Here is a 57,671-nt window from a genome sequence, read left to right as displayed (position 1 = left end):
AAACGAAAGACCACATCTATCTCTGGCAAAACGTCCATATTGTTTGATTGGCTTTGCAAAATTTCAATTTGACAAAAACATTGGAAATTCATGCATCATGTACCATAGGTACATCTAGTCGGTAGAAAACCGGACATTCGCAGAATCCGCATCGTTCCATAGGAACGTTTGGTGAATGGTACCATTAAATTAACTACCAAATCTGCCTACTTCAAAAATCGCCCCTAATTCGTCTTCCGATAATTCCATATTGCCCAACCGTTTAACACCCCGGCAAAAGCAACTAAATATAAAAACTCCTGTTTTACATCGCTGAAACTGCTTCCCTTGAGTATAATCATCCGATCTGTTTTTACGAAATGCGCGACTGGCGTCATGTTGGAAATCACTTTTCCCCATCCGGGCATTCCATCGGTGGAAGTAAAAAAACCACTCATCAGAATGAAGATCATAATAAAGAAAAATGCCACAAACATCGCCTGTACCTGGTTGCCACTGTATGTGGATATCAACAAACCAAAACCGAGCAAGGCGACAAGATACACAGCCGCGAACGCATAAAGTGTCAGAAAACTTCCCGCCGGTATGATTCCATAGACCAGCCAGCTGATGGTTAATCCCAGTGTAAAAACGATCATTCCGATGATCCAGAACGGAATCAGTTTCCCTAAAATAAACTCCCATTTTTTAATTGGTGTCACGTTAATCTGCTCTATCGTACCCACTTCCTTTTCCTTAACGATGTTCAGTGCCGTCACAAATCCACCGATCATCGTCAGCAGCAGCACCAGTATCGCCGGGACGATATTGTACTTATACTCGGCCCGCGGGTTAAACCAGTTTGTGAAGGTAATATCAATAATACCTTGCTGTGGTACAATGCCGCTCTTTACATTGACATCAATGTTCGCATTAAAATCAGCAATAATAGAATTAAGGTATTGTCCGCCAATCCCCGCTTTTGTTCCATTGATAGCATCTACCGAAATACCAATTTTTTGCACGCCCTCCCGTACCAGATTTCTTTCAAACCCCGCCGGAATTTCCATCACCAGGTCCGCTTCACCATTTTCAATATACGTCAGCGACTTTTTAAAAGAGGTTTCAGCACCCACAATTTTGAAATACCCCGAGGAAGCAATTTTAGAAATCAGCTTTTGAGAATAGGTGCTATGATCCTGATCCACGATCGAAATATTGACACTTTTCACATCAAAATCCATCGCTAATGGAAAAATAATCAGCTGAATGACCGGCAACGCAAACATGATTCGGAGGATGGTCGTATCCCGCCGGATCTGCCGGAATTCTTTCTGCAACAAAAAGCCAAGTACGGTCATTGTAGTCTGATTTTAAAATTTTTCAAAGCAATACCAAGCAGTGCGATGGTCATACCGGTCAGCACCAGCGTTTCCTTCCAGACATATGCGAAACCTAGCCCTTTTAACATAACAGCCTTGGTAATGATGAAGTACCAGCGGGCGGGAATCACATTCGAAATGATCTGGAAAACCTTCGGCATATTTTCCAAAGGGAATAAAAAACCCGTAAATATCAACGTGGGCAACATCATGCCCATCATTGAAATAAGCATGGCAGTCTGTTGGGAATCGGTAACGTTCGAGATCAGCAGGCCAAGCGAAAGACAGGTTAAAATAAACAGCACGCTTTCTAAAAACAGCAACAAAACGCTGCCCTTAATCTCAACGTCAAGCAGATAAACCGCTAAAAGCAGAATCAGTATTACATTGATCATGGAAAGCAGCAAATACGGAACGGCTTTCGCAATCAGGACAAAAACGGGTTTAAAAGGCGATACAAGCAATACTTCCATTGTGCCGAGCTCCTTTTCTTTAACTACCGCCACGGAAGTCAGCGTGGTACAGACAATCATCAGAACCAAAGCCATAACGCCCGGGATAAAGTTCAGCGAACCATTGCCCTCTTCGTTGTAAAGCATCCGGCTTTCCGGTATAATCCGGTAGGCTAAAGTGGGCGAAGGCGCGATTTGCTGCTGGTAATCGCCAATAATGGCTGTGAGATAATTCACCACGGTTTTCGCAATGTTTGGGTCAGAACCGTCGGTTATGATCTGAACCCGTGTTTTGCCTGCATGGAACAAATCATCCCCGAAATGCGCCGGAAATATCAGCGCACATTTAACATCACCTTTCCTGAATGCCTTTTCTATGTCCTTATAATTCAAAACAGATTCCTGCACTTTGAAATACGCCGACGCCTTTATTTTATTCGTAATCTGCTGAGAATTGATATCCCTTGCGTTATCAGAAATAATGATTTCGATATTTTTCACTTCGTTGGTCAGTGCAAAACCAAACAAAACAATTTGTACAACCGGAAGGCCAAACATGATCAGCAATGTTCTCCTGTCGCGAAAAACATGAAAAAACTCTTTTCTTATAAATACCAGTAATTGCTTCATATGGTTGTTGTTTTGATTACACAGAGGTTCACAGAGGGGTTAAGAGCGGACGCCGCGCGGGCACACTGAGATTTTGTTTGTACAATAAAAAAGCTCTGCGCCCCTCTTTATTGCCGCGCGGCGTCCGCTCTGTGGACCTCTGTGTAACCCGAAAATCTCAATCACCCGAACGTTTTGCTCCCCGAGCCAGTTGGTAAAATACTTCGTCCATTGAATCTGCGTTAAATTCCTTTTTTAAATTGGCCGGTGAATCCAGTGCTTCCACTTTCCCGTCGACCATCACCGAAATACGATTGCAATATTCTGCTTCGTCCATATAATGCGTGGTTACAAAAATGGTGAGACCCGTTGCAGCGGCTTCATAGATCATATCCCAAAACTGCCTCCGGGTCACAGGGTCAACACCACCGGTTGGTTCATCAAGAAAGACAATTTGCGGCTTATGAAAAATCGCAACCGAAAACGCAAGTTTCTGTTTCCAGCCCAGCGGCAACTCCCCTACCAGCTTTTTCGCTTCCGATTCCAGACCCAATGTCTGCACGAGCTCCGCACTGCGGCTCTTTATTTCTTTCCTCGGCACACCATATACGCCTCCGTAAAACTCAATATTTTCAAGGACTGTCAGGTTTTCATAAAGCGAAAACTTCTGGCTCATGTAGCCAATGTTTTTCTTGATTTTTTCCTGCTGTTTGTACACATCAAAACCCGCAACGGTTGCCGTGCCGGAACTCGGAAAGGACAAGCCGCAAAGAATCCGCATCGCCGTGGTTTTCCCCGCGCCATTCGCACCGAGAAACCCGAATATCTCCCCTTTTAAAACTTCGAAAGAAATTTTGTTCACGGCATAAAAGTCGCCGAACTGCTTCGTCAGATCCTTGCAAACAATGGCTTTATTATCTTCCATACTTGAATTTATTGATGCGCCGATGCTTCGCTTTTTTCATTCATCAGGCGGATAAAACTGTCCTCGATACCCGGTGTAATTTCTTGTATCACAACATGGGTATGCCCTCTTTCAATCGCCAGATCTCTTAATTCAGAACTTCCGGCTTCCCGGTTTCCCTTCGTGGTGACATGCAAAAATTCACCAAAAGCATAACAGCTGTCCACCGCCTGAGCTGCGCGAAAATCATTTAAAAGTTTATAAATGTTATCTGATTTCGCTGCATAGAGTTTTGCAGGAAAAGCTCTGATGATATTTTCTGGCGTATCGACACCCATAATTCTGCCATTCTGGATCAGTGCTATGCGCTCGCATAAATTGGCCTCATCCATATAGGGCGTCGAAACGAGAATCGTAATCCCTTTTTCTTTCAAAGATTTCAGCATCGCCCAGAATTCCTTCCGCGATACTACGTCCACACCGGTTGTCGGCTCATCCAGAAGCAGAACTTCCGGCTTGTGAATCAGCGCACAGCATAGGGCCAGCTTTTGTTTCATTCCTCCCGACAACTTCCCTGCACGCCGGTCGCTGAACGGTTTGATCTGATCGTAAATATCTTTGATCAGCTCATAATTGTCATCAATCGTCGTTCCAAAAATAGTCGCGAAAAATTCCAGATTTTCTCTGATTGTAAGGTCCTGATACAACGAAAACTTGCCGGGCATATACCCGATCCTGTCTCTGATCGCCTTGTAATCTTTCACTACGTCGAAACCTGCAACGGTAGCAACACCTTCATCAGCCAGCAAAACCGTCGTCAGAATTCGGAATATGGATGTTTTCCCGGCCCCATCCGCTCCGATAAGTCCGAAAAGTTCACCTTTTTTCACTTCGAATGAAACATCCCTGACGGCCTTTACATCCTGGTAGGATTTGGAGATATTTTGGAGTGTGACTGCGTTCATTGTTTCTTGGTTGAAAGTGGAGAGTTTAGAGTTGAAATCAGATAATTTCCCTCTCTTAATAACAACAGCCAATAATCGGATTCATTAGCTTCCTTCAATGCAATGTTCATTTTATTGAGAAAATCAGCTGTCGATTGCCCGTGCTCGGCTGCACTGATCAATGCTCCAACGGCAGTTCCGCTTCTTAAAAACTGTTTGGAAAGAACGTACTCCCGAAGGTCAGCAGACAAAAACTTATACATACCAACCACCCGGATTGCAAATGCGACCGACTTAGGTGCTACAATGCCTTTTCTCATATGATGTTTTACCATAAAGACTAAACCTTCAAAAATCCTCACCTTATTAACAAATTTTCCCCACAGCCCCCGAACCACTTTCAACTCTCAACCCGCTGCCACCGCTAAAAAAGAACAACCTCCCCATACATTCCAATCTTCAAAAACCCGTCGTTCCTGACCCGGACTTTCATCGCATAGACCAGATTCGCCCTTTCATTTTTTGTCTGGATTGTTTTGGGGGTGAATTCGGCTTTTGCTGAAATCCAGTAAATCTGTCCGCTATATGACTTGTACTTTTTTTCTCCCTCATCAATCCGCACGGTCACTTTTTGTCCCGTTTTGATCCGGGCCAGCTTGTCGCCTGTGATGTAAGCCTTTAGGGTGAGTGTATCCACATTGGCAATCTTGTAAAGCGGTTTTCCTATTGCCGTCATTTCGCCTTTCAGAGCATATCTGGTCAGGACCAAACCGGTTAACGGATTAATAATCTGCCCGCGGTTGATCTGCTCCTGGTATTGTTTTGCGGTAACAGACAACGGCGATTGCTCACTCAAAATCCCGCGGTTTTGCGTGGCCGAGTTGTAGTTATACAGTTTAATTTGCTGCCGTGTTACACTGATCTGCTTTTGCATCTGGTCGATAGCGGCATCCAGATCGTCCAGCTGTTTTTGCGTCGCCGCGTCAGCCTTCACCAGGTTTTCCGTCCTTTTTCGCTCTCGGATCTGTTGGGCAAGTTGGGATTCCTGAACGGCAAGCTGCTTAACCGCCACCTCGGTTTGGTCTTTTGAACTACCGGTTTTTTGTTTTAACGCGGCTATGGAAGCCTCTGCCTGCTGTTTTTGCAGCTCCGGAATTTTTACGTCAATTTGCCCGACGTTATCTCCCGCTTTCAGTTCCGCACCCTCCTGAACGCCGAACGCCAAAAGCTGCCCTGTCTGCTGGGCGGACACAATGACTTCGTCGGCTTCAAAATTCCCCGACGCGTCATAATCGTCTTTTGTTTCACAGGCTGCCAGGAAAAAAAGCAGTGCGAGGACTGGTACTGTTTTATGTCGCATAATCAAATGATTTCTAATTTTCATTGCCTGAGGTTTGATTGTGTTTGTATGCTGCCTGTAAGAGCTGAACCGTGTGCAGTATCAGCGTCTGACGTGAAAGATTGACCGAATTGAGCTGTGAGATATACTCGTGTATCGTGATCACACCATTGTCCAACTGCGCTTGTGCCGACTTTTTGACAGATTCCCGAAGTTCAATCAAACGCCTATCCTGATCGATCAAATCCCGGAATTTCTGAATTTCTTCTCCCTGCTGGTTTAACGTCAGATTGGTATTGTACAAAAATACCTCGCGGTCCACATCCACATTCTGGCGGTTGACATGAAGAATTTCTTTGTTATTTTTCAACGTGTACAAGCTACCCAGATTCCAGTTCAGCCGCAATCCGGTAATAAACCAGGGACCGAATTTGTTTTCAATGATGTTGAGCGTCGGCCGTCCGTAAGCTCCCTGAAAAAAGGCACTTAATTTGGGCGTATAGGCAGACTGCAACTTTCTTTCCTCAACATCATACAGTCTTTTTTGAAGATCATACAGTTTTAATTCCGGCCGGTTAATCTCATTCTGAACTGGTTTTTCCATTGGCATAAGCAGTTTCGTGTTTGCATCAAGCTTCTTATCGATCATCAGCGAGAGCATCTGTAAATAGGCCCGTCGGTTTGATCCGAACTCGATACTGCTCATGTCGACATTCACAAGTTCCGCTTTCAGCTGGTCCACATTGCTTCGGAACGACGTGCCGTTATTCAACGCAGCCTGCGTTTTTTCGAGCTGGCTCTGCAACTCCGATTTCCTGATTTCATTTTGTTTCAATTGCTCATCCATCAAAATGACCGCAAAATAAATCTGATTCACACGTTCATTCAACGCTCTCAGATTGACCTCAATGCTTTGCTGCTGAATAGCCTCGTTTGCCCGGATTGACGCTTTTTGATTGCGAATTTCTCCGGCATCATACAATGTTTGGCTAATTTCAGCCTGGACTTTGTACTGGTCTTTGCTGATCGATGGCAGACTCACACCTGGAATAGCAGGGATGGCATCTGCAAAACTGATCGTCTGAGATTGATAGCTGGCCTGTCCGTTTATCGTCAGCTGAGGCAGATACAATTTCGAAGCATTCTCCACTGAAAAATTGCTGCTTTTTTTGATCAGATCGTATTTTTTAATCAACGGATAATTTTCGCGCGCCAGCGAATAACACTCCCCGATCGACAAATTTTGAATGGACTGAGCAAAAAGCGCCGTTTTCAACAGCCAGGTGAAGGAAAGAAACACCCAAAATTTCAGCTTTTTAATCATCTTATTTAGTCTTTTAATTTAATCGTTTGATTAATGAGTGGATCAAAAAAATGCCGTCAGTTCAGCATCATTTTTATCCACATGGGAATCAACTCCTTACGTTGTTTCATCAGCTCATCAAATTCGGCTTCTTTGCCTATCAGTTTCGATAAAACCGGTTTACCAACAAAAGGAAAAACGGTCATTCCAAGCAAATTGATCAGTATATGAAACGGGCTCACGCTTAACTTCCGCTCAATCAATTGTTTCATAAAAACCGATTTGGTCACCCGGTCGCGGGCGTTAACAAGCGCCGCAAATTTCTCCGGCCGGTTTCTGATCTCACTTAAAACAAAAATCGGCAGATCCGGATGTTCCGTCAACAGATCGATATAAGAACCTGCAATGCCTTCTATCTTCTCTTCCAGACTGCTGCTCTCTTCATTTAAAATCGGAATGATGGCACCAAACAGTTTATTGACCCGTTCCAACATCACCAGCTCAAACAACTTTTCCTTGCTCCTGAAATAGTAATTCAGCAGCGCCAGGTTGATCCCTGATTCTTCGGCAATATCTCTCGTGCGGGCCGCGGCATAACCTTTTTCCGTAAACACTTTACGCGCCGCTTCCATAATCTTCTCCTCCGTCGACAAATCCAGATCTTTCTTTCCCTTAGCCATGCTTTTGTTTTATTGCGTGGCAAAGTTTATTAATAATTTTATTAAATCAAAATATTTAATCGAATGATTAATAAAATATATTCAAAGCAGCTCTGAGATATAATTTAGCATTATTTTGCAATGCATTTTAGGAGACTCCCACGGAGTCAGGATTTTCCAGATACATACTTGGGCTATAAACAGGGTGCTTCAAAGAAGCAGGGAGGATCAGCGACACTAATTAATGATATCAAGATTTGCTACATGCCAACTTTATTAACCGGCACTCAATGTTATCAAGAATCGTCGAAGTGAGGTGATTGTTAATTATAGTAAGAGCTCTCATAAAATGAATACTCCATTCTTCCGGAATAGGTAGAAACAAATTGAACGTCAATCGATATCCAAATATGAAGAATCGAATCAATGGCTATAAACAGGAAACTCTGCGGGATCAGAAAATCAAAAACTGCGGTGACGAATCCTGTACGCATTCAGCCCATTTAGGGGCACCCTGTTTATAGCAAATACAGGGTTACCCGCCTTTTCCCGGCTCCTTCGGAGCCTCCTGTTGTTCAAATATTATGAAATCCGCAACGAAGACTCCCTGATAATCAACTCCGAAGGCAACACAATACTCTCATGCGTAAAATCTCCAGAAGCATTAATCTGATTAAGGAACAGACGCGAAGCCTCCATACCAATCTTTCGCCCTGGACGGCTGATGGTGGTCAAAGAAGGATAAGTGTAAGCTGAAATTGGTGAATTATCAAAACCAACGATGCCTATATCGCCCGGAATTTTCAATCCGCGATCCAGAATAACCCGCATCGCCCCTATCGCAACCTGATCGTTTACACCAAAAATTGCATCCGGCGGCGAGTCAAGATCCAGAAGCCGTTTGGTTGGCACAATCGCACTCTCAACCTGAAAATTGGTGTTGATAATCAGTTCCTCCCGGATCGCGATATCATATTTTTTCAGACAGTCGCGATAGCCTTTAAAACGCTGCTCGGACACGGTAAGCCCGTTCGGACCTTTTAAATGGGCGACATTTTTATAACCAATCGTGATCAGATGTTCTACCGCAGCGAAGGCTCCGTGATAATCATCGACCGTCGCCCTACTGGTTTCAAAATCCTCATATTCACGGTCTATAAAAATCAGTGGCGTTTTCCGCTGGATTACATTTTCAAGATGCTCATAGTAACCGGAGTCATAGGTTTCCTGAGAAACCGAGAGGAAAATACCTTCCGTACGGTTAGACAGCAGTTTAGACAGATATTCTTTTTCAAGCAGGTAATTTTCATTCGTCACGCAGATATTAAGCGTGTAGCCCAACGGCTGCAAAACTGTATGCAACCCCTCTATCACCGCCGTTTCATAATAATTACCGATCGTTGGTACCACAACACCCAACGTTGCAGTCTTTTTATTCAATAAACTCAGCGACACTTCATTACGCTGATAACCTACCTCTCTGGCGTATTCCTGAATATTTTTCCTGGTGTCTTCATTGATAGCCGGATGATCATTAAGTGCCCTGGACACGGTGGATGGAGAACAACGGAAGCGGCGGGCAATGTCTTTAATGGTAACCGGACGAGAGGAATTCATGAGTAGGATAATTACAATTAAATATTTAAAATTTTTTCAAACGTTTGCATTCGATATTAACATATTTACACTTTGTATTTAATTTATACAACGCTATCATTGTGCAAATGTAATAGAAAAGCAACAATGAGCGACCTTCTGGTAAAACCGAAACCTAACCAAAAAACCTATCATTCCCTGACCAGCGACCAGGCCGGATGGACTTATTTAAACTTCGAAGCCAGAGTTCTCGACCTGAACGAACAATATACGCTGAACACCGGAGATTACGAATACTGCATTACACTTTTAGGTGGAAATTTTAAGGTAGAAACCGACGAAGGAAGCTGGGAAACCATAAATGGACGGAAAGATGTATTCAGCGGTATTGGTCACGCGATGTACTTATCAAGAAATACTGCGTTTACTTTAACAGCGCAATCGCCTGACACTGACATCGCTATTTGCTGGGTGGCCACCGACGAAGATCATCCCCCGTACATGAAGCGGCCCGAGGAAGCTGCCATTGAATTCAGAGGTGGAGATAACGCGAACCGTCAGATCAATAGTCTGCTTCAACCCGGATTCAATTGCCATAAGATCGTTTGTGTGGAAGTTTACACGCCATCAGGCAATTGGAGTTCTTTCCCGGCCCATAAGCATGACGACAGAAAAGTGGACGCTGACGGTAATCTGATCGAAGCCAATCTTGAAGAAATTTATTTTTACAAGATCGATAAACCACAAGGTTATGCCATTCAGCAGGTTTATACCGACGACCGTTCACTGGACGAGATTGTCCGTGTGCATCATAACGAGGCTGTTTTGGTACCCAAAGGATATCATCCGGTGGCAGCTGCACATGGCTATAATGTTTATTACCTGAATTTCCTGGCCGGCAGTGACCAGTCACTGGCCAACACTTCTGACCCGGACCACGATTGGATCTACGGTTCCTGGAAAGGTCAGGACCCGCGGTTACCCATTGTGACACTGGAAATGAACAACGCTAACTAGATTGCCTGGCAACAAGGTTTCTTCAATTTCAAGATTAATCCGGCTAAATCATTTATTCAATGCCTCAACATGATCTCTTAACCATCGGGCGCTCTTCCATTGACCTGTACTCGGCCAATATTGGCAGCCCGTTTGAGAAAATAAGTGCTTTTAATGCATTTGTAGGTGGCTGCCCGCTGAATATTGCGACGGGAGCACAGCGACTTGGACTTAATACCGCCATTCTCACCGGCATCGGTAACGACCAGGTGGGAAATTTTATCAAACATTTTTTAAACGAAGAAGGAATATCGACAGCATTTATTCCAACCATTGAGGGGACGCGAAGTTCGGCTGTAATTCTCGGCATTGAGCCACCTGACAAGTTCCCGCTCGTTTATTACCGCGAGAATTGTGCCGACATCAATCTTAATATCGACCACGTTAATGCCATTCCATTTGAAGAATTCAAAGCCGTGGCATTTTCAGGAACTGCTTTCAGCAAAGACCCGAGCCGGACTGCGATGTTTTATGCATTGGAAAGAGCAAAAAAGAACAAACTGACCACCCTTCTGGATATCGATTTCAGAGCCGACCAGTGGGATGATCCAAGATCTTTTGGAGTGACATTACGCGCTGCCTTGAACAGTTTTACGATTGTGGTAGGCACGGAAGAAGAAATCCTGGCAACTTATTTAACTGACAAGGAACAGCTTTTAATAAAACACCAGCAAATCTCGGCTCCCGAAATCCGCGGAAATATTGATACGGCCATTCAGGAAATCCTGAATTCGGGTGTTGAAACTTTGGTGGTCAAACGCGGAAAAGACGGCGCTTCGATTTTCCAGCCCGGAAAAGAAGAAGTTAAAGTTCCCGGTTTCCCGGTCGAAGTACTAAACGTCCTGGGCGCCGGAGATGCTTTCTGCGCCGGATTTTCATACGGTATCCTGAATGGATGGAACTTGTTTAAAAGCGTAAGAATGGGAAATGCCTGCGGTGCGATCATCGTAACAAGAGAAGGCTGCGCCAACTTCATGCCCACATATTCAGAAGTAACTGAGTTTGTAGAAAGCCGAGGCGGATTTTAGTTTAAACGCAGAGGTAAGAGATCCGCCGCCGCGGTTTGGCGCGGAGGTGCACAGAGTTTTATTTAAAAATAAAGCACACATAACCTAAGCGGAGCTCTGCGAGGCAACTCCCCGAACTCCGCGTTTAATAGCATAAATATATTAAAAAATAACAGCGCAACTCAGCGGAAAACTCCCTGAGCTCTGCGTTTAACAACCAATAAAATGGAAAAATTACAGAATTATATTAACGGACGGTGGGTTGATAGTCATTTGGACAGTTTTACGAATGTTTTGAACCCGGCTTCTCAGGAAGTTTTGGCCCAGGTTCCAACAGGCAATGCAAGGGACGTTGCTGATGCCGCTGAGGCTGCACACGAAGGGTTTCAGGAATGGAGAAGTACGCCGGTTTCGAAACGCGTGCAGTATCTGTTCAAACTAAAAACTTTGCTGGAAGATAACATCGACGATATCGCTAAAACGATTACGCTGGAGTCGGGAAAGACCTTTCTGGAAGCGAAAGCTGAAATGGTACGCGCCATCGAAAACGTGGAAAATGCCTGCGGAATGCCCGCCCTGATGCAGGGTGAATTTTCGGAGGATATCGCCAAAGGTATTGATGAATACATGATCCGTCAGCCGCTTGGACCTTGTGCCTGTATCGCTCCGTTCAACTTTCCGGGCATGATCACGTTCTGGTTTTTACCTTATGCGCTCGCTTGCGGGAACAGTTATATCATCAAACCTTCGGAAAAAGTACCGCTTACGATGACCAAAATCGTAGCGCTGATGGAAAAACTTGACCTTCCGAAAGGGGTACTGAACCTGGTGCAAGGCGGAAGAGAGGTAGTGGATGCCCTGTTGGAACACCCTGTTATCAAAGGGATCAGCTTTGTCGGTTCTTCCAACGTTGCCAAGTACGTGTATTCAAAAGGCGCCGCACACGGTAAACGTGTTCAGGCACAAGGTGGTGCTAAAAATCCGGTTATTGTACTGCCGGATGCCGATATCGACATGACCACGCAAATTGTTATCGACAGTGTTTACGGTTGCGCGGGCCAGCGTTGTCTCGCCGCTTCTACCATCATTACCGTGGGTGAACATAAGGATATTACGGAAAGTCTGGTTGCATCGGCCAAGAATCGTAAAACCGGTTATGGACTTGAAAGTGACGTGCAAATGGGGCCGGTGATTACGGCAGAAAGTAAAAATCGTGTCAACCATTTGATCGAAAAGGGATTAAGCGAAGGCGGAAGGCTACTCGTCGACGGCCGTAATGCGAACGTTCCCGGTTTTGAAAAAGGAAACTTTATCGAACCGACTATCATCGAAGACATTCCATTGGATGGCGAATTGGCTGCGACCGAAATTTTCGGACCGGTGTTAAGCCTTGTCCATATCAACACAATCGAAGAAGCAATTCGCTTTATCAATTCCGGGAAGTACGGCAACATGGCTTGTATTTTCACCAGCAGCGGTTTAAACGCACGTAAATTCCGCCACGAAGCCGAAGCCGGAAACATCGGTATCAACATCGGTGTAGCCGCTCCCGTTGCCCAATTCCCGTTCTCAGGCTGGAAAGACAGTTTCTACGGAGACCTGCACGGGCAAGGCAATCACGCTGTCGAGTTTTTCACCCAAACCAAAGTGGTGATCGAGCGCTGGTTGAAAGAATGGAACAGGAAATTCTGATGTAAGCAATTAGCTGTTAGCGATTGGCTTTTAGCTTTTACCGGACAATTCAGATTGACATCATAAATATTGAAATAAAAAAATAACCAAGTTCGGATTAGCAAGAAGCTAACGGCTGATAGCTAACCACTAAAACCTAAAAGACATGTCAAAGAAACTAAAAATTGGAGTGATTGGACTGGGACGTATCGGACAGATACACCTCAGCAATCTGCTGCACCACATTCCCGGCGCGGAAGTTGTCATTGCCTCGGATCTTTCTCCCGAATCTCACGCCTTCGCCAAAAATCTGGGTGTGCAAACGGTAACCACGGATGCTTATGACGTGATTAACCATCCGGACGTAGAAGCGGTGATCATCTGCTCTCCTACCCCATTTCACGTACCGTATACGGTAGCCGCTGCGAATCAGAAAAAGCATGTATTTTGTGAAAAACCGCTGGATGTAACGCTGGATGCCATTTATGCCGCTCAAAAAGCGGTGAGCGACAATGGTGTGAAACTGATGCTCGGCTTTAACCGTCGCTTTGACGCCAACTTTTCCAATGTCCGGAACATCGTTTCCGACGATAAAATCGGCGAGCCGCAAATCCTGCGCATTACCAGCCGTGACCCGGGACCACCGCCAATCGAATACCTGAAAACTTCGGGAGGAATTTTCCTTGATATGTCCATTCACGATTTTGATATGGCCCGTTACATTGTCGGCAGCGAAGTGACCGAAGTTTTTGTTAAAGGAGATGCACTCATTAATCCCGAAATCAAAGAATTTGGTGACATTGACACGGCTGTTATCGTTCTGACTTTTGAGAATGGCGCTATCGGCGTGATCGACAACAGCCGCAAGGCCGTGTATGGTTATGACCAGAGACTGGAAATTTTCGGGTCAAAAGGTATGGCAAAAGCAGAGAACAATACGGCTGATAATCTGGTACATTTCGACAGCAATGGTGGCCACATATCGCTCCCGCTGCATTTTTTCCTTGAAAGATATGAAACCGCATACCGGGTTTGTCTGAAATCATTCGTTAATTGTGTGCTCAATGACACCCCTTCTCCTGTGGATGCTCACGACGGGTTAATGGCAACCGCAATTGGTATTGCAGCCATGAAATCTTTGCAGGAAGGAAGACCGGTAAAATTGGAAGAAGTTATGAGTCATACATTGGTGTAAGAAGATTATACCCTAAAACAACCCCATGAAACAAGGTCTGCATTCGCTTGATTACGTCGTATTTTTCATCTATTTCATTGCTGTCTCCTCGTACGGATTTTGGATTTATAAAAAGAAATCAAGCAAGGAAACCAGTTCAACCGACTACTTTTTAGCAGAAGGTTCTTTGACATTCTGGGCCATCGGGGCATCACTTATTGCTTCCAATATTTCGGCAGAGCATTTTATCGGCATGTCGGGATCTGGTTTTGCGATTGGTCTGGCCATTGCTTCCTATGAATGGATGTCGGCCGCCACGCTGATCGTTGTCGCCATTTTCTTTGTGCCGATTTATCTTAAAAACAGGATTTATACGATGCCTCAGTTTTTAAGGCAACGATACAATCCTGTGGTTGCTACGACAATGGCTGTTTTTTGGCTGCTTTTGTACGTTTTTGTTAACCTGACTTCCATTCTATATCTGGGTGCTCTGGCACTCGAAGTAACGGCGGGAATCGACTTTACATGGGCAATCGGTGCGCTTGCAGTTTTTGCAATTATCATCACGGTTGGCGGCATGAAAGTAATTGGCTATACCGATGTAATTCAAGTGGTTGTATTGATCGCGGGCGGTCTGGTTACCACCTATCTGGCTATGGATCTTGTGGCCAAACATTTTGGAAACCCGAACGTTTTCAGCGCATTTGGTACTTTGAGAACGCAGGCAGAGCCGCATTTTCACATGATTTTGAAAAAGGACAATCCTTATTTTAAGGACCTTCCGGGACTTTCTGTGATCATCGGGGCCATGTGGGTGAATAACCTGAATTACTGGGGTTGTAATCAATATATTATTCAACGCACATTGGGCGCTAGTTTGCCTGTTGCCAGAAAAGGGATTTTATTCGCAGCGGGTTTAAAACTGATTATTCCAATTATCGTGGTACTTCCCGGGATTGCGGCTTACGTCCTTTTTCAGAACGGCATGTTTCAAACCGAAATGCTCGATGCGAACGGTGTTGTAAAACCTGACCACGCTTATCCGGTTCTGCTTGATCTGCTTCCTTCGGGATTAAAAGGAATGGCGTTTGCTGCATTAACAGCCGCTATTGTAGCTTCGCTGGCTGGAAAAGCGAATAGTATTTCAACGATTTTCACGCTTGATATTTACAAAGAATACATCAAACCGGATGCATCCGAAAAACACCTGATCCGTGTCGGACGTGTTGCGATCTGGGTGGCGATGGGTATTGCAGCCATCATTGCACCGCAGCTTCGGGTTTTGGAACAGGCTTATCAGTTTATTCAGGAGTATTCAAGTTTCATAACCCCGGGGGTTTTCGCAATTTTCTTTCTTGGTTTTTTCTGGAAGAGAACGACGGGAAATGCGGCACTGGTTGCAGCTTTGTTAACGATTCCGCTATCGACGGCATTCAAGTTCTGGTATTCCGAAATACCGTTCCTGGATCGTATGGGAATTATTTTCCTGATTCTGGTAGCCGTTATTATTCTGGTTACCCTGGCTGATCCAAAAAGCAAAAACAATCCGAAAGGGCTTGAAATCGAAGCCTCGATGTTCAAGGTCAGTACCGGATTTATGATCTGTTCCATTCTTATCTGTGGCATACTCGGCGCTTTATATACTGTGTTCTGGTAACACTAAACCGGCCGGAAAATTATCCGGCCGGTTACCAATCAAATTATTATGCTTTTAACAACCAAAGAACTCTTTCAAAAATGCTACGGCCGCTATGCAATCCCTGCGGTTAATGTGTTTTTTATGGAAGAAATACATGGCTTATTTGCGGCAGCTCAGGAAGCAAAGGCACCTTTTATCGTTCAGACAACGCCATTTGCCAGAGATTACGCCAAAGCGGACATGCTGCTTTCGATGATTCAGTCGGCAGCAAGGTTATACCCGGAGACAGTATTTGCGGTACATGTCGACCACGGCGTTGAAGAGCACATCCGGGATGCGATTGAAAGCGGTGGTTACACGTCAGTGATGATTGATGCTTCTCATGACAATTTTGAAAAAAATGTCATGAGAACCCGCGAAGTGGTTAATCAGGCACATGCCAAAAATATCAGTGTCGAAGCTGAACTGGGTGTTTTGGCCGGTGTTGAAGATGATCTAACCGTCGACGCTGAACATTCGTCGTATACCAATCCTCAGCAGGTCGTCGATTTTGTCAACGCTACCGGTTGCGATAGCTTGGCGATTGCTGTTGGTACCAGTCATGGAGCCTATAAATTTTCGGGCGGACAAGGACTTCAATTTCATATTCTCGAAGAAATACAAAAACGGCTACCCGGTTTTCCACTCGTTCTGCACGGTGGTTCTAATGTCAGTACAGAAGTTGTCAAACGTATCAACGCAGCCGGAGGCGATCTCAAAACGGACGCCAAAGGGGTTCAGGAAGAGGAGATTTTGAGAGCGATTCCATTGGGGATTTGCAAGATAAACATTGCCACCGATACGCGTTTGTTGTGGACGATGGTAAATCGTGAATTTTTCCGCGATCACCCGGACGAATTCGCGCCGACAACGCCCGGAAAGATATTCATGGAAGAATACAAGTGTTTTATGTTACAGAAATTTGAATTGTTCGGGTGTGTTGGGAAGGCAGATGAGTTTTTGAATTAGATTGATTAAAAGATTACATTTAAAAATAACAAAGCATTTAATTATTACGGTGCTCCGCACCTTGTGGATCAAAAACGTTACATCTCCTACAAATATTTGGGTGCTCTGCACCGCTCATTATCTGGTGCAGAGCACCCAAATATTTGTAGAAGGCCTGCGGTATCCGCAATTATCCAAAGGTGCAGCGCACCGCAATATTTGTCAATACAATAAATTCCCTCTCATCCTACACTTCTTAAAATCATCAATATATTCCTTAAAACCATGACCAGAAGATTAACCGTAGCCCAGGCTACCATAACATTTTTAAAAAATCAGTACATCGAAAGAGATGGCGTGGAAGAGCTCTACTTCGGCGGGTGTTTCGGGATATTCGGTCATGGAAACGTGGCCGGACTGGGTCAGGCCTTACAGCAAAATCCTGATTTCCGTTATTATCAATGTCGCAATGAGCAGTCGATGGTGCACACTGCGGTGGCTTATGCCAAGGTGAAAAACCGCCTTGGAGCCTTCGTTTGTACCACGTCGATCGGTCCGGGAGCCACCAACATGATTACTGGTGCGGCATTGGCAACCATCAACCGCCTGCCCGTTTTGCTTTTGCCGGGAGATATCTTCGCCACGAGAGAACCTAATCCGGTTTTGCAGCAACTGGAAAGTGCTTCGACGCAGGATATATCGGTTAACGACTGTTTCAAACCGGTATCCAAATATTGGGACCGAATTAACCGGCCGGAGCAGCTGATTTACTCGCTGCCTGAGGTTATGCGCGTACTTACCTCACAATCGGAAATGGGTGCTGTAACGCTCTCGATGCCTCAGGATGTTCAAACGCACGCCTATGATTTCCCAGAAGAATTGTTCAAAAAGAGAGTTTGGCATGTGGGTCGCCCAAGACCGGATCTTCCTACCTTGCATAAGGCGGCGGAATGGATCCGTTCATCAAAAAATCCGGTGATCGTCGCTGGTGGTGGTGCGATTTACAGCGGTGCTGAAACTATTTTACATGATTTTGCAACAAAAACCGGCATTCCCGTTGGTGAAACATTTGCCGGAAAGGGCGCTGTAAAATTTGATGAACCTTACAGCATCGGTGGATTGGGTGCAACAGGTACCAAGTACGCGATCGAAATCGCCAATGAGGCAGATGTCGTGATCGGTATCGGAACCCGTTACAGTGATTTCACAACGGCTTCAAAATCAATATTTAAAAACCCTGACGTTAAATTTATTAACATCAACGTCAGCGAGTTCGACGCGTTCAAACATGCCGCACTGCCTGTCATTGGTGATGCGAAGGTGATTTTGGAAGAGCTTTCCATCTTGCTGGGTGATTTTGCAGTAGAACAAGACTACCGCCGGAAAATAGCGGATTACAACCAGGCCTGGGACAATGAAGTAACCCAGATATACAAAGACGGGAACAGTACTATCCCTCCAATTGATCAGGCGATTGTGATTGGTACGTTAAACAACTTTATGGGCCGTCGCGATGTAATGATTAACGCATCGGGAAGCGCTCCGGGAGATTTGCACAAACTTTGGCGGGCAACAGATTCCAAAAATTTCCATCTCGAATATGGCTTCTCCTGCATGGGTTACGAGATCGCAGCCGGATTGGGAGCAAAAATGGCCGACCCATCCCGTGACATTTACGTGATCTGCGGAGACGGCGGCTATCTGATGAATAACCATGAGATTGTCACTTCGATTCAGGAAGGTGTAAAATTCACCATTTTACTATTGAACAATAACGGATATGCCAGCATTGGCGGCCTTTCAGAAAGCATTGGCAGCGAGCGTTTTGGAACGATGTATAACTATCGGGATGAAAATTCCGGTCAGCTGTCGGGCGACTTCCTTCCTGTTGACCTGGCCAAAAATGCGGAAAGCCTTGGTGCCATTGTGATTAAAGCAACGGACAGAACTTCGCTGGAACAAGCCCTGGAACAATCCAAAATCAATACGAGAACAACGGTGATTTACATCGAAACCAGCCTTTACCGCACTGTAAAGGGATATCACGCCTGGTGGGAAGTTCCGATTGCGGAAGTTTCGGAATCGGCATCTGTACAAAAAGCCTTTGAAACCTATACCGAAAACAAAAAGTCGCAGCGGATTTTTCTTTAATCATTCAACACCGTAACAACTCCCAAAATCTAACAAAATGAATTTTGAAAATATAAAATTAGGCGTCGCTCCGATCAACTGGACCAACGACGATATGCCCGAGCTTGGCGGGGAAAATACCTTTGAACAGTGTATCAGCGAAATGGCGCTGGCCGGTTTTACCGGTTGCGAGGTTGGCAACAAATTTCCCCGCAATACCGATGTGCTAAAAAAGGCCCTCGAACTGCGCGGACTTCAAATCTGCAACCAGTGGAATAGTTACGAGCTCACGACAAAATCGTTAGAGGAAAATATCAAAAGTTTTACGGAACTGCTGGATTTTCTGGAAACCATGGGTGCCAAAGTGATTGGCGGCGGCGAGGTCGGGAACAGCTGCCAGGGACAAATGACCGTCCCGGTTTTCGAAGGCAAAGGCATGCTGAATACTGATGAAGAATGGAAAACATTCACGCATGGCCTTAATGAACTGGGCAAGATCGCACGTCAGCGGGGTATGAAACTGGCTTTTCACCATCACATGGGGACCTGTATTCAGACAATAGCAGAAACGGATCGATTGATGCGTGAAACCGATCCTGAAAATGTTTACCTGAATTACGACTGCGGCCATTTCTATTTTGCGGGAGAAGATCCGGTAGAGGCTTTGAAAAAATACATCGGCAGAACGGCGCATATTCACTTGAAAGATATTCGCCCGAATGTGTTGCAGCGTGTACACGACGAAAAACTAAGCTTTTTAACCGCGGTCAAACAGGGTGTGTTCACCGTTCCCGGAGATAGCGAAGGTTGTATTGACTTCCCTTCTTTGTTTGAAGTGATCAAAAACAGCGACTACGAGGGGTGGATTGTTTTGGAAGCTGAGCAGGATCCCGCGGTGGCTAATCCGCTGGAATACGCGATGATTGCACGAAAATTCTTCAAAAATCTGACGGATATTTAGGCTTTTAATTCCTTTTTTCAATATGTCAGGGTTTGTCCAAAGAAGTCAAGTTTTCAAAACTTGACTTCTTTCTTTCTTCTCCTACTTCCTCAAATCACCCGCCACAGACATTACTTCCCAACAATCATCTTCTTTTTAGGCATATCAATCGTGATCTGTTTGCCAAACCAGTTTAAAGACATCGTTCCGTCATAGATCAACCCGTCGATAAAAGAGACCTTCGGGTTGGCGAAACGTATCTGGGGATAATCCTTTGCAGCCATTTTCTTAATCTCACTTTTGTAGATCGCAGTCTCAATCTTGTCGTTAAACTCGCTTTTGCCTGTTTTCCACACCTTGCTTGTATCCGTCGCATCGACGACTTATCAGGAAAAATAACAACCATGTTATTATTTGTAACCAATCGGTTATAATTATATTTTACAATGGCTCCTATTCCCGCTGCCGCGTTTTAAGCTTCTCAAAATTAAATTTCCCCTGTCACGCCACACTTATTTTTATTCCTACGTAATATCTATTGTGCACATCCAGTGAATTCCAAGTTATTTTTAATCTATGCATAGAAAACTTACTCAATTTTAATCTGACTAAATATGTTAAATTTTAAAAAGTTCAGCAGAATTGGGTTTATTGTGGCTGCCATGTATTTGGCAGGTTGTAAGGAAAAGGATGTCGATCCGACAATAACAGAAACTACCGACAGTACAAGTTACCAGACCGTCAACGGCTGGATATATGAGGTAATGAATGACGCCTATTTTTGGTACAAAAATATGCCTGCGGAGAGTAGCCTGGACAGTAAACTTAATCCCAAAGACTATTTCGAAAAACTAATTTATCAACGTACAACGACCGATCGTTTTTCGAGCATAACCGACGATATTGACGCGCTGACCAATGAATTTAACGGCGTTAGTAAAATTTTCGGCATTAATTATACGCTTTCATACACCGATGACAGCAAAACCAGCCTGGCCGCATTTCTCAGTTATGTGGTAAAAGGAAGTCCTGCCGAAACAGCCGGATTAAAGCGTGGGGACATCATCATGAAGGTGAACGGAACACAACTTACCGCCAGTAATTATGCAGGCCTTTTTGGCAATCAAACCGCTGCGTTTACCCTGGGTGTATTAAATGGTTCGGTACTGACGGCCGATAATTCCAAAACTATTTCAGTGACCAAGGCTGAAATCAGCGAAGATCCTGTTGTTTTTTCAAGCGTGATCTCCAAAACGGCTTATGGTAAAACGATAGGTTACCTGGTCTACACACAATTTATACCAGGCACAACAGCCGATGCCGATAAGTACGACAATGAACTTCGGCAGGTATTTGCCAACTTCAAAAGCAAAGGTGTGAATGAGCTGGTGCTAGATCTGCGGTTTAATCCGGGAGGTTATATCAGCTCTGCCGAAACGCTTGCGTCCCTGATAGGGAAAAACGTTTCCAGTTCGAAGATTTTTTACAAAGAGCAGTGGAACGATAAGTATCTCTCTTACTGGCAAAGTAAATACGGCACAAACGCCCTGAATTATACATTTCTCGATGAAGCCAACAATATCGGATCCAGTCTCAGTCGCGTATTTGTGCTGACCTCCAATGGTACCGCTTCCGCGAGCGAGCTTGTGATCAATGGGCTAAGACCGTATATGGACGTAATCACCATCGGCGAGCATACGTATGGGAAAAACCTGTTCGGGTCACTTGTCAGCGATGATGAAAACCGCTGGAAATGGGGAATGTATGTCATGCTGGGCCAAACGGCCAATGTAAACAACCAGTCGGATTACGGGACTGTAAATGGCATGACACCGACCTATCAGGTCGAAGACGCCGTTATTCCTTACAAAGCATTTGGCGACGAAAATGAGACTTTGTTCCGGAAAGCACTGGACGTGATCGGAATCCCCGCGCCAACCGGAACCAGATTAGCCGCAACCAAAACGGTTCAATCGTTTATCGGTGAACCATTCAAAGACAATGTCATTCCTGAAAAACGGATGATCAAGGATAGTCCTTCGCTGAAAATAATTAAGTAACCCTTCTTCACCTGTGTGAGGCAACCGGTGTTCTGTTTTAAAGACAAAATTCCCGAATTTAAAACAGAACGCTGGCTGCTCTCTGGTTATAATTGTTTCTTGATAACGACGTCACCATGTCCTCGAAACTCGCATGAGCCGTTCATGAATTTATAATACACCCGGACCGTATCCTGAATACCCAGGGAACCCACATCGAACATGGTTATCTTGGAATACAGAGAGTCTTTGGACATGAGCACTTTAAAATTCCGGTCAACAATCCTAAGCGCCAACCGCACCGAATCCGGTTTATTGACGTGAATTGAGACCTTGTCAATACAGGGATTGGGATAAGCGATGATTCCGTAAGACTCGGGCAACAGACAATTCGTACCCAGGCTCTTACCAAAAAGGCTCAGTTCCTGCTCGACCCATTTGTCGGTAAACTTCCAATCGTCCGGGTCCTCGGTATACGGAATCCCACGTGTGTCCCTTTCGACTATTCCTTTAAAAGTGATCTTTTCGGTCTCCTTGACCGGGTTTTCAGGTTCATTGTCTTTACAACCAACCGATAAAAAACTTACGATAACGCTGAGAGCTAAAATTCTGTTCATTCCATTATTTTTGTTCAGTTACTACATCATTCCCTTCTTAGCTTCAAATAAGCCTCAATTTCAGCCAGTGTGAAGGCGTTGAAGGTCATATCTTTGGTTAATCCGCCCTTCCGCGCGACTGCCACTCCGTAATGCATATCATAATATCCTTCTTTTTTATGCGCATCCGGATTGATGCTCAACAACACTCCTTTTTCCATGCAATAGGAAATCCAGCGCCAGTCAAGGTCCAATCTCCACGGCGACGCATTGATTTCCACAACCACTTTATGCGCTGCACAGGCATCGATAATCACCTTGTGATCAATCGGATAACCTTCTCTTGATAACAACAGCCGGCCTGTCGGGTGACCCAAAATCGTCGTATACGGATTCTCGATTGCCTTCAACAAACGCGCAGTTGCTTTTTCCAGGGTCATGGTCAGGTTGCTGTGAACGGAGGCTACAACATAATCAAAGCTGGATAATATCTCATCCGGATAGTCCAGCGATCCGTCACCCAAAATATCTGATTCAATTCCTTTGAGGATTTTAAAAGGTTTTTCGGGTCCGGCCATAGCAAAACGTTCATTCAGGCGGGCAATTTCTTCGTGCTGGCGAAACACATCTTCCGCTTTAAGCCCGCTTGCATAAGAAGCCGTTTGCGAGTGATCTGCTATACCCAAATATTCAAAACCCAGTTCCTGGCAAAACAAAGCCATTTGTTCCAGTGAATGCTGCCCGTCAGAATATGTGCTATGATTGTGTAAAATCCCCCTCAGGTCGTCCCAGGTAACCAGTTGATCCGGTGTATGGTTTTCCGACCAGATAAATTCACCTGCTCCTTCACGCATCTCCGGTACAATGTAAGGAAGTCCGGCTTTTTCATATATAGCTTCTTCCGAGGCAAATACTTCGTACTTCGCTTGTCTCCATAACGAATCGCCAGAGCTCGTGGGAGTTCCTAAATGTTGCTGAGAAGCGGTTTCAAGGAATAACTCATTCACAAAATTTTCGGGATCCACAGCGATCACTTCGACATTTACCGCAACGTCCTGCACTTTTCCCCGCCATACAAAAGGCGACGATCGTTTTTCATCTTTCAGAAGAAATAAAATTCCGTTCAGAGAATCCTGCAAACCAGCCGGAGAGACCGTCCCGACCAGCACACTGATGGTCTCCACAGTTTCGGCCTTACGTCTCACCTCCCCTGCTATCGCTACCTGCTCATATATTTTTTTCAACTCTTCCGTTATCAGCTCGGCAATGGCCTGGGCTTTATCCATGCGCAGTTTTCCGGCCTGATCTTTCAAAAATGCCAGAGAGTCAAGAATCTTTTGTTCTGTGCTGCCTCCAAAGCCTTTTACTTTTGCAATTTTGCCGCTCTGGCAGGCCAGTTCAAGTTCGTGTAAATTGTCGATACCAAGCTCTCGCCATAAAACCGCTATCTTTTTAGCACCGATCCCTTTAATATTAAACATTTCCAGGACGCCGAGCGGCGTATTTTCCAGCAGTTCTTCCAGTTCCTTGAATGTTCCCCGCTGTGAAATCTCCACGATTTTCGCCGCAGTACTTTTTCCGACACCCTGAAGCTTGGTGAGTTCTTCCAGCGACATCAGAGCCAGTTCTCCGTCCTTATATTTATCCAGATAAAATCCGGCTACGCCATAACTTTTGACTTTGAACGGATCAGCTCCGTGAAGTTCAAGCAGTTTGGCAGTAAGTTCGAGGATCTCTACAATTTCGTCGTTGCTCATGGGTCGGCTTTATTTAATAATGATCTGCGAATTACGAAGTATGTGTCAGCATTTGCAAATCAATCTTTCCGAATCTGATACTATTTTATCGTTTACTTTCCGATTTACCTGCTTTTAAAGTAGTTCTGAAATCCACTTGCCTTACATAGAAAAATCAAAACTATGGCTACGAACATCATCAATCCCTTTTCCCGCCGCGATTTCCTGACTGCCGGCGCGGGTATACTCACGGCATCCCTGTTTTCACCGTTTAGTTTCGCCCTGTCCAAACCCAAAGAGCGCCTGGGTGTCGCCTTGGTAGGTCTGGGTTATTACAGCACAGATTTGCTTGCCCCGGCCTTGCAAAAGACCAAAAACTGCTATCTGGCAGGGATCGTTACGGGTACACCCGAGAAGGCTGAAACCTGGAAGAAAAAGTACAATATTCCTGATAAAAATATTTATAATTATAAAAATTTCGATTCGATAGCCAATAACCCGGATATTGACGTAGTATACATAGTGCTTCCGCCTTCGATGCACAAGGAATATGTGATCCGGGCAGCAAAAGCCGGGAAACATGTTTTTTGCGAAAAACCGATGGCGCTGAATGTCAGGGAATGTGAAGAAATGATCAAAGCCTGTCAGGATAACAAAAGGAGTTTGTCGATCGGCTACCGCTGCCAGCACGACCCGAATACGCAGGAGTACATGCGTCTGGCCAAAGAAAAACCGCTTGGAAATGTTCAGCTGATTTCCTGCGCCGCCGGTTATAAGGAAAGTCGTGCCGGAAACTGGAAAGTGAAACGCGCCATGGGTGGCGGAGCCATGTATGATATGGGTGTGTACGCGTTGCAGGGTGCCCGTCTGGCTGCCGGCGCTGAACCTTTGTCGGTAACAGCGCAGCATGTTGTAAACCGGCCCGAAATTTTCAGTGACGCAGACGAAATCACCCATTTTCAGTTGCAGTTCCCGGGTGGAACCGTGGCGAATTGTACGGGAAGTCATGGTATTAACACCAATTTCCTTAAAGTGAATTATGACAAAGGGTCCCTGCATATGGATTCGTTTTCGGGATACAGCGGCAACAAGGGTTACAGTACATTGGGAGAAATTAATTTCCCGATAGACAACCAGCAGGCCAAACAAATGGATGAAGACGCACTGGCGATCATGCAAAACAAACCGGTACTCGTTCCGGGAGAAGAAGGACTTCGCGACATAAGGATTGTGGAGGCAATTTACAAGGCGGCAAAAACCGGAACCACCGTTAAAATCGGCTAATTATTTTAAAATATAAATCCTAAAAACCACTTAATCGCACATGAATGTAGAACAGCTTAAACAGTATCGTGACGAAGCCCACCAGCACCTTACCAAAGAATTACTTCCCTTTTGGGAAACCCGTTGTGTCGACAAGGAAAACGGCGGATTTATTACCCATTTTGACAATGCCGGCCATGATTCCGGTGAAGATGAAAAATCACTGATTGCCCAAACCCGAACGGTTTTTACTTTTTCCTCGGCCCATCGTGCAGGATATGGCGAAGGCCGCTATGCCGCGATCGCCAAACATGGCGTCGACTTTTTGATCAACAAAATGTGGGATGAAGAAAATGGCGGATTTTACTGGCTGATGGACCGCAAGGGAAACGTCAAAATAGATGAGAAAATAGTTTATGGACTGAGCTTCGCGATTTACAGTTTAAGTGAATACACACTGGCAACTGGCGATCCCATCGGGCTTGAATATGCCGAAAAAACTTTCAACCTATTGCAGGTGCACGGAGCGGATACCTATTACGGCGGCTATTTTGAAATGTTTACCCGTGCGTGGGAACTGAAAGGACCTGGCCCTGCCGGTGGCGACAGAAAAACTCTGGACGCACATATGCACCTGATGGAGGCTTTTACCACTTTGTACGAAGCCAGTGGCAAACAGGTACACCGCAGGAAACTGATGGAGATCACCCAGCTTCTGATCAATAAAATTATGCATCCGGTGTATGGAACCGGCATTCCTCAATTCTGGGCGGACTGGACGGTTGCTCCACAAATTAAGTTTGACATTATCTGGGGATGGGACCGTTTTTCGGAAGATGGTTCAAAAAGTTCGGCAGAGGATAACACCAGTTATGGCCACAATGTTGAGTTTGCCTGGCTGTTGATGCATGCGCTGGATATCGCCGGCGTGTCTTACGATGAGTACCAGACACAGCTTTTAAAATCATTCGACCACGCGATCGCACACGGTATTGACTGGGAGTTTGGCGGTGTTTATGTAGAGGGTTCGCACGCGGGTGAAGTTTATGATCGTGAAAAAGAATTCTGGCAGCAGGCAGAAGTGCTGATCGGTATGCTGGATGCCTACCGGATTTATGAGGATGAAAAATATTTAAAAGCCTATGACGCCACCCACCGGTTTGTTTTTGACAAAATGATCCATCATCAGGTCGGCGAATGGCTGCCGCTGCTGACACGTCAGGGCGAACCGATCTGGAAACATATGAGCCATTCGTGGAAAGTGAATTATCATTCGGTCCGGTCGATGGTTCAGAGTATCGTTCGCCTGGATAAATTGCTGGCAAAAGCCTGATAAGCGGTGTGGATTATTTGCAGCAAAACCGTTGGTAAACTGGACAGTTTCGGGAAAAGGTTCGGCAGAAAGTAATGATTTGAAAGAAAGGAAATTCTGTAAATAGGATGACTGGCAGTGGAATTCCTTCGCCCTTCCAGACCTTTTTATTTTAACCAAAATAACTCATTATCAACATTTTGAAAATGAGAATCCGAATACTGGTTCATAATACATCTGTCAGGTCCGTTATTGGTAATCGCTTTAACTGGTATAATTTGTTTATAAATTCTGGTAGCACGCTCGCAAAAAAAGAGCGTCAGATGTTAAACTTAAACAACCAGAGATATGAGCGCTTTCACGCAACAGGTAAAAGGAAACTGGAACGAGTTAAAAGGTAAATTAAAACAGCAATACGCCGACCTTACCGACGATGATCTTTTGTATGAAGAAGGTAAGGAAGACGAACTTCTTGGAAAACTTCAGACAAAACTGGGTAAAACCCGTCAGGAAGTGGAAGACGAAGTAGAAAGCTGGTCGAAATAGATCATTCGTAACCATTCTTGAAAAAGCGCATGAGGGCTCTGTCTGTCATGCGCTTTTTTTCGTTGAATTAAATTTTTTATGGATTGAAATCCACGGCTACAAGATCGGTCATCCCTATGGGATTTGGTTTTGGGGTCTTATCTGCGGTAGCACATTGGAACGAAGGCGTGGTCGATTTTGTAGCTAAATAAATTCGTAATTTCATAGTGCCATCGGCACGACCGATCTTGTAAACATGGATTTTAATCCATGGAATGTTGTGAATTTTTCCAAATCCTGAACCCGATATGAATATTAAAGAAATCCCTGTTGCTGTGGTTGGCCTCGGCCTGATGGGATCAAGCATTGTTACCTGTATGCTTATTGCCGGCCACCCGGTTGTCGCGCTGGCTCCTTTGGGCAATGACCTTCTTTTCGCTAAAAAGAGAATTTCCGATGATCTCGAAAAATCCTTACAACACGGAATTGTTAAAAATAACCCGGAATATTATCTTCAGAACCTGACGATTACAGAGGACTATGCGGATCTGTTCGCGTGTAAACTTGTGATTGAATGTACGCTGGAAGATGTCGCGATCAAGCAGTCGGTTTACCAGAAAGTGGAATCGGTCATTGCATCTGATGCTATTCTGACCAGTAATACCTCTGCGATTCCGATAAGCACATTACAGAAACTTACGTTGCATCCGGAAAGATTTTTCGGCCTGCACTGGGCTATCCCGGCACATACAACCCGCTTTTTAGAAATCATCTGCGGAGACGACAGCAATATCAGTCACGGTGAATTTTTATACGAGCTTTCGTCACATTGGGGTAAAGAACCCATTTTGGTGCGTAAAGATATCGCCGGTTTTATCACAAACCGGCTGATGTACGCGATGTACCGGGAGGCCATCAGTCTGGTTGAAGGAGGTTATGCAACAGTTGAAGACATTGACCGTTCCTGCCGAAACAATGCAGGTTACTTTATGACTTTCGTTGGCATTTTCCGATGGATGGACTTGACCGGGGTTCCGGCCTATCATACCGTGATGAAGGATTTGCTGCCTACTTTAAACAATAGCACCAAAGTGCCTGAACTGATAAGTAAAATTGTAGAAGCCGGTGGGAAAGGGGTAGCAAACGCCAAAGGATTTTACGATTATTCACCCGAAGAAGCGCGATTATGGGAAGAAACCTACGCGGCGTTCAGTTATGAAATCAGAGAATTAGCGTTAAAATATCCCGCTGATTTAGTTAAAAAGACGTTGAAGGAACGGCAGGAACAACAACAGCAAAGTCAGTAAGTGCCTGGCGTGCTTGTGTCACCCTTTCTGGGTTATAAATGGAAGCACAATAAACGCTCCTTTCTATAATACTTTCAACCCTTCTGGTTTAGACAAAAAGTAGAAAGAATGGTTAGAATAAATTCTCAAAAAGCATTTTGAAAGTATCGTATTATCCATTCAATAAACCCGAAGGGTTGAAATTATGATAGCACCGAAGTCTGTTGCACAACCTCCTAACCCCGAAAGGGTGACAGAAGGCTTGGCGAAAACAACTATTTAACCGACAAAACAAGCCGCTTTAACGACTGCTTCTGCACACCCGTAGAGTTGCCGGCACGTTTTTGGGAATCTTCCAGTCGAGCAGTACCCGGAGAAATTTCCTGATATTCACCAAGCACCTGATTCAGGTCTAATTTTAACGTTTTCACGTCCATATTTTCAATTTTAATTCCCGGACCCGGAGCATGATAAACAGTATTTTGCCTGATTTCAATACCACTCGCGCCATTCAAATGGATCCCCGTCCCCTGCTTTTCAATCTGTCCGACATACTGAAACAGGTTATTTTCGATAAGACAATCGGATGGTTTGCCACTTCCGTTAGGATCCACGTCGCCACTAAAAAAAGAAACGGCATTTGCGCCGACGTGAGACACCAAAGTACCTGCCACCTGATCATTGCGGTTATACCGGTTGAATACGATCGCGTTGCCTCCCAGATCTGTGAAATTACAATCCTCTATTTTACAGTTTTCAGTTCCCTCCAAAACGACTGCCCCACCCCGATAAACCGCCCAATCACTGCCAGTAAGCATATCCCGGCTATGCATAAATGTCCTTTCATTATGACAAAACCACAGATTTTTCAGCGTTACATTCCGCAAAGGATTGGCCGCCGTCCCCGTCAATTCCATGCTGTTTTTGAGATTGGAAACCTCAATAACGGCCTTTGCCAAATCCAGACCAGTTGTCGGATAATAATACAGCATATTAATCGATTTGTCGAGATACCATTCTCCCGGCGTATCGAGCTCGCCCAAAACGTTTTCAACAAAATGGTATCTTTTATCCATATGGCCTGGGTATTTGTACTGCCATCCGCCATCCAGTTCTACATTATCCGTATCATCAACACCCGTAATCCGGTAATGCAGGCTCCCCTTCCGGCTCTCATCTAACCCATGCACATATCCGCCCGACGGGTTTCCCCAGGTTAACACGCGGACATAATAAGTCGCATCTTCCGCTGTACCTTTAAACACTTTCGCCGTTGAATCCATGTTGGGATAACGCGCCATCGTTTGCAGCGCGCCATTGACAAATAATCGCTCAAAAGAAATGCCGGGAGGCAGCGAAGCACTGTAAATTCCACTATGGAAATGACGCCAGTCAGGTTTCAAAACACGGCCGGCACTCAGTATCACCTTTTGATTTTCAAATGCCTTAATTTCAAGCTCCGAAGGAAATTTTACAGAAGGTTGAATTTTTACAGTTTTCTCTAAATAATAAGTACCGCCCATCAGCTGAATACTCACCTGCTTCCCGGCGAACATTTCACTCAGGGATAGGGCCCTTTCCAGCGTTTGCACCGGCCGCGCAAGTATCCCGGTATTTTCATCGTCGCCCTTTGGTGATACATAGATCTTGTTAACCTGGGCAATCGCAGGAAGTGTCAGAACTAAAAAAATTGAAATCAGAATTCTCCGCATGCTTGTTACAAAACCTTTCCAACAATATTCCCTGGCAAACCGACCACCGTCCGATCAAAATCCGGCTGCCAGTCAACCAGCTTCCATTTAAAAAGGAACAATCATTTTTTCTTACTGCAAAACCTCATTTTATTCTCGGAATTTTTGTCCGATAAAGTGGTTCTTCTGGAAAGTCTTGAGTAGCTTTGAGGCATCCGGACGGTCACATTTTATAGTAGTTTTAAGACCAGTTAAAATATAATATTATAAAGAATACGATTTATAACACCCTACCGGATTTCTTTCATTTCCCTGACATAATTGAATCTCACCCATGAACGACTTCATTGCTGCAAGATCTCAAATGGCCCTCTCTCTGGGCTTCCATATCATTTTCTCTTGTATTGGAATGGTTATGCCTTTTTTTATGGCAGTGGCCCATTACTACTATCTCAAAACAAATAACATTGTTTATAAAAATATAACAAAAGCGTGGAGCAAAGGAGTTGCCATTTTCTTTGCAACCGGGGCCGTTTCCGGGACTGTACTGTCTTTTGAGCTGGGGCTGTTGTGGCCGCGTTTCATGGAGCATGCAGGTCCCATTTTTGGTATGCCTTTTTCACTGGAAGGAACCGCATTTTTCATTGAAGCCATTGCACTCGGCTTTTTTCTCTATGGCTGGGACCGCTTTAACAAATGGTTTCATTGGTTCACCGGTGTCATTGTTGGGGTGAGCGGGCTGGCTTCCGGGATTCTCGTGGTGGCGGCTAATGCGTGGATGAACAGTCCGGCAGGTTTTGATTTTGTCGACGGTCAATATCTCAATGTCGATCCTGTGAAAGCGATGTTCAACGACGCCTGGTTTTCGCAGGCGCTGCATATGTGTATTGCTGCCTTCGCTGCAACGGGCTTCGCAGTGGCCGGCGTGCACGCGCTGATGATCGTCAGGCGACAGAATGTATATTTTCATACCAAATCGTTTACTATCGCGGCCGTTTTTGGTTGCGCCGCGGCATTATTACAGCCCCTCAGCGGCGATATTTCCGCAAAAGACGTTGCGAAAAGACAACCTGCCAAGCTGGCCGCCATGGAGGCGCATTTCCATACCGAAAAATCAGCCGGATTGGTCATCGGAGGAATTCCTGACGAAAAAAATAAAACGGTTGATTACGGGATTAAGATTCCGGGATTGCTCAGTTTTATGGCACACGGCGATTTCAGCAAAGAAGTAACCGGCCTTGATCAGATCAAACCCGAAGATCATCCTCCGGTAGCCATTACGCATTATGCCTTTCAGGTAATGGTCGGACTGGGTATGGCGATGATGGCGATCTCATTCCTGTATTTCCTCGCTCTGTGGAAGATGAAAAAGTGGCTTCAAAGCGACTGGCTTCTCAAACTTTTCGTAGCCGCAACACCGCTGGGGTTTATTGCCGTAGAGGCTGGCTGGACAGTGACGGAGGTCGGGCGACAGCCGTGGATTATTTACAATGTTATGCGTACGGCTGATGCTGTGACGCCAATGCCCGGGATTGGTTATTCGTTTTATTTGTTTACCGCCATGTATGTTTCACTGGGCATCATCGTGACTTTCATGTTGTACCGGCAAATAAAAATGGTTGGCAAGCTGTACGATCTCCCGACGGGCGCAAAACATTAACCCGGACTGTCGCAACGGCATTCACTTATTTCATCACTCATTCAAAATTGATATGTTATACGTCGTCATCATATATCTCTGGACATCTATTTTGCTTTATCTTCTTTTAGGAGGTGCTGATTTTGGCGCAGGTATTATTGAGTTGTTTACATCAAAAGCCAATAAAATCCAGACGCGCAAAACCCTTTACGAAGCCATCGGCCCTATATGGGAAGCCAACCATATGTGGCTGATCATTGCCATCGTGATCCTGTTCGTTGGTTTTCCAACGATTTACAGCACCATGTCGGTGAATCTGCACATTCCGCTGACCATTATGCTTTGGGGGATTATCGCAAGAGGAACTGCTTTCACCTTCCGGCATTATGATGCGGTAAAGGATGATATGCAAGATATTTACAATCCGATTTTCGCCTATTCCAGTTTCATCACCCCATTTTTCCTCGGCATTATTGCCGGTAGTGCTGTGTCGGGCCATATCGATCCGGAAGCCGACAACTTCATGGATGCATATATTTTCAGCTGGCTTCACTGGTTTTCCATTTCAGTGGGACTTTTTACCGTTGCCATCTGTGGTTTTTTGGCTGCCGTATTTCTGATCGGAGAAGCAGATAATGACCACGACCGTACGCGATTTGAACGCAAAGCCAAAGCCTTCAACATTGCCGCAGTAATCAGTGGCGTGCTCGTGTTTATGTCGGCATTGGCAGAAGGTATTCCTCTGATCGACTGGGTATTTGGAAATACCGTTGGCATCATTGCCATTTCAGCGGCCACGTTATCACTGATCCTGCTTTGGTATTTATTTTACAAAGGCAAAAGAAATATCCTGCGTGTACTCGCCGGATTTCAGGTAACCATGATTCTTTTGACAACCACGTACCGGCACTATCCTAACATTGTAATCCTGAAAAACGGGGGTTATCTTTCACTGATTGAACACAGCGGCCACGAAAAGGCGATCGAAGCATTAGCGATGGCTCTGCTCATTGGAAGTATTTTTATCCTTCCCGCCCTCTTTTACCTCATTTACAGTTTCCAGAAAAAGAAGGTGGATTATGTGGCGGAATGAGAGAAGTCAAGTTTTGAAAACTTGACTTCTGAAGGTTGATTCCATCGAATCGTGTTAAGCCTCTTTTATTACTTATTTTCCTTAACAATTTTCAATCCTTTTGTCCACCGGGCAAGCTCTTTCAGCATGTTATCGGCTGAGCGGTGTGCGGAGTCTGCCGGAACGAAAGCACCTTCTTCGGTGATATACTGGGTAAACAGAGGGAAATTCACCGCCTCATAAATTGGCACCATTTTAAACGTTGACAAGTCGGATTTCAGGCTGTTAGCCGCCCTCGTTCCAGCCGATATCCCGCCATAACTGACAATACCTGCCGCTTTGTATCCCCATTCGTGAAACAAATATTCCAGCGCATTTCTCAGCGGCGCCGGATAATTGAAATCATACTCAGCAGTTACAAAAATGAAAGCATCAGCCTCGTTGATTTTTGCACTCCATTTTCTGGTATGCTCATGCTCGTATTGCTGCATGGTCGGATGATTGGCTTCATCCATCAGCGGCAATTTTATCTCCGCCAGATCCAGCAGCTCTACATTAAACGCTCCATGATTTTTAGCAATTTCACTAATCCAGGCCGCAACGAGCGGGCCTTTTCTTCCCGGCCTGACTGTCGACGTAATAATTTTCAGATTGTACATATATCCAATATTAGTTTTTTCAAAAGCAACTTATACCGGCTTCCGGCAAATTCAGCCCGCGACCGGTCCCCGAAAGCCGATAGTACCATAATTACTCCTGACCAAATTCACCGTCAGCAATAATCCAGACCTCTTCACTCAGCATCGGTGCAGGGAATTTGGGGCCAATTCCAAAGTCAGCACGCTTTACACTGCCCGTTGCCCGGAAACCTGCCACAGGTTTTTTGTTCATCGGGTTTGCGATGGTACCCCGGTACCAAAGATCCAAAGTCACAGACTTGGTAACACCGTGCATCGTCAGATCACCCGTTAGCTGATATTTTCCATCGCTTACTTTCTTTACGCCTGTACTTTTGAAAGTCAGCTCGGGATTAGTCGTCGCATCGAAAAAGTCAGCCGACTTCAAATGATCGTTACGTTTCTCCACGCCCGTGTTAATGGACGCTGTTTTGGCATTTAACGTAAAAACTGCATCGCTAAAATCCGGTTTGGCCGCTTTGATAGTCGCATCAAAATCGGTAAACGCGCCGGACACCGTTGAAACCCCAAGATGCGTAATATCAAATTTAAGCTGAGAATGTGCTTTATCAGATTTCCAGACCGTTTGAGCGAACGACGTAAACGACAAAACCGATAACAGAATAAGCAGTGAAATCCTTTTCATAGTAGTCCAAAGTTTAATGGTGATGATTACAAGATAAATTAAAAATAAAACTGTAATAAAACGAATTCAACTTTCCATATTGGCACAGGACTTATGACTCCGGCCTCTGAAATCATGCGTTATCCAACTCCTAAATTACTCAATCCAGTGTCGTATCAATGGTGATGGTATGAGTTAACGTATTGTGAATCGGACACTTGTTGGCAATGGCAAGGAGCCTCGTTTTCTGCTCGTCATTCAAATCACCGATAACTTCAATCTTCCGGTTCATTTGGGACACATTCTGTTGAACATCTCTTGAAAACTCGACTTCCACATGAATTGCGGTTAATTCCAGCCAACCCTTTCGGTTTGCATACATCCGCAACGTACCGCAGGTACAGGCAGCCAGCGCAGATGCCAGCAATTCTTCGGGAGAAAAACCGAGGTCCATCCCTCCCGCCGAAAGAGGTTCATCGGCGATAATGCTATTGGTTGCGGTTTTTATTTCGGTTTTGTAAAGTGCAGTTCCGATGCTTGCGAATACTTTTGCCATTATTTTCTTTTTAGGTTATTGGTCTCAGGAGGAAGCGGGACGAAACCGGTTTCGCCGGGAACGGGTTTGAAGTTTTGTGCCAGCCAGTTTTCCTTTGCCTGATCAATCAATTCCTGCGTAGTGGCCACAAAATTCCAGTAAATAAACCTTTCCTCTGGAAAAGGTTCTCCGCCAAAAATATATACGGTCGTGTTTTCAGTCATGAAAAACTCGCAAAGCTGCGTTTCCTTGGCAACCAAAAGCTGTTTGGGGAGATACGTATTCCCTTCAGCTTCAATCTGCCCTTCCAAAATATACAAGCCCGCTTCACCATACAGCTCGCTGCCAATTTTCACCGACCTCGCTTCGGTGGTTTTGATTTCCAGATAATAAAGTGGACTAAATACGGGAACGGGCGATTGGCGGTTCATAAGCGAGCCTGCAATCAGCTTGAACGACACGCCGTTTTCTTGCCATTGAGGCAATTCAGTTTCGGATGCATGGAAAAATTCCGGCTCCATCTGTTCCAGGTCCTTTGGCAAAGCTACCCATATTTGTAGGCCATGGAGCTCTTTGTCCGAATGACGCAGATATTCCGGTGTTCTTTCCGAATGGACAATGCCGGCCCCGGCGGTCATCCAGTTAACCTGTCCCGGTTTGATTTCAATTTCTGTTCCGAGGCTGTCTTTATGCATCACGTTGCCCTCAAAGAGATAAGTCAGCGTAGAAAGTCCGATGTGCGGGTGTGGCGGGACATCCATATTCTGATGGTCATTCATTTTTGCAGGCCCCATGTGGTCGATAAAAATAAAAGGTCCGACCATCCTTTTGCCTGAAAACGGCAGCAGCCGCCCCACCATAAAGTTACCGATATTTCGGGGGCGCTCTTCTATTATGAGATTGATATTGGACATCTTCTTTGGCGAAAAATTCAGGTTTGTGTTTGGAAGCAAAAGTTAGATATTATTATCCGATTTAATCAAAAGCGATAATAATTTAATCTGTAAAGCCAAAAGCCGCTGAATTTGCAACGCTACTGATTAGATTTGAAAACCCAAATGAAATGAAACAATGCAGACCAATATTCCAAGAGTGGATATCAGCACACTTTCCGCGTACCGGGAAGATGATATTATGATTAGCCGGTTTGCGGAATATCTGGCCATCCACCCCAACCTGACTGCACCACACCGCCACAGTTTTTTTCACCTGCTTTTTTTTACCGAAGGTGGCGGCAGGCACACCATTGATTTTAATCATTTTGATGTAAGGCCGTATCAGATATATTTTATGACGCCAGGGCAGGTGCACTCCTGGGATTTTGAGGGGCAGGTGGATGGGTATGTGGTTAATTTTTCAGGCAACTTTTTCCAGTCATTTCTGCTCAGACCGGAATATATCGGTGCATTTTCATTCTTTAACGGGATTACGACGGAGAGTGTCATTAACCTGTCAAGCGGTGTTCAAAAGCCGGTAACTGATCTTTTTGAGGATCTGATCACACAATCACAACAACATCAGGTTTTCAAAGAAGATATGCTTCGGGTGCTGCTTTTACGGATATTTATTACAATCGAGCAGAGCATTTCTCTCAATAAACCTAACAACACACCGTTTCAGTCCAATCCGGTTTTAAGCAATTTTCAGAAGTTGATTGAAAAAAATTATCTCGAAACCAGACTTCCCAGCGAATATGCCGAGTTATTAAACATAACTCCCAACCACCTGAACGCGTTGTGCAAGGAGCATCTGGGTATGCAGGCAGGCGAAGTGATCCGCAACCGCGTGGTGCTGGAAGCTAAGCGACTACTTGTAAATCTCGGCCTGAGTGTTTCTGAGATAGCCTATAAACTCAACTTCAACGATAACTCTTATTTCACCAAGTTCTTCAAAAAAGAAGTCGGTATGAGCCCGGAGGTTTTTAGGAAAAAGTCTATTTCTGAAAAGTAAAACACTGAAAAACAATACCGATTTGTCGAAATCGGGAAGGGAATTCGCATATCAGATTGTTATACCAAAAAATGTTATATTTGTGTTGCAGCATATTTTCAGTTATAACATCATGAAAGCTAACATCATCAATATTGGCAATAGCCAGGGAATAATTCTGCCTTCCACACTTTTACGACAGCTAAATTTAACATTCCGGTCAAGCGTTCAAATTGAAGTGGACAATGGCACCATTGTTATAAAACCCGACCCTCGTCAAGGCTGGGCAGACGCAGCAAAGGAAATGCGGCAGGCTGGAGATGACGAATTGTTACTTGGCGATCTGTCCAGTGAATTTGACAACGACGAGTGGACATGGTAAAAAGTATCAACCAGTATGAAGTATACTGGATTTCACTCGATCCGACACTGGGAAGAAAAATTGCCAGAGCACGACCCTGTGTTGTGGTAAGCCCTGACGAAATGAATCAATATCTTCGAACCATTATTGTAATACCCATAACGTCCACCATAAAAAACTACCCGTGGCGTGTGGATTGTATGGTTTCAGCCAGGAAAGGCTCGATCGCAACCGATCAGATAAGAGTTGTCGACCGTACCCGTATAGGCTCAAAAATCGGCGAACTATCCCAAAAAGAAATTAACGCATTAAAAGAAGTAATGCTCAGCATGCTAATCGAATAGACTTTCTACGACCAGCTGGCACAACAATCAATAAGGCTCCGGCTGCCGCGTCTTCAAGTTAAGTACGGTGTGGCTGAAATAGGGATACAAAGCAATCAGCAGCATCACGAACAAAATTCCCCAGCAGATCCACGCATAGTAATCCATGGCATAACGCAACAGCATTTGCTTTTCAACCGCCTTATGCAATAAACCCGTTGCCATTTTAGCAGCCTGATCACGGGGAATGCCGTGTGACTCCATTTGATGTTGATAGCCGGCAAGTCTGTCTGTTGCTACTGTGCTCAAAAGCGTGACCTGATTTCGGAAGTCCTCCTGGTGCGTACTTTTGGAGAATAACTGAAAGGACGTGATCATCGCCATACTCAGCGTAAAACCGGTAAAACGAAATAAAATTCCGGCCATGGAAGCCGAGCTGCCGATCACGGCGGGAACGGATGACACCGTGAAAATAATCAGCGGTGTCATAATGGTGCCGGCGCCAAGCCCCTGAACGATCAGAGGCAGGATAAAAGTAGACGCGTCAGCCTCGGTGGAAAAAAGAAAATACATCCAGCCATGAAAAAGCAACAGGAAACCAAAACCGCTCAGCCAGATCATCCGCATCGGTTTTTTTAGCAGGATTAACCGCGAGGAAACCAGCACACTGACCGCAACACCGATCATATTGGCCAGCATCAACTCCGATACGTGGATCGGATCCATACCAAGCACAGCTTCAAAATAATTGGAAGTAATGTTCAGCGAACCGCGGCAGATGTAAAACGGGATAAGCAAAAACGCCCCGATGCGAAAATTAGAATATTTGAATACTGCCAAATTCAAAAAAGGCCGTTTCAGATTAACCTGCCGGATAACAAACAAGGGAATGATTAAAAGTAAGGCGCCGATACAGGTCCAGATGTGGAAATTTTCGAGCCAGTAATTGGTTTGACCGTAAATCAACACATACCCGAACAGGCATAAAAAACAGGCGTAATAAATAAAACTGGCCCAGTCGAGCTGATACAAAGGAAATCGTCTTCCAAGCCTGATATTGTTCATGATACCCATCAGCAAGATTGATCCCGGTAAAACCATATAAATCATCGCTTTATACAACGCCTGGTAATCGAAGTATTCAATAATCAACGACGCGGTAAACATGACAAGCGGCGAGGAAATAACCAGCAAACCGTAAAAAACGGAATAGCCTACTTCTCTGGACCGCTCGTCGGAAAGTCGCCGAAATATTAGCGTGATACAAACACTGTTGATCCCTCCCGTGAATATCCCCTGCAAAAATCGGGTCAAAAAAAAGACAAACGGACTGCGGGTATAATAACAGACGTAACAGGTGGCCATCAGTAAAACCACGTTGATGATGAAGTACTGTTTCGTTGGCAGATAATTAAAAAACCGCTGTTCGAGGGAATAAAAACTCGCGAGGGCTGCGTAGTAAACGATCGTGGAATACTGAACGTCGATGGGTTCGATACCATAATAACCAGCCGTGGCGCTGATGTTACTGGTAAACAACCCGAAAAGTGCGAGCAGCGGAAGCATCATCAAGCCGATGCTTCCACGGATCAACCACTCCGGAACCCAGGGTTTGAATAAGGGCTTGTGCACGTCATTCATTACTTAAAGTTCCTTTCTTAACCATCACAATCGCATTCATACCTGCCCGCAGATAATCTATCTTTGATTTTGCATCAGTAAGCAATATCCTTACCGGAATCCGCTGTGTAATTTTCACAAAATTCCCGGTTGAGTTATCGGGAGGAAGCAATGAGAATCTCGAACCCGTTGCCGGCGATAAGGATACAATTCTTCCGTTAAAATGCTCGCCTGGCAAAGCGTCGGCTTCAATATCTACAAGCTGTCCCGTGTGCATGTGCCTGATCTGGGTTTCCTTAAAGTTTGCAATAACCCACTTTCCCTCATGCTGGTCGACAATAAAAGCAAGCGTTTGTCCGGCCTGAATCATTTGTCCGTTTTGAATGGTTTTTCTACCCATCTTACCATCGTACGGCGCTGTGATGACGGTATACGAAACATCCAGCCTGTTCCGGTCCACAACCGCCTCTCTCCTTTTGATCTCGGCCAAAGCCACCTCGCGTTGTACCTCAATGTCGTTCACTTTTGATAAAGAAGCCTGGTAAGCATCCTGAACCGATTTATATTCCGCCTTCGCCACTTCCAGCGCAGTTTTTACATTTTCAAACTGCTGCTGTGTGACCGCTTCTACCTGCAATAACTTTTCATAACGGACAAATTCCTGCTCCTGATGCCACAGTTTCGCCTTTGCTGCGGCTATTTGTCCCTCGTTCACCGTAGCGTTTTTCGAGGTCGTCTGCACAGAACTTTGCAATACCCCGATTTGCGCTTTCGCGTTCAGCAACGCCGCTTCCGCCTCTTCCTGTTCCAGCTGATACTCCCTGTTATCGATAATCAGCAGTGTGTCGCCCTTTTTCACCGACTGGTTTTCCTCATACCGGATTTCCCGTACGTACCCGCCGACCCGTGAAGTTACCGGATTGATGTATTCCTCTATTTGTGCGTCTTCGGTCACTTCATATTTCCATAACTCCCATAGGGTTGTTAGTCCCCAGATAGACAACCCGATCAGGATGACCCCGGCAACCCAGGCAGTAATTTTTGTGATCAGTTTGTCTGAATTGTTAAATTGATTTTGTGTGGTGCTCATTTTCTTAAAGTTCGCCGATGGTTTTCATGAGGTAATAATATTCGAGTTTTGCACGGATTTGTGCCGAGGTCAGATCAAAACGTGATTGCAGCAATTGCGTATCTGCATCCAGTAAATCCGTCAGAAGTGCCAGCTGATTGAAATAAGTATTGTACACGATCCGATAAGTTTCGGTTGCCTGTCTGATGTTCTGCTCTGAAACCGAAATCCTTTTCAGAGATTCCCGGTAGCGTACATACGCCTCATTGACCTCAACTTTCAGCGCATCCTCTTCGTTGCTGTGGGTAAGATGCTGTTTTTCAATGCTGATTTCGGCAGCTTTTACCTTATGATTGTTTTGATAAAGGGACGAAAGTGTATAGGAAACCTTCACTCCCGCCTGCCCCAACCCGTAAAGCGATGCCGCATAAGGGTAAAAAAGGATCTGGGGATAGGTGTATCCGTACTCCGCATAGGCCACTACTTTGGGCAAAGCATTCGACTTAACCCCTTTAAGCGCCAGCTTTTTCAGCTCCGTCTCTTTCTCGGAAATTCGAATCCCGTAAGCATGTGCGAAGGCATCACTAAGATAGTCGTCGTAAATTTTGCCGGAGTTTTCCTGCACCAGAATGTTCTCGTCCGGCTTTATGACAGTGCCCTCCGGCAATCCGATCAGAATTACCAGTTTATGATTATTAATCGCAATCGTGTTTTCAATTTCGACAAGCAGCATTTTCTGTTTGGATAATTGCAGCTCTCCCCGAAGCACATCACTTCTCAAAATCACACCGTTTTTAAATAATTCACGGATCTGGTCAAGGCGTTTCTGTTGCTCTGCAATGTCGGCTATGACCAGTTTCTTAAAAACCCTGTTCCGTTCCAGTTCAAGATAAAAGGCCGTCGCCTTAAATTTGATTTCAGAAGCGGTCAGGTCTTTTTCAATCGTCGAGATATCATGTTCAACCTCTTCCTCTCTGATCTTTGTTTTGATTTCCCCCCCGTTGTAAAGTACCATGGAGGCCTCCGCATTCAGCTGGAAATAATTGTGGATGATATTGCCGTAAACCGGCTTGCTGAAAATACCGTTTTCGTACAAAGGCATATCCGAAACCCGGGCGTACTTTGTAGCGCTCTTGATCTCCGGCAAACGCTCGGCCCTGGCGTCTTTCAGATTTTCATCACGGACAGAAATCTGCAATTGCCGTATCTGAACACTTTTGTTATGTGTCTCAGCTTATTGCCATACTTGTTGTAGTGATAATGGTAATGAGTCCTGTGTACCGGCAGTTTCCTGTGCCTGAGTTGGTTGTAGTCTCGAAATTCCTAAAAACAGAAGAAGCAAAAATTGTTTTTGATGGTAACACATATATTTGTTTGATGACCTTACAAAGGTAACAGGCGCCAAAAACAACTACTTTCTATATATTGCCAAATATTTGTTAATTCCGGCCATCATGAATGTTTCCGATCAGCTTGTCAATATCGACCGAAACCCTGAATCCAATTACGTTTTGCACGACAGAATGGAAAATCGCTTTCCATTTCACCACCATCAGAAAGGCCAGTTAACCTATGTGGAAGGCGGGATTGCCTACCTGAATACCATGGACAAGGCCTATTTCTTACCGGCCCGTCATTACATATGGATTCCACCCGGACTGGAACATTTCGTTCATCAGAAAAAAAACTCATCGATTGTACGTAACCTCTATTTCGCGATGCCAGCGAATGATCCACATCTCTTTTACGACCGGATGGGCATATATCCTGCGAATAATCTGCTTTTAGAAATGGTGAAGTATACCGAAAAATGGAATGGTGAGATTCTTGCAGATACTTTCGAGAATGAATTTCTGACGGCTTTACGGAAACTTTTACCTCGCATCAGCACGCACCCGCTGCCCATTGTCCTTCCCACCACCGACCATGAGCGCATGCAGCCCGTCATCCAATATATTCAGGCTAATCTGGACGCGCCGCTACATCTGGAATCAGTTTCCAAAACTTTTGGCATGAGCGCCAGAACACTTTCGCGCCTTTTTCAGTCAACGCTCGACACATCTTTCCTGCAATATTTAAAGCTTTCCCGCATGATCCGGGCCATGGAACAGCTTTTGCAAACCAACAAAACAGTCAGTGAAATTGCCTACGAAACGGGCTATAACAGCATTGCTACTTTCAGCAACACATTTTATGGATTGGTAAACGTGCGTCCTTCGGAATTCCAGAAGTTCCAGCCATGAAAATCCCGCCATTTCAACCTCTGTAACAACCAGGATTACGAAGGTAAAAACTGCGGGATAAGATATCACCAGACTATTTAATATTCTGAACGACTTCCTCGGCGCGCGGGCTAATGAAAATGGCTAGCCACGATCTTCTGGCCAAACGGTAAAAATACGGGGTCAGGATAATAAGCACCGGAATGATGCTGAACAGAAAATAATCAAGATACTCGCCGAACAAATTAACAAATACCAGAAAATAGGCCAGCATAAAAACCACGTAAAACGCGTAACTCATATACAGTGCCCCCTGATAAAAACCAGGCTCCGGAACCAGGTTTTCACCACAATTCGGGCAATGTTTGTTCATCTTATCGAATTTGAAACTGTAAGCACTTTTCGTAATAAAAAAATCTCCCTCGGCACAACGCGGGCATTTATTAAACGCCACGCTATATAAACGGCTATGTTTCATGGTTAGCTATGGATTAAAAACAGGGTCTAAAATATTAAACAGACAATTATTACTATTAAACCAGGCAAAACTCCGATCAACTTCCGCCTGTGTTTTCATTCTTTAATTATCTGTTACAAATTTCGTATTAACCATTCGTATATCTAAGGACAGATGTTATCTTTTGTGGTACTAATCAACGATCCTGACAATTTCTCACACTATACTCACCATTTCCCGACATTGGATAATATGTACAACAGGAACGCGTAATTATCAATTTACTTCCATTTTGCAAAGCGTTAACTTTGTTTTATCAGCAAATAAAAATAATCCAAAAGACTCCCCTTTTTTAAAGCTGCAAATAATAATAACGATATGTTGCAAAAAAACTGTCTTTTATAATTCACACCATTCCATTGATTTAAAGGATGTTAACTATAAATCTGTTTTTATTTCAAAAAATATTTTAGTTTTAATTAGGAATGATCGTTCCAATACAATTACCTTTACGGAACAATCATTCTATTATTAATCAACACAGAGATAAACAGATTAATCAAATTTTCAATTATGAAAAAGATTATTGACATCGTAGCTATTTTGCTCTTCGCAGCCACAATAACCCTGAGTACCCAAGCCCAGTCACCAGCCAATCCACCGGCAAATTTTAAACATCAGACAGCACATGTAAATGGTGTTAATATTCATTATGTAATCGGCGGAAAAGGCGAACCGCTGGTGTTGGTTCACGGGTTTGGACAAAACTGGTACATGTGGAACCGTATTTTGCCGGAGCTTTCCAAACACTTTACGGTGATCGCACCGGACCTACGGGGTGTGGGCGAGTCAGATAAGCCAGCCACCGGTTACGACAAGAAAACAATGGCGAACGATATACATGAACTCGTGAAAAAACTGGGTTACAACAACATCAATCTGGCCGGACACGATATCGGTTTGATGGTCGCTTATGCTTATGCCGCCCAATTCCCGACAGAGGTTAAAAAAGTAGCTTTAATGGATGCATTACTACCTGGTATTGAACCAGTTTGGAGTCAGGTATCTGCAAGCGCCTGGTGGTTCGGATTTTTCTCATGGCCCGCATCGGGTTCTATCGTATCCGGTAAAGAAAGAGAATTCCTGACAAACTTCTGGCCTATGGTTGGTCATGTTCAAAACCCGTTTACAAAAGAAGAAACAGACGAATTTATCAGAGCTTATGCGGTCAAAGGAGCAGTAGCAGGCAGCTTTCGGTGGTTTGGAGCCTTCCCTCAGGACGGAAAAGATAACGTTGAATTTGCCAAACAAAAACTGACTATGCCATTGCTTGCGATGGGTGGGGAATATTTTGCAGCAGCATTTCTTAAAGATCATTCAGGGCTCGTGGCAACGCAGGTTACAGAAGTAAAAATCGCAGGATCCGGACACTGGGTTGTTCAGGAAAACACTGCACAGGTTCAGGAAGCTTTGCTTGACTTTTTCCTGGACAAAGAATAAAACATCAATAAGAAAAAGCAAACCTTTATTCGGAACAATAATTCCTGATAAGCCAATTAAAAGAACAATCATTCCATATAATAAAAATAAAAGCTAAAATGAGCAATCTTAAAAACAAAGTCGCAGTTGTAACAGGTGGTAACAGTGGAATTGGGCTGGCCACAGCAAAAGAATTTAGAGCGCAAGGCGCAGAAGTCGTGATTACAGGCAGAAATCAGGAACTCTTAAATAACATAGCAACTGAGATAAGTGCAACAGGCATTGTTGCCGACCAGGGAGACCTTGCCTCGATCGACAAACTTGTAGAAGAGGTAAAAAACAAGTTTGGTAAAATTGATATTATCTTTTTGAATGCTGGTTTAACTGCCTTTTCACCTGTGGAAACTGCCACGGAAGAGCATTTCGACTCATTGGTTGACGTCAATGTTAAAGGTGCTTTCTTCACCATACAAAAATTTCTTCCCATACTGAATGATGGTGGTTCCATTGTGATGAATACTTCTATTAATGCCAATGTAGGGATGCCGAATACAGCCGTATATGCTTTAACAAAAGGAGCTTTGTTATCTCTCAACCGGGTATTGGCAACTGAACTCGCTCCAAGACAGATCCGTATCAACGCAGTTTCCCCCGGTCCTGTTGAAACCCCTCTTTATGGAAAACTAGGCTTAGGTCAGGAGGAAATCGAAGGTTTTGGTGGATTGCTTGGTAAAAAAATCCTGCTCGGCCGTTTTGGACAAGCCGAAGAAGTTGCAAAAACGGTGACATTCCTGGCTTCTTCAGACGCTTCGTTTATCACAGGGACAGAAATTGTTGTGGATGGCGGACTTACTGTTAACGCAGTGCTTAATTAATTTTCTGTAAAAATCCGGAACACCTGTTCCATAAATATTAACTTTGCTGAGAAATCAGCAAAGTTTTTTCTCATATGGCACGTACAAAAGAATTTGACAAAGACGCAATTCTTGACAAAGCGGTAGATCTTTTTTGGTTCAAAGGTTACAACGGATCTTCGATGCAGGACGTGGTCGATACCCTTGGTTTGAGCCGTTCGAGCCTCTATGATACATTTGGCGACAAACGGCAGCTTTATCTTGCGGCATTGGAAAGATATAGAAATCAGGCGGCGGGAGGTTTGATCGAAATGGTCAGCACATCCCGCAACACCATAAAATCCCTCGAAAAGATTTTTGATATGCTGGTCAACGAAAGTTTCACCGACCGGTTCCCAAGAGGCTGTTTTATGGTGAACAGCACCGTTGAGCTTGCCCCGCACGACAAGGATATCGACAAGATCGTGCGTGACAACATGCAGGATATTGAAAATGCATTGTTCGAACTTATCAAACGCGGCCAGGATTCAGGAGAAATTTCAACGAACACCGATGCACGCGCCATCGCCCGTTTTCTGTTTAATACCATTTCGGGACTAAGGGTTGCAGCGAAATCCGGCGTTGAAAAGAAGGTGTATAAAGATATTGTCAAAGTTGCGCTAAACGCGGTAAGGTAAACCGGCATAAGGTTGAAAAAGAGGCATATTTCATTCTACGAAGAAATGTGCCTCTTTTGGTTAATATCCTTTTTTCACCAGCTTACTTTCTCTGATCATCTTCAACAATTCAGAATGGTATTGAAATGCACTTTTCAGATTATTCTCATCCCAAACAACATTATCAAGCGCGATAATACTGGTTTTGGTTTTAGGAAAATAAAAGTTCATTGAAATAAATCCCGCGCTAAAACCCGTCTGCCCCAACTGCAATACATCCTCATGAGAATCCACGGTAATCCCGTATCCATACTCAACAACACCGAAAATCGGATGGTTGCGCACCGCATTTTTCTGTTTTGTCGTCATAAGTTTATAGGTTGACGCCGATAGCAGTTTTCCCTCATGCAGGCACATATTCCAGGTGGCCAGATCCTGCGCCGTGGATATGAAGGAGCCCGCAGCGACGAAATTCTGGAAAGTTCTCGTTTCTGGTATCAGACTACCGTTTTCATCCTCCGTATAGCCCACAACAAGATTTTGATACCCCTTGGTATCAGGGTGGAAAGTGTTATACATTTTACACTTCCGGAAAAGTTCGGCCGACTGGACTGCAAAAGATTTACCGCTTGTTTTTTCTGTTATCCGGGCAAGCAGGTCGTAACCGATCTGCGAGTATGCATATTGTGTACCGGGCTTGAATGCCAGCGGCTTATCCAGTGAATTGATGCCGTGCATATGTGTCAGCAGGTGATGTACCGTCACCGTATCCGCCCACGACTGCCTTAATTCCGGCAAATAAATTTTGATAGGCACATTCAATTTGACGTGTCCTTTTTCATACTCCCTCAGCAACAAAACAGACGTAAACTGCTTACTGATAGACCCTACCACAAACTGGTCATCAAACTTAAATTCATCGTCATTTTCAAGCGACGGACGTCCATATACTTTTGTAAATTTTGACGCTCCGTTTTGAGAGACGAGCACGATACCATTAAAGGGCTTATCTGTCGGGGCTGATAAAAAAGCATCCATTTTTTCCGAAAGAGATGCGCCCTCCAGCGGCAACGACTTATTGTAGTCTGTTCCGTAGTTCCTTTTTGCCCACTTCACCGCAGGATCTATCCATTGCGGCAGCGCTTTAAACAAAAAACCATGTTTAAGTCCTGTGCTTAGCTCAATTTCTTTAAAGCGGCCGGTTACATTTTCAGAGCGGTTCCTCATATTCTGACAAGACTGCATACCCAAATCGCTCTTTTCATAAATAGAGAGCACATTTCCGCTAAAATTAATGTCCGGTATTCCGGTTACATCTTCCTCGCCACAGCTTCCGATAAACACATAATTCACATCTCTGTTTTTAAGATAACTGGAAACAAACTGAGCTATATATCCTCCTTTTGAAGTACCAATAACTGTTATCTGCGAACCGTTTGCCCCACCTGCCACAAGGCTGTCGATTTGCCCCACCACCCTTTTTGCATACAGCCTTGCATCCGTATTTTTAGGCCGCAGCTCACTGATCACCTGAAACCCTTTTCTCTTGAAAGCATAGAGAATCTGATAATAATCTGCCTTGCCGTATTCAGGATGTGCGTCATTCAGTGGATTCTCTTCAATAAATTTGTTGTGCAGAAAAAAAACATAATGCTGTGCGTGTGTGAATTGAGAAAAAATAAAAAACAAGCATGTACAGACTAACTTTTTCAAGTTCGAGGATAAGTTCATTGGCAAACGGATACTTTTTATGGATATCGGACTAGTATTTAATCTGCAAAATATACTGTTTTAGTGGTAAATCTTACTATTTCGTAAAATTCAGGCCAAACTATTCTATTTCCTGGCTAAAAGTGTCAGTATCAGATTAACGAAAAACAGCAATTGCCCAACCACAAATAAACCGGTTCCTGTTATTACGGCAATCGCCTCGTTACGCATTTTATTCGCTAACGCAACGAAATCTTCGGCCGCAATTTCCCTAACAGGGAAAGCAATCACAAGAAGGGCTCCCATTACGGTCAGCAGGTAATGTGCATAGCCAAGTTTACTGCCAAGTGGCGTTATCAAACTTCCAAAAAGGTAATAGAGAATAAAAAATGCCTGCATAACTGCAAAAATGCCAATCGCCACAAGCCTCTTCGGGATGACGTAATATGTATCCAGCAGCTGAATATCTATGGTCGAATTCAGAAAAACCATCGCAATAACAAGGATGATTATACCAGTGCAGCAAAACAAGAGGGGAAGCATCAACTTGGATTTTAAAATCATTTTTGGAAAACTTCAATAATTACTGCTACCAAAAAAGATCGTGAGTTTACTGCTAGGGTACAAATACCCGTTGGCAGCAATACTCACGATCTTCCTAAATTAAAACCAAAACCCAACCTGAAACGCAATCCTTGGTTTTTCTTCTTTCTTTTCTTTTGGAATAAATGCACCGACCGACAAGGTCAGGATGTCAACCGGGGCGATCCAGATTCCGCCACCATAGCTGTAATGCCAGTTTTTGGAAGCATCATTTTCCTCCCATACCCGTCCGTAATCGAAACTTCCGAAAAGACCATAAGTCAACGGAAGTGTTGGGTTCACCGAACTTCCCAAACGTGCGCGAAGATCCGTAGAATGCCATAAACTGCTTTTTCCATAAAACCGCTGAGTCCGGTACCCACGCAAGCCCTGATTGCCTCCGATTGTCGGCATCTGGAAAAACTCATATCCTTTGCCAAAATTCAGCCCGGTTCCGATCTGTGAAGCCAGGATCAGATTCTCTTTCCGATCGAGACTGAAGAAAAACGCCAGCTGGGCTTTCAGACCTGTAAAACTCTTATCTTCTTTCAGATTCTTCGTAAAATTGAGTCCCGAGTTAAAACGGATGCCGGAATGCGGTGCAAAAATATTATCCACGCTACTGAAATTAAATAACATCTGCCCTCCGCTGTAATATTTAGTTTTAAAAATATCATTTGGCAACTGATTGTTATCGCCTGTAATAAACCGTCCAGGTGTTGACGCCACATCCGAAATTTCGAACAAAGGACCCAGGGTTACAAAGCCGCTATTGCCTGCAAAATGTTTTTTGATAGCCGGATAAACATGGAAAGAACTCTGGCGCACCCGATAAAAATTCGGATTATCAACAGGCCGCTCCGATGTATTGCCAAGTCCGGCGTAGTTAAACGCGTATGCCGGACCGTGATAATAGGTATCCAGGTAAAAATCCAGACTCTTAAACGCATTCAGAAAATCTCCGGTATAATTCAGTTTTACAGCTTTGGTTGCAAAGGAATAACTACCGCCAAAACGCTGCGAGGACGCATAAGGCTCCTTCTTAAAACCATACCTGATCATGTTGAAATTGGCACCAATCAAAAGACCATCGTCCGGGTTAAAACCAAGAATAGGCAGAGGAATGGTTATGTCATAATCACTTTCTGCACTGCGGCGATCGTAGATATTATATCGGTAAAGGCTGGTGCGCTTGTCTTTTGTTTCAGGACCGGCATTGATCGTATTTTTGCCAAAATCATCATAAACAATGGTCTTGCGCCCGCCATTATGTACAACCGAGCTGTCGGTAAATACATCTTTTCCTGTGCCTCCGATCAATCGTACTTTGATGCCTTTTTTCACATCGCCCCGCACGATAAATTCATCCTCATTTCCGTTACCATAAACATTGATAACGCTTGTAACGGCATGGTCAAAAACCCGCTGATAATTCTGCTTTTTGACCTTTCCCTTCTTACCCAATTCCGAAACGGTCACACGTGTATGCTGCTCGTCCATACGCTCGATTTCAAACCGTTCTTCCTCTTCGGTTCCGATCACATTCACAGAACGACTTACGAACTCGTAATGTTTTCTGGCCAGTTCAAGCAGGTTATCACGTCTGTTTTTGATACTTTTAATCATATACGCAGCAGACATTTCCTGCGCCTTAACAGGCCAATCCGAAAAAGCATTTTCGATAACCTGATCCGTCAGATTGCTCTGTACAAACCGGACTTGTTCCTCCCATTGCTTCCAATCGAGCTCGTTCAGGAAAGTACGGTCAAATAAGCGCGCACTCCATGTAGTCCATTTCATATCGGGAACCTCCGGGCCATAAACCTGCAACTGACGCAGAAACGGCATCGTCAGTCTGGCTACATTTGTCACCAAACCGTCATATTTTGAGAAGGCCTGGTCACGGTCACGCGGTATGGGGCGATAAAGATTTGATCCGTCAGGCTGTTTGATCGACGCCCATGTCCACTGATCATCATGCCGGTCCCAGTCGCCCGTGATCAGGTCCAGAAAGCGGGTTTTTAAGGCCCATTTTTCGTCCACCTTATATTTATTGCTTTCTAAAAGATTCTCCAAAAGATCGGGCGTGCTGATAATTTTATCCGCATTGCCAAAGTAAGAAGCTTCTTTCCATTTCTTCCCGTCAGGCCTTTCTTCTACCAAACTCAGGCTCCCACCGAAAATCTGATTGAAGGCACCAAGGCCTGGCTGAGCCGGAACGTAGTAAATTTTAGGGTTGGTATGATAAACCTGAATCGATTCGGCCAGCTTCGGAAGGGCCAGCGGAGCAAACGGATGGGTGGAAAGAAAATTTTCCTGTGCCAAAAACTGAGCCGCCATCATCTTGTTGAACGGATAAGGCAAAAAGCGGCTGACATCCTTTGTCATATCCCGAAATACATATTCTTTTCCGTCTTCACCCCGAACACGCAGCGAGTTGGTCTGATTTCCACCTCCCTGTTTAACCGGAACAACGCCCCCTTTGAAAGTAGCCAGATCAAGTACCGGAAAAGGATATTTTTCCATATAAAGATCACGGTGGTGCGCACCGAACAAGAAATTATGAAAACCGTTAACGGGTTTGATCTCATTCCTTAAAACAAACTGTTTCGAACTGTCGGCATGTTGTTCGTATTCTTTATAGGCAACAGTTGGCTCTTCGGCGGGTGTCGGCAATTTATCCTTAATCTTTTTCTGATAAACCATCTTGGCAGAACTGCCGTGTTCGTCCACCTCCCAGTATTGCACCCAGGTTTCCCCGCCCTCGTAAAAAGACAAAGTACTATAACCCAGAGCCGTGGAAGCAAATTCAGAACCTTTTCCCATACCAATAGGACTGTTCTTGGAACCGCTTCCGCTTACCACAAAACTCTGCCCATCGTTCTCGATAAACTGCAAGGCATGTTCGTGACCACTGGCAAAAATAAAATTGCCGTTTTTCCGTGCCGCAGCCAGTATTCCGTCGCGCATATCCTTATAAAGTTTGTTATGCGTATCCTGACGAGAACCTACTGTCCCCCTGAAAATAGCACTCAAACTTCCTATACCCGGCAGCGGAATGTACAGGTTCGGATTCATTTCCGTCAGTGGGAAAATATGCTGCTTGATTGTAAATTTCCCTCCGTGGGGGCCATAAGTATATGGCGGATGGTGCATGGCGATGACCACATTCTTGTTCCGGTATTTTCTGATAATATTTTCAAAAACAAAATTAAACGTAGCGCGATTTCTGATCTCGCACCCGTCGTTAATCTTGCTGTCCTTATCCCAGTCGGTCAGCCACCATTGCGAATCAACGGCGATCACCACCACATTATCGTTCAGCTCGATAACTTCCGGACCAGAGCATCCGTCCTGTGGAAGAAAATAGTTCTCCCATTCCTCCTTGTCCGGCTTGCCTCTCCGGTTATTCAAATAAGACTGGATGAAATTCTCCTGCCTCTTTACACCTTTTCGACCCCAGCCTCTCCAATCATGGTTTCCCGGAATAAAAAACGGTCTTCCTTTAAAGTCGTTAAGCGTTTCCAATTGTGAGGTAATGCGATACTCCGCCACTTTTCTGTTGGCTGAGTCTTCCGATGGCGGCATGCCATACTCATAAATATTATCCCCCAGAAATATCGCCGAACTGTTTTTCGACTCTTTGGTAAGTTTGTCTTTCAGATAGAGAAGTACCGGTGCCTTATGTTCGGGAGAATCGTTGCCGGCATCACCAATCAGGTACATCGTGTGTTTAAGCACAAGTCCGGGAACGGGCGCATTTTGCTCCCATCCTTTCCCTTGCTTCGAATACTGCAATTTTTTATAACTCGAACAGGAGGAAGCAATGACCATCGCTACTACCACCGCTAGCGAGTAAATATTTATTTTCATACCAAAAGCTCAGGAGTGTGTTTCTATTTTTTATTTACTCAGCTTCACGAATTTCAAAATATTCCCCTCAGCGAAATCATCGCCTTCATTGGAAATATACAAATTCCCCGAACTGTCAAAAGCGATGCCCTCGGGCTGAACAAATGTATTTCCATTAAGGGGAACGGCCTGCTGCACCTTCCAGTTACTGTCTGTGACAACCAGCAATTTGTTTACAGCCGAGATAATGTACCAGTCTTTGGTGATCGGATTCTGCGCCAGGCCGGAAGGACGAAAACCACGTTCCACCTTTCCCGTAAACGCCTTGATCTCTTTTACACTAATCTGAAAAGTCTTGTGTACCTGCGAGCTGTCTCCCAGGTGAAACTCATAACCGGTTACGCTTTTTTTAGAATCATCCTCCGGACAGTTCTTGCAAAGAACATAAATTTCATCCGTCTGTTCGTTGGCGTAAATACTTTCATACTCGCCTTTCGGAAGGATTTTTTTCCACTCCAACACACTATCCGCTTCGGGAAAAACGGCCTCGCTCATTGGAAAAGAATACATAGTACCATTGCTCTTCAGAATGACAACGCGATCATTGGCAATCGTCAGGTCTTCGTAATCTCCCTTCTTTCCAAATTTACTGTTGAGCTGCTTCTTAACACCCCATCCCACGCGAAATAATCTCCCTTCCTCATCCTGAATAGCATAAGCCGTATCACTTTTCCCTTTGTTAAAAGTAATGCCCGAAATCTCAAAAAGACTTTCAGGCATAAAAAACTTTTCAGGAGCTTCAAGATTATAATCTTTGAGCGTTTGCTCGTTTTCGTGCGAATTGGTGCAACCGGAGCCCATGGCAGCTAACGCCAAAAATGCCCCAAATAACTTATTAACAGGATAATTCATGTGAATTCAGTTTCTGTTATTTTGTACTTTACTGTAAAAATCTTCTATGTCTTTCTATGTTAAGATTACTTTCCGAAAAACATCGACGCGATCACAAACGACACCACTGACGCCACGATTCCAAACATGAAAACATTGTAACCCACTCGTAATAAGCGGTATTTCCTTCCCAAAACCACACCTTGTGAATATACGTCCTTGGTAAGACTTCCATATAAAAAGTCACGATCGTTCATCATCGCCTGCATGCCCGAAGCGTATTCTTCGTAATTCATCCGGTAAAAATTTCCGAAGAACAAGAGATTCACTTTTTTATCCGTGATATCCTGTTCGCTGAAAGTTCCGTGAGGGATTGTCGGACGCGTAGCCAAAATCGAAAACACCATTGTGATCACACAAATGGTCAGCAGCAAAATCGTCGGGAAAATCAGATAAGCATTGTCTTCCAGTTTCCTGAGCAGGATACTCAGCAAAACCGAAATGATAATCGACGTCGTCGTTATCATGATATGTGCCTTATTATCAGCCATATCACTTAGCCGTTGGTGGTTGTTCGAGCTGATCCGGAACATCGTTTCAATCCCTTTATCCGGCCGGTCTGTCTTTGGCTTTTTTATATCCTGTATCTCGGGTTCCACTGCCATTTTTTTCGTATCAACGTATTTAAGCAGGTTTATCGGAGGTTCTTCCTCTTTGACCTTCACACTTTCGATATCTTTTCCTTTCAGCTTTTGCAGATTTTTACTCTTTTTTTCGTTGAGTAAATTCTGACAATAGTCTGTTTGATAGGTATGTTCTTCGAGTAACTTAATGGTACTTTTCCGCCATTCACCTTTATCAATTTTAACACCCTGCCGCTTCTCTACCTCTTTCCGCATGAGCTTGTTTCGTTCAGCAAAGAGCTCCGTTCCAAAGTGATACAGATCGGCATCGCAAACAATCTGTTCCAGGAAATTCACCGGCTTTTGCGGAATAACCGTAGCCAGAATACAGCCCTGTACCGCACTGATCACTTCTTCCTTAACTTCTTGTTCCATCAGATACGCTTTCACCATCTCGGCCCCGCGCTGCTCATGGCCAACACTTTCACCCGTCCAGTAACCTATGTCATGAAACCAGGCGGCCGTTACGACAATAAACGTATCCTTTTCATGCAGCTGATAATGCTCCGCAATTTTGGCCGCGTGACCCGCAACCTCTTCCGTGTGTGTAACATTATGATAAATTAACGCCTCTCCCTGCTGTGTTTTAAAAAAATGAAGGACATGATGTTTCACATGTTCCAGGAGCTTGGTATAATTCATACGATCCTTTAATTATGACTTAACAGAGACAATAAAGCTGTTTCCCTACTTCCACTCTCCTTCCAGATTCACGCCTATTCGCAGGGCTTTCAAACCGGCAACCCCCTGCAACTCTTCGAGTTCCAGGAATTCCAGGTCATTTTTCAGAGTATTTTTTTCCTGAAGGTACTTGATATAATTAACATATTCCTCAGCCGACTTTGAATTAAAGTATACCAGCGCAATTTTCCCAGGCTGCGTCAGGCGCTCTCCGGTTTCTTTCACATGTACCTTATCGATCCGTTTTTTGATCACATGATAACGGATGTTGTAAGAACCTTCCACATCGAAACGCCTTTCATCATCACGGAAACTGATATCGATGCTGCCTGAATTGATAAAAATAAGCTGGGTCGTCTGCAAAGGTTTTTCCATCTGCGGAATCAGCTCATGGGTAATTCTGGCAATCGCGGCCATTGACGTGAGCTGCCACAACCGTATATTATTAAGGTATAACAGGTTAAATGTTTTCTCAGGAGCAATCGCCTGACCAATATAAATATCGTATTCAACACCGTCCGTCCTGAATTTTTCAAAATAACACGGATAGGTCTGCTGGATTTCTGTCTTGAAAAGTTCAAGATAAAGGTTAACGGCAGAGTTGATTTTCTGCATGGAGCTTTCCAGCGAATTCCGGTTAGAAAAAGCAATTCCGCTTTCCTTGTCCACCAGCTCGTAATAAGCACTGATACTCTCTCCCAGCTTGCCCTTACCCTCTTTGAAATGATGCAGGAATGGATACACCTCATATTCCAGAAAATCCATCACTTTCAACTCATCATTGTCCGTCGATTGGTCGGAGATTTCAGCCATCCACTTTTTGCATTTGAAGATCACTTCATCCGCCAGTCCCAGGCCAACCTCTTCCTTGATATGCGTCAAAACTTTGATCAAAGCTTCAAATTGCACTTCCAGATCAGCATGCAACGCCTCATTCCGTTCCACAGTAGAATTACGGATATCAATGGCTCCGTACAGTGGGTACACGTCTTTGAAATGAATATTTTCAATAGGCATTTTAGGCAGCTGCATCGCATTGTCGCGAATATAGTGCCAGGCCACTTCCTTAAATTTCCATTGAACCGCAGGCTGAAGAGACGTAAATTTTTCCTTGATTACGTTTTCAATCTTCGCTTCAAACTCGTTGATATTGTTCTGAAGAAGCTGCCCGATCAGAGGTACTGCCGGTTCCAGCCTCGAAAGCAATTTCTCATCCAGCAGATCTTTTGTTCTGGAATATACTTCCAAAACGCCTACCAACCGGCCATTGTTATAAACCGGCACCAACGCATAAGAGACTACACCGTTGCTTTCAAGAATGGAGAGAAAACCATCACGTTTATCTCCGTCAGCGGTATTCCGATAAAAAAGAACCTCCGGATTTTTAAAATATTCGTCGGCAATCAACATAAATTCATCGAGATCCAGGCCTTTATCAACGGAAGTCTGGACCAATGCGCTGTGCGTGCAGATTTCGTCATTAAATACCAGTTTTCCATTAACCCGCAGTTCGGGTAACAGGCCAAATTTGATATCCCGACTACCGACAAGCAAGTTTAGGGAGGCTATTATTTCGTCGTAATAAGCCTGCACATTATCCACCACAGGATTGAGTATAATATTTTTGATATTCTCAACCGCCTGATCTGCCGTAACGTCTGTTAAGGTAATCACTGTGAAGCCTTCAAATTTGAACATTGAAAACGGCAGCAGTTTTAACAAAATCGTCCAGTCGAAATCCTCCTTGGTGTTCTTTTTAACCGTTTCAAAATTGATTTCAGGAAGTGGTCCTTTGGGCGTAACTTCCACATATTCCGTGCCGATATTTAACCGATAGTATCTGGAAAGACAGGTACTGTCGTCACGGATCGAGATGACAAGCGCATCACTGTGAAAGGTGGAGATATTATAGAATTTTTCAAGCAAAAATGAATAAATCATCTGAGCTTTCTGCTTCTTTTCAAAGGTGATATCGATTTCTCTTAACAAATCACATTTCACAGCGCCCGTCGTTTTATCGGACAGCAATTCGTGAAAGGCGCTTGTTTCATAAAAAACAGTTTGGGAAAGCGGGACACTCAGTGCCCAGAAAGTCTGGTTTTCGTCCGCAATCACCGGCACAAGCATGTTGTAAACCAGGCTAAGCTGCTCCTGAAACTCCGAAATTTCTTCTAAACTGATATTCTCTAAAAACCTCGGATCGGCTGTAAACCTTTCTAATACAAATTCAAAAAACTTTTTCTTGACGGTGGTTTCCTTTGAAATCCTATCTTTAATGTAGCCTACAAATTTCCTAAAGGATAGTGATACATCAATATTCTCCATGCCCGGCAGAACGTGTTGCGATATATCAAGAATGGTCTCCTTCATCTTTAAATTATTTCAGTGGAATTACCCTATTTCTTTTGAATAATTTGTTCTGGTAAAAGACCAAAACAAAACTGTCATACCCGGCTGCCTGAACATTTCTTATGGATGTAACGATAACAAGAAATACAATAACCTAAAACAGCCAATGATCAGGAAATAATAATTCCCTGATCATTGTGACTTATTCAACAATAAACAAAGCTATTGAATTCCTTTTTCCGCCTCACTTTTATTTTGTCTGGACGGTTTAATAATCATACGAAGGGATTGATCCTTGGTAAAATAGGCAATGGTCCAGTTGTAAAATGTCCGGATTCTGTTTCTGTATGTGATCAGTGAAAGCAAGTGAATGAATAACCAGATCAGCCAGGCGAAGAAACCATTCATATGCAGCTTTGGCGACGGCAAATCTACCACAGCTTTATTTCTTCCGATAATTGCCATGGACCCTTTATCAAAATAACCGAACGGTTTCAGCGGTTCGCCAGCGGCAATACGCTCGAAATTTTTTGCCAGCAATTTCCCCTGCTGAATCGCAACCTGCGCTACCTGCGGATGCCCGCCTGTAAAATTAGGGTCAGTTTGCTGGATACAGGTGTCACCAATCGCGTAAATGTGATCAACACCCTGTACTTTGTTATGCTCGTCAACGATCATTCTTCGTCCGCGGCCATAACTTTCTGTCGGAATTCCCTCAAAAACTTTGGCAGTAACACCAGCCGCCCAAATCAGGTTTTTAGTATCAATCACCTCGCCATTATCAAAAATCACCTGATCATCAATATAATCTTTCACATGACAGTTCAGCATAATTTTCACGCCCAGTCTCCGCAAATCATCGTGGGTATTTTTCTGGGATTTTTCACTCATCGGAGAAAGCAAAGCGTGTCCGCCATCCACCAGATAAATTTCACTCCCCTTTCCTGCCAGTTCCGGATATTCCTTTCTTAATATACCATTTCTCATCTCCGCAAACATCCCCGAAACCTCAACGCCGGTCGGGCCGCCGCCTGCAATTACAATGGTCAGCAATTTCTTTGTCAGTTCCGGATCTGTACAAATAGACGCCTGTTCCATTTGCTGCAATAATTTATTACGCATTTCGATCGCATCGTCCAGCGTTTTCATAGGAATGGCATTTGCTTTCACATTCTCCATCCCAAAA

50 protein-coding genes (1 of these 50 only partly in view) are annotated in these 57,671 nt (G+C 44.4%); 22 read left to right on the top strand and 28 right to left on the bottom strand.

Annotated elements, in window-relative coordinates; translation table 11 throughout:
* Positions 1-224 precede the first annotated feature (224 nt).
* The 9 genes from M1L62_RS16950 to M1L62_RS16910 form a co-directional block, all read right to left on the bottom strand.
* The gene (locus tag M1L62_RS16950; protein WP_254560797.1) at positions 225-1,340 is read right to left on the bottom strand and encodes an ABC transporter permease; all 1,116 of its coding nucleotides are present in this window, start codon (positions 1,338-1,340) and stop codon (positions 225-227) included.
* The gene (locus M1L62_RS16945; RefSeq protein WP_254560796.1) at positions 1,337-2,443 is read right to left on the bottom strand and encodes an ABC transporter permease; all 1,107 of its coding nucleotides are present in this window, start codon (positions 2,441-2,443) and stop codon (positions 1,337-1,339) included. The genes M1L62_RS16950 and M1L62_RS16945 overlap by 4 nt, the downstream gene beginning before the upstream one ends.
* Before the next feature lie 157 nt (positions 2,444-2,600).
* Positions 2,601-3,347: an ABC transporter ATP-binding protein gene (locus M1L62_RS16940; protein WP_254560795.1), complete on the bottom strand. Its 747-nt coding sequence runs from the start codon at positions 3,345-3,347 to the stop codon at positions 2,601-2,603.
* An 8-nt stretch (positions 3,348-3,355) separates the two neighbouring features.
* Positions 3,356-4,291: an ABC transporter ATP-binding protein gene (locus tag M1L62_RS16935; RefSeq protein ID WP_254560794.1), complete on the bottom strand. Its 936-nt coding sequence runs from the start codon at positions 4,289-4,291 to the stop codon at positions 3,356-3,358.
* A complete protein-coding gene (locus M1L62_RS16930) occupies positions 4,288-4,590 on the bottom strand; it encodes a four helix bundle protein (RefSeq protein ID WP_254560793.1) in 303 nt (100 codons plus the stop codon). Before M1L62_RS16930 ends, M1L62_RS16935 begins: the two co-directional genes overlap by 4 nt.
* 104 nt (positions 4,591-4,694) lie before the next feature.
* Positions 4,695-5,630 (bottom strand): HlyD family secretion protein, encoded by a 936-nt coding sequence (locus M1L62_RS16925; protein WP_254560792.1) that lies wholly within the window; start codon positions 5,628-5,630, stop codon positions 4,695-4,697.
* A 13-nt stretch (positions 5,631-5,643) separates the two neighbouring features.
* Positions 5,644-6,933, bottom strand: coding sequence for a TolC family protein (locus M1L62_RS16920; RefSeq protein ID WP_254560791.1), 1,290 nt, complete (start codon positions 6,931-6,933; stop codon positions 5,644-5,646).
* A 56-nt stretch (positions 6,934-6,989) separates the two neighbouring features.
* Positions 6,990-7,592 (bottom strand): TetR/AcrR family transcriptional regulator, encoded by a 603-nt coding sequence (locus M1L62_RS16915; RefSeq protein WP_254560790.1) that lies wholly within the window; start codon positions 7,590-7,592, stop codon positions 6,990-6,992.
* 561 nt (positions 7,593-8,153) lie between these two features.
* Positions 8,154-9,188 carry a LacI family DNA-binding transcriptional regulator gene (locus M1L62_RS16910; protein WP_254560789.1) on the bottom strand — a complete coding sequence of 345 codons (1,035 nt, stop codon included), beginning with the start codon at positions 9,186-9,188 and terminating at the stop codon, positions 8,154-8,156.
* A 126-nt stretch (positions 9,189-9,314) separates the two neighbouring features.
* Between M1L62_RS16910 and iolB the strand changes: the two genes are divergently transcribed.
* From iolB to iolE, 8 genes are all read left to right on the top strand, one after another.
* Positions 9,315-10,184, top strand: a complete 870-nt coding sequence (iolB, locus tag M1L62_RS16905; protein WP_254560788.1) for a 5-deoxy-glucuronate isomerase — start codon at positions 9,315-9,317, stop codon at positions 10,182-10,184.
* Positions 10,185-10,243: 59 nt separating this feature from the next.
* Positions 10,244-11,251, top strand: a complete 1,008-nt coding sequence (gene iolC, locus M1L62_RS16900) for a 5-dehydro-2-deoxygluconokinase (protein ID WP_254560787.1) — start codon at positions 10,244-10,246, stop codon at positions 11,249-11,251.
* Between the two features lie 204 nt (positions 11,252-11,455).
* Entirely contained in the window at positions 11,456-12,922 is a 1,467-nt protein-coding gene (locus M1L62_RS16895) for a CoA-acylating methylmalonate-semialdehyde dehydrogenase (protein ID WP_254560786.1), read from the top strand.
* A gap of 145 nt (positions 12,923-13,067) precedes the next feature.
* Entirely contained in the window at positions 13,068-14,096 is a 1,029-nt protein-coding gene (gene iolG / locus M1L62_RS16890) for an inositol 2-dehydrogenase (protein WP_254560785.1), read from the top strand.
* 25 nt (positions 14,097-14,121) lie between these two features.
* Positions 14,122-15,732: a sodium/sugar symporter gene (locus M1L62_RS16885; protein ID WP_254560784.1), complete on the top strand. Its 1,611-nt coding sequence runs from the start codon at positions 14,122-14,124 to the stop codon at positions 15,730-15,732.
* A gap of 48 nt (positions 15,733-15,780) precedes the next feature.
* Positions 15,781-16,722, top strand: a complete 942-nt coding sequence (locus tag M1L62_RS16880) for a class II fructose-bisphosphate aldolase (RefSeq protein WP_254560783.1) — start codon at positions 15,781-15,783, stop codon at positions 16,720-16,722.
* Between the two features lie 264 nt (positions 16,723-16,986).
* A complete protein-coding gene (gene iolD / locus M1L62_RS16875; RefSeq protein ID WP_254560782.1) occupies positions 16,987-18,852 on the top strand; it encodes a 3D-(3,5/4)-trihydroxycyclohexane-1,2-dione acylhydrolase (decyclizing) in 1,866 nt (621 codons plus the stop codon).
* A gap of 37 nt (positions 18,853-18,889) precedes the next feature.
* Complete coding sequence (gene iolE, locus M1L62_RS16870; protein WP_254560781.1) at positions 18,890-19,792, top strand: myo-inosose-2 dehydratase; 903 nt, start codon at positions 18,890-18,892, stop codon at positions 19,790-19,792.
* A 110-nt stretch (positions 19,793-19,902) separates the two neighbouring features.
* Here iolE and M1L62_RS16865 read toward each other — a convergent pair whose 3' ends face one another.
* On the bottom strand, positions 19,903-20,127 hold the full coding sequence (locus M1L62_RS16865; protein WP_254560780.1) for a hypothetical protein: 225 nt from the start codon (positions 20,125-20,127) through the stop codon (positions 19,903-19,905).
* 258 nt (positions 20,128-20,385) lie between these two features.
* On the opposite strand from M1L62_RS16865, the gene M1L62_RS16860 reads away from it, so the two are divergent.
* Complete coding sequence (locus M1L62_RS16860; protein WP_254560779.1) at positions 20,386-21,831, top strand: S41 family peptidase; 1,446 nt, start codon at positions 20,386-20,388, stop codon at positions 21,829-21,831.
* 86 nt (positions 21,832-21,917) lie between these two features.
* On the opposite strand, the gene M1L62_RS16855 is transcribed toward M1L62_RS16860, so the two are convergent.
* Positions 21,918-22,427 carry a hypothetical protein gene (locus M1L62_RS16855; protein WP_254560778.1) on the bottom strand — a complete coding sequence of 170 codons (510 nt, stop codon included), beginning with the start codon at positions 22,425-22,427 and terminating at the stop codon, positions 21,918-21,920.
* Positions 22,428-22,453: 26 nt separating this feature from the next.
* The gene (locus M1L62_RS16850) at positions 22,454-24,163 is read right to left on the bottom strand and encodes a helix-hairpin-helix domain-containing protein (RefSeq protein ID WP_254560777.1); all 1,710 of its coding nucleotides are present in this window, start codon (positions 24,161-24,163) and stop codon (positions 22,454-22,456) included.
* A gap of 162 nt (positions 24,164-24,325) precedes the next feature.
* On the opposite strand from M1L62_RS16850, the gene M1L62_RS16845 reads away from it, so the two are divergent.
* The 4 genes from M1L62_RS16845 to M1L62_RS16830 all read left to right on the top strand — a co-directional run bounded on the left by M1L62_RS16845 (position 24,326) and on the right by M1L62_RS16830 (position 28,549).
* Positions 24,326-25,426, top strand: coding sequence for a Gfo/Idh/MocA family protein (locus tag M1L62_RS16845; protein ID WP_254560776.1), 1,101 nt, complete (start codon positions 24,326-24,328; stop codon positions 25,424-25,426).
* Positions 25,427-25,466: 40 nt separating this feature from the next.
* Positions 25,467-26,738, top strand: coding sequence for a beta-1,2-mannosidase (locus M1L62_RS16840; protein ID WP_254560775.1), 1,272 nt, complete (start codon positions 25,467-25,469; stop codon positions 26,736-26,738).
* Positions 26,739-27,065: 327 nt separating this feature from the next.
* A complete protein-coding gene (locus tag M1L62_RS16835) occupies positions 27,066-27,263 on the top strand; it encodes a CsbD family protein (protein WP_254560774.1) in 198 nt (65 codons plus the stop codon).
* Between the two features lie 287 nt (positions 27,264-27,550).
* Positions 27,551-28,549: a 3-hydroxyacyl-CoA dehydrogenase family protein gene (locus M1L62_RS16830; protein WP_254560773.1), complete on the top strand. Its 999-nt coding sequence runs from the start codon at positions 27,551-27,553 to the stop codon at positions 28,547-28,549.
* A 254-nt stretch (positions 28,550-28,803) separates the two neighbouring features.
* Here the strand turns inward: M1L62_RS16830 and M1L62_RS16825 are convergent, their stop codons facing one another.
* Complete coding sequence (locus tag M1L62_RS16825) at positions 28,804-30,240, bottom strand: right-handed parallel beta-helix repeat-containing protein (protein WP_254560772.1); 1,437 nt, start codon at positions 30,238-30,240, stop codon at positions 28,804-28,806.
* A 313-nt stretch (positions 30,241-30,553) separates the two neighbouring features.
* Between M1L62_RS16825 and M1L62_RS16820 the strand changes: the two genes are divergently transcribed.
* The gene (locus M1L62_RS16820; RefSeq protein ID WP_254560771.1) at positions 30,554-31,879 is read left to right on the top strand and encodes a cytochrome ubiquinol oxidase subunit I; all 1,326 of its coding nucleotides are present in this window, start codon (positions 30,554-30,556) and stop codon (positions 31,877-31,879) included.
* A 52-nt stretch (positions 31,880-31,931) separates the two neighbouring features.
* Positions 31,932-32,951, top strand: a complete 1,020-nt coding sequence (locus M1L62_RS16815; protein WP_254560770.1) for a cytochrome d ubiquinol oxidase subunit II — start codon at positions 31,932-31,934, stop codon at positions 32,949-32,951.
* A 68-nt stretch (positions 32,952-33,019) separates the two neighbouring features.
* Here M1L62_RS16815 and M1L62_RS16810 read toward each other — a convergent pair whose 3' ends face one another.
* From M1L62_RS16810 to M1L62_RS16795, 4 genes are all read right to left on the bottom strand, one after another.
* A complete protein-coding gene (locus M1L62_RS16810; protein ID WP_254560769.1) occupies positions 33,020-33,589 on the bottom strand; it encodes an NADPH-dependent FMN reductase in 570 nt (189 codons plus the stop codon).
* Between the two features lie 91 nt (positions 33,590-33,680).
* The gene (locus M1L62_RS16805) at positions 33,681-34,253 is read right to left on the bottom strand and encodes a YceI family protein (RefSeq protein ID WP_254560768.1); all 573 of its coding nucleotides are present in this window, start codon (positions 34,251-34,253) and stop codon (positions 33,681-33,683) included.
* Between the two features lie 139 nt (positions 34,254-34,392).
* Positions 34,393-34,788 (bottom strand): OsmC family protein, encoded by a 396-nt coding sequence (locus M1L62_RS16800; RefSeq protein WP_254560767.1) that lies wholly within the window; start codon positions 34,786-34,788, stop codon positions 34,393-34,395.
* Entirely contained in the window at positions 34,788-35,681 is an 894-nt protein-coding gene (locus M1L62_RS16795; protein WP_254560827.1) for a pirin family protein, read from the bottom strand. The genes M1L62_RS16800 and M1L62_RS16795 overlap by 1 nt, the downstream gene beginning before the upstream one ends.
* Before the next feature lie 157 nt (positions 35,682-35,838).
* On the opposite strand from M1L62_RS16795, the gene M1L62_RS16790 reads away from it, so the two are divergent.
* The 3 genes from M1L62_RS16790 to M1L62_RS16780 all read left to right on the top strand — a co-directional run bounded on the left by M1L62_RS16790 (position 35,839) and on the right by M1L62_RS16780 (position 37,401).
* On the top strand, positions 35,839-36,717 hold the full coding sequence (locus M1L62_RS16790) for an AraC family transcriptional regulator (RefSeq protein WP_254560766.1): 879 nt from the start codon (positions 35,839-35,841) through the stop codon (positions 36,715-36,717).
* Between the two features lie 112 nt (positions 36,718-36,829).
* Positions 36,830-37,078, top strand: a complete 249-nt coding sequence (locus tag M1L62_RS16785; RefSeq protein WP_254560765.1) for an AbrB/MazE/SpoVT family DNA-binding domain-containing protein — start codon at positions 36,830-36,832, stop codon at positions 37,076-37,078.
* Entirely contained in the window at positions 37,072-37,401 is a 330-nt protein-coding gene (locus M1L62_RS16780) for a type II toxin-antitoxin system PemK/MazF family toxin (RefSeq protein WP_254560764.1), read from the top strand. The genes M1L62_RS16785 and M1L62_RS16780 overlap by 7 nt, the downstream gene beginning before the upstream one ends.
* A gap of 27 nt (positions 37,402-37,428) precedes the next feature.
* Here M1L62_RS16780 and M1L62_RS16775 read toward each other — a convergent pair whose 3' ends face one another.
* Genes M1L62_RS16775 through M1L62_RS29845 form a run of 3 tightly spaced genes read right to left on the bottom strand, consistent with a single transcriptional unit; the run spans position 37,429 to position 41,267 of the window.
* Complete coding sequence (locus M1L62_RS16775) at positions 37,429-39,012, bottom strand: MFS transporter (protein ID WP_254560763.1); 1,584 nt, start codon at positions 39,010-39,012, stop codon at positions 37,429-37,431.
* Position 39,013: 1 nt separating this feature from the next.
* The gene (locus M1L62_RS16770; protein ID WP_254560762.1) at positions 39,014-40,090 is read right to left on the bottom strand and encodes an HlyD family secretion protein; all 1,077 of its coding nucleotides are present in this window, start codon (positions 40,088-40,090) and stop codon (positions 39,014-39,016) included.
* 4 nt (positions 40,091-40,094) lie between these two features.
* Entirely contained in the window at positions 40,095-41,267 is a 1,173-nt protein-coding gene (locus M1L62_RS29845) for a TolC family protein (RefSeq protein WP_254560761.1), read from the bottom strand.
* 256 nt (positions 41,268-41,523) lie between these two features.
* Here M1L62_RS29845 and M1L62_RS16760 point away from each other — a divergent pair, with 256 nt between their 5' ends.
* Positions 41,524-42,312, top strand: coding sequence for a helix-turn-helix domain-containing protein (locus tag M1L62_RS16760; RefSeq protein ID WP_254560760.1), 789 nt, complete (start codon positions 41,524-41,526; stop codon positions 42,310-42,312).
* A gap of 73 nt (positions 42,313-42,385) precedes the next feature.
* On the opposite strand, the gene M1L62_RS16755 is transcribed toward M1L62_RS16760, so the two are convergent.
* Entirely contained in the window at positions 42,386-42,769 is a 384-nt protein-coding gene (locus M1L62_RS16755; RefSeq protein ID WP_254560759.1) for a DUF983 domain-containing protein, read from the bottom strand.
* A 552-nt stretch (positions 42,770-43,321) separates the two neighbouring features.
* Between M1L62_RS16755 and M1L62_RS16750 the strand changes: the two genes are divergently transcribed.
* From M1L62_RS16750 to M1L62_RS16740, 3 genes are all read left to right on the top strand, one after another.
* Positions 43,322-44,248 carry an alpha/beta fold hydrolase gene (locus M1L62_RS16750; protein WP_254560758.1) on the top strand — a complete coding sequence of 309 codons (927 nt, stop codon included), beginning with the start codon at positions 43,322-43,324 and terminating at the stop codon, positions 44,246-44,248.
* Positions 44,249-44,346: 98 nt separating this feature from the next.
* Complete coding sequence (locus tag M1L62_RS16745; protein WP_254560757.1) at positions 44,347-45,102, top strand: SDR family oxidoreductase; 756 nt, start codon at positions 44,347-44,349, stop codon at positions 45,100-45,102.
* A 74-nt stretch (positions 45,103-45,176) separates the two neighbouring features.
* Positions 45,177-45,758: a TetR/AcrR family transcriptional regulator gene (locus M1L62_RS16740; RefSeq protein ID WP_254560756.1), complete on the top strand. Its 582-nt coding sequence runs from the start codon at positions 45,177-45,179 to the stop codon at positions 45,756-45,758.
* Between the two features lie 60 nt (positions 45,759-45,818).
* On the opposite strand, the gene M1L62_RS16735 is transcribed toward M1L62_RS16740, so the two are convergent.
* The 7 genes from M1L62_RS16735 to M1L62_RS16705 all read right to left on the bottom strand — a co-directional run.
* Entirely contained in the window at positions 45,819-47,426 is a 1,608-nt protein-coding gene (locus tag M1L62_RS16735) for a serine hydrolase domain-containing protein (protein ID WP_254560755.1), read from the bottom strand.
* Between the two features lie 147 nt (positions 47,427-47,573).
* On the bottom strand, positions 47,574-47,990 hold the full coding sequence (locus tag M1L62_RS16730) for a hypothetical protein (RefSeq protein WP_254560754.1): 417 nt from the start codon (positions 47,988-47,990) through the stop codon (positions 47,574-47,576).
* A gap of 120 nt (positions 47,991-48,110) precedes the next feature.
* On the bottom strand, positions 48,111-51,902 hold the full coding sequence (locus M1L62_RS16725; protein ID WP_254560753.1) for a metallophosphoesterase: 3,792 nt from the start codon (positions 51,900-51,902) through the stop codon (positions 48,111-48,113).
* A 30-nt stretch (positions 51,903-51,932) separates the two neighbouring features.
* Positions 51,933-52,793: an SdiA-regulated domain-containing protein gene (locus M1L62_RS16720; RefSeq protein ID WP_254560752.1), complete on the bottom strand. Its 861-nt coding sequence runs from the start codon at positions 52,791-52,793 to the stop codon at positions 51,933-51,935.
* Between the two features lie 65 nt (positions 52,794-52,858).
* Entirely contained in the window at positions 52,859-54,097 is a 1,239-nt protein-coding gene (locus M1L62_RS16715) for a Pycsar system effector family protein (RefSeq protein WP_254560751.1), read from the bottom strand.
* 45 nt (positions 54,098-54,142) lie between these two features.
* Positions 54,143-56,506, bottom strand: coding sequence for a GAF domain-containing protein (locus tag M1L62_RS16710; RefSeq protein ID WP_254560750.1), 2,364 nt, complete (start codon positions 56,504-56,506; stop codon positions 54,143-54,145).
* Positions 56,507-56,707: 201 nt separating this feature from the next.
* Positions 56,708-57,671 carry the 3' portion of an NAD(P)/FAD-dependent oxidoreductase gene (locus M1L62_RS16705; RefSeq protein ID WP_254560749.1) on the bottom strand. The gene runs 323 nt beyond the window's last position, so 964 of the gene's 1,287 nt are visible here — the last part of the coding sequence; its start codon lies off the right edge, out of view; it ends in the stop codon at positions 56,708-56,710.

The organism is Dyadobacter diqingensis (genome assembly GCF_024220585.1).
In the GTDB taxonomy this organism is placed as follows: Bacteria; Bacteroidota; Bacteroidia; order Cytophagales; family Spirosomataceae; genus Dyadobacter; species Dyadobacter diqingensis.
Note: the sequence above shows the minus strand (reverse complement) of the source record. Positions and strands in the feature narration are given on the sequence as shown.

Coding starts and splice junctions, on each gene's coding strand:
- M1L62_RS16950 (WP_254560797.1), bottom strand. CDS start 1,340: ATGACCGTACTTGGCTTTTTGTTGCAGAAAGAATTCCGGCAGATCCGG.
- M1L62_RS16945 (WP_254560796.1), bottom strand. CDS start 2,443: ATGAAGCAATTACTGGTATTTATAAGAAAAGAGTTTTTTCATGTTTTT.
- M1L62_RS16940 (WP_254560795.1), bottom strand. CDS start 3,347: ATGGAAGATAATAAAGCCATTGTTTGCAAGGATCTGACGAAGCAGTTC.
- M1L62_RS16935 (WP_254560794.1), bottom strand. CDS start 4,291: ATGAACGCAGTCACACTCCAAAATATCTCCAAATCCTACCAGGATGTA.
- M1L62_RS16930 (WP_254560793.1), bottom strand. CDS start 4,590: ATGAGAAAAGGCATTGTAGCACCTAAGTCGGTCGCATTTGCAATCCGG.
- M1L62_RS16925 (WP_254560792.1), bottom strand. CDS start 5,630: ATGCGACATAAAACAGTACCAGTCCTCGCACTGCTTTTTTTCCTGGCA.
- M1L62_RS16920 (WP_254560791.1), bottom strand. CDS start 6,933: ATGATTAAAAAGCTGAAATTTTGGGTGTTTCTTTCCTTCACCTGGCTG.
- M1L62_RS16915 (WP_254560790.1), bottom strand. CDS start 7,592: ATGGCTAAGGGAAAGAAAGATCTGGATTTGTCGACGGAGGAGAAGATT.
- M1L62_RS16910 (WP_254560789.1), bottom strand. CDS start 9,188: ATGAATTCCTCTCGTCCGGTTACCATTAAAGACATTGCCCGCCGCTTC.
- iolB (WP_254560788.1), top strand. CDS start 9,315: ATGAGCGACCTTCTGGTAAAACCGAAACCTAACCAAAAAACCTATCAT.
- iolC (WP_254560787.1), top strand. CDS start 10,244: ATGCCTCAACATGATCTCTTAACCATCGGGCGCTCTTCCATTGACCTG.
- M1L62_RS16895 (WP_254560786.1), top strand. CDS start 11,456: ATGGAAAAATTACAGAATTATATTAACGGACGGTGGGTTGATAGTCAT.
- iolG (WP_254560785.1), top strand. CDS start 13,068: ATGTCAAAGAAACTAAAAATTGGAGTGATTGGACTGGGACGTATCGGA.
- M1L62_RS16885 (WP_254560784.1), top strand. CDS start 14,122: ATGAAACAAGGTCTGCATTCGCTTGATTACGTCGTATTTTTCATCTAT.
- M1L62_RS16880 (WP_254560783.1), top strand. CDS start 15,781: ATGCTTTTAACAACCAAAGAACTCTTTCAAAAATGCTACGGCCGCTAT.
- iolD (WP_254560782.1), top strand. CDS start 16,987: ATGACCAGAAGATTAACCGTAGCCCAGGCTACCATAACATTTTTAAAA.
- iolE (WP_254560781.1), top strand. CDS start 18,890: ATGAATTTTGAAAATATAAAATTAGGCGTCGCTCCGATCAACTGGACC.
- M1L62_RS16860 (WP_254560779.1), top strand. CDS start 20,386: ATGTTAAATTTTAAAAAGTTCAGCAGAATTGGGTTTATTGTGGCTGCC.
- M1L62_RS16855 (WP_254560778.1), bottom strand. CDS start 22,427: ATGAACAGAATTTTAGCTCTCAGCGTTATCGTAAGTTTTTTATCGGTT.
- M1L62_RS16850 (WP_254560777.1), bottom strand. CDS start 24,163: ATGAGCAACGACGAAATTGTAGAGATCCTCGAACTTACTGCCAAACTG.
- M1L62_RS16845 (WP_254560776.1), top strand. CDS start 24,326: ATGGCTACGAACATCATCAATCCCTTTTCCCGCCGCGATTTCCTGACT.
- M1L62_RS16840 (WP_254560775.1), top strand. CDS start 25,467: ATGAATGTAGAACAGCTTAAACAGTATCGTGACGAAGCCCACCAGCAC.
- M1L62_RS16835 (WP_254560774.1), top strand. CDS start 27,066: ATGAGCGCTTTCACGCAACAGGTAAAAGGAAACTGGAACGAGTTAAAA.
- M1L62_RS16830 (WP_254560773.1), top strand. CDS start 27,551: ATGAATATTAAAGAAATCCCTGTTGCTGTGGTTGGCCTCGGCCTGATG.
- M1L62_RS16825 (WP_254560772.1), bottom strand. CDS start 30,240: ATGCGGAGAATTCTGATTTCAATTTTTTTAGTTCTGACACTTCCTGCG.
- M1L62_RS16820 (WP_254560771.1), top strand. CDS start 30,554: ATGAACGACTTCATTGCTGCAAGATCTCAAATGGCCCTCTCTCTGGGC.
- M1L62_RS16815 (WP_254560770.1), top strand. CDS start 31,932: ATGTTATACGTCGTCATCATATATCTCTGGACATCTATTTTGCTTTAT.
- M1L62_RS16810 (WP_254560769.1), bottom strand. CDS start 33,589: ATGTACAATCTGAAAATTATTACGTCGACAGTCAGGCCGGGAAGAAAA.
- M1L62_RS16805 (WP_254560768.1), bottom strand. CDS start 34,253: ATGAAAAGGATTTCACTGCTTATTCTGTTATCGGTTTTGTCGTTTACG.
- M1L62_RS16800 (WP_254560767.1), bottom strand. CDS start 34,788: ATGGCAAAAGTATTCGCAAGCATCGGAACTGCACTTTACAAAACCGAA.
- M1L62_RS16795 (WP_254560827.1), bottom strand. CDS start 35,681: ATGTCCAATATCAATCTCATAATAGAAGAGCGCCCCCGAAATATCGGT.
- M1L62_RS16790 (WP_254560766.1), top strand. CDS start 35,839: ATGCAGACCAATATTCCAAGAGTGGATATCAGCACACTTTCCGCGTAC.
- M1L62_RS16785 (WP_254560765.1), top strand. CDS start 36,830: ATGAAAGCTAACATCATCAATATTGGCAATAGCCAGGGAATAATTCTG.
- M1L62_RS16780 (WP_254560764.1), top strand. CDS start 37,072: ATGGTAAAAAGTATCAACCAGTATGAAGTATACTGGATTTCACTCGAT.
- M1L62_RS16770 (WP_254560762.1), bottom strand. CDS start 40,090: ATGAGCACCACACAAAATCAATTTAACAATTCAGACAAACTGATCACA.
- M1L62_RS16760 (WP_254560760.1), top strand. CDS start 41,524: ATGAATGTTTCCGATCAGCTTGTCAATATCGACCGAAACCCTGAATCC.
- M1L62_RS16755 (WP_254560759.1), bottom strand. CDS start 42,769: ATGAAACATAGCCGTTTATATAGCGTGGCGTTTAATAAATGCCCGCGT.
- M1L62_RS16750 (WP_254560758.1), top strand. CDS start 43,322: ATGAAAAAGATTATTGACATCGTAGCTATTTTGCTCTTCGCAGCCACA.
- M1L62_RS16745 (WP_254560757.1), top strand. CDS start 44,347: ATGAGCAATCTTAAAAACAAAGTCGCAGTTGTAACAGGTGGTAACAGT.
- M1L62_RS16740 (WP_254560756.1), top strand. CDS start 45,177: ATGGCACGTACAAAAGAATTTGACAAAGACGCAATTCTTGACAAAGCG.
- M1L62_RS16730 (WP_254560754.1), bottom strand. CDS start 47,990: ATGCTTCCCCTCTTGTTTTGCTGCACTGGTATAATCATCCTTGTTATT.
- M1L62_RS16725 (WP_254560753.1), bottom strand. CDS start 51,902: ATGAAAATAAATATTTACTCGCTAGCGGTGGTAGTAGCGATGGTCATT.
- M1L62_RS16720 (WP_254560752.1), bottom strand. CDS start 52,793: ATGAATTATCCTGTTAATAAGTTATTTGGGGCATTTTTGGCGTTAGCT.
- M1L62_RS16715 (WP_254560751.1), bottom strand. CDS start 54,097: ATGAATTATACCAAGCTCCTGGAACATGTGAAACATCATGTCCTTCAT.
- M1L62_RS16710 (WP_254560750.1), bottom strand. CDS start 56,506: ATGAAGGAGACCATTCTTGATATATCGCAACACGTTCTGCCGGGCATG.